This window comes from Emticicia fontis (assembly GCF_054779675.1).
This window is the reverse complement of record NZ_BAAGXU010000026.1, coordinates 1-57,671: the sequence shown is the minus strand read 5'-3', so window position 1 is coordinate 57,671 and position 57,671 is coordinate 1. Positions and strand designations below refer to the sequence as shown.

Genomic DNA, 57,671 nt, shown 5'->3' with positions numbered 1-57,671 from the left:
GCTTGCCCTTCGATAAACCGTACTCCTTCTAATTGGGTATCGGCCACATATTTTCTTAACTTTTCACCTTCTGCCCCATCACCTAAAATAATTAATCCCCAATCTTTAGCTTCTAACTTTGAAAAGGCAATCAATAAATTGTTTACATTTTTAATAGCCATTAATCTACCTGTGTAGATAAAATTATAAGGTCTTAAATTGTATTTCTGCTTTTCAGCTTTCCGGTTTAGCAAAGCTTCGTTATGAATCAATTCAACTCTCTGATTATCTACTGCATTATTTTCCAGTAAAATCTGCTCAGGTTTGGCGCCAAATTTAAGCATATATTCTGCAGCTTTTGATCCATAACAGAAGAATCCTTGTGCTCTATTGACTACAAATTTTTTAATGGCTTCTTTCCACCACAGATTAGGTTTATCATCTTCAGTAGAATCAACTGAAATAATTACTTTAATACCATTTAATCGGCAGTAAAAAATTACAGAATTCATGGCCGCTTCATAATATCCAGAGACATTCACTACATCAGGTTTGAATTTACGCACCCAATACAACATTTTCTTCGCTCTTGTCGTATTAGGAATATTCTCATAGTAATCATCAACCAAAACCTGATAATTGTATTGATGGATACTTCTATCGACAGGTCCTAGATTGGCTCGGGTTATTTCGTTTAAAGAAGTTTGAAGAACTAATAATTCATCTTTAGTATTTGTGTTGACTATTTTCTGAAGTTCGGAGTAAATTTTGCCTTTGTAATGAGACCAAAGGTATTGATGAATGATAAGTATCCGCATTCGCTACCGTTTTTTTCTTTTAATAACAATGGTCCAAAATTACAAAATTTTCCTCCTTAAAATAGAAAATTAATCGATATTAAATGACATTTAGGTATAGGTAAAGTATATTTGTAAAAAAAAATAAGATGATAATCTACATAGACTTATTAATCAATAAATTATTAAAATATCGGCAAAGTCTAGGGTTAAGCTTTTTCTTCTTTGGCGCCCCTATCATTTATTTCCTGAGAGATGGTCTAAAATTGGCGCCTAATAGCACTGCCTTTACTGCTGCATTGACTTTTGGCAGTATATTATTGGCTTTCCCTTTTACTATAAAAAAACTGTATCAAACAAATACCTTAGGTTATTTACTTTGTCTGGCCTATTCTGCAATTGCAATATTTTATCTAGCCGCCTATGCACCTAATAGGGGTTGGTTTACCAATACAACTGTTGAAGCAGTGTATCAGGCCTTGATATTATTGTCGATGTTCATCTTTGCAGGAACCTCTATTAACTCTCTGAAAGATACTTTTCTCTTGTTTTCGCTGGTAATATGTGTCATCGGAGGGTTAAGTCTTTTATATTATGTATTCCGGAACCCATTATATGTAGTTGGTATGCGAGCTTCTATCAGTTTTAGTGGAGACGATGAGGTATCTTCTATGGGAAACCCACATATCTATGCTAAAAGTGCCTATTGTGGCCTGGTTGCCGGAATTCTTTTGCTACGAAGTGAGAAGCGCATGCTTTGGCGTTTGGGATATATCGGTAGCATTGTGGTCCTATTATTAGTGCTCGCACTTTGCCAGGCGATGGCTATTATTCTTGTAACGGGTATATTTTTCTTTTTTTATTATATCACGAACATTAATGCTCATAATATTTATAAAGTTTTGAAGTGGACCTTTGGATGGCAAGGGCTTTTATTATTCTTCATAGCTTGTGGTGGTGTTTATTATCTTTGGGAACATACGCGATTTGATGAGTATTTCATTAATGTTTCTAATATTATTACTGAGAGGATTGAGCGGATTTTAACTTCTTTAACCGACACTAAGACGGCTACCACTGTAAAATTAGCAGGTGACGATTCTGCCTCCACCCGGGTAACAAATATCACTAATTTATTTAAAAGCATTGATGAAAGATTAGAAGATGGTGATTGGCTGACCGTAATTTTTGGCAATGGCTATCACCATAAATATCTCGATTCGCCACTTTTTCAAACCCTTAATGATTTGGGTATAATGGGCTTCTTTGTCTTTACTACGCTTCATATTATATTATTGATTTGGGTATTTAAAGAGATATTTAATCCATCTACCGATTTTACCCTTTTTACAGCCTATGTATTTCTGGCGACTGTTATTCAGAATTTTACGATGGGAATGCCTTATGATTATCAGCGTTGGACAGCCATCATTTTTGTGGCCCGATTTGCCCTGAATTATAAACCTGTGAAAATCATAAAAGCAAAAGTAACTGAATCTACGTTGGCTACTTAAATTATAAAGTACAACTTGCGTTTCTACCCTAAATCACCTATGAAGTATCTTAATGTAGTATTCTTAATCGTGCTATTTTCATGTAATAAGGAGGTTGATTCTTATCAATTTTCTGAGAATATTACTATTTATCAATCTGAACCAAGGGAGAAAACTGTCAATAATACCTCTACTAATACGCTACCAGCTGAGATGGTTTATGTGCCAGGGGGATTTACGCAAATTGGTGCAGAAGATGGAGTGGAGTGGGAAAAGCCTATGTTCTGGGCACAGGTAAAACCTTTCCTGATGGATGCCCATGAAGTAACTGTTGGAGATTTCAGAAAGTTTGTCTTAGCTACTAATTATAAAACTGAAGCAGAAAAATTTGGGGATGGTGGGATTCTGAATGAAGAAACCAAACAATGGGTATTGGAAAAAGGGGCAAGTTGGGAATATCCTTATGGGAAAAAAGCGGATAAAGCCCCCGATAATTTCCCAGTCACTCAGGTATCCTGGAATGATGCCAAAGCCTATTCTCAATGGGCTGGTAAAAGACTCCCTTATGAAATAGAATGGGAACACGCAGCCAGAAATGGTATTAACTCTAAATTGCAATACCCTTTTGGCAATGAGTTGGTAGCTGGCGGTAAGTATCTGGCGAATACCTGGAATGGTACTTTCCCAAATTTTGATAAAACCCTTGATGGCTTCCATTTTGCTGCTCCGGTTGGTTCATTCAACAAATCTCCTTTAGGAATTTACGATATGAGTGGCAATGTATGGGAATGGTGTGAGGACTGGCGAACTGACTACGCCGATTTACTTAAGGGCGTTAAGAGAGAATCAAACGAGAAGAAAGAAAAAGTACAACGTGGTGGCTCGTTTTTGTGTGAGCCTTCGTGGTGCCATGGATACAGGGTTTCTGGCAGGTCTTTTACTACGCCTGAGACAAGTTTGATGCATGTAGGTTTTCGTTGTGTAAAAGACATTCAATAAAAAATTAGCCCCCACCAGTGGCAGAGGCTAATCTGAGCTATTGAGTGAATCTATACTATTTACAAACGCTTAATTTTCAGTACTACTCCTACTTTCACAATATTGCTGGACAAACCATTCAGTTTCCATAAGTCGTCCACTGTAACATTGTAGTTTACTGAAATTCTGAACAAGGTCTCATCTTTCTTTACCGTATGATACAGAAAATTTACTTGTTGTTCTGTGGTTTTTTCTTTTAAGGTATTAGTGCTTTGAGGCTTAACCGAAGGTGTGACATTACTCTCTGGTTCGTTCTTAGTTTGAACGGGAGAGATAACAGTACTTTTTTCAACAGTTTTCGGCAAATTTAAGTTCATTGTTTGTTCTTTCCTAATTTCTTGCGATAAAGGTGAAGAATTTAATTCCTTTTCTTTAGCCGATATAATATCCTCGTTCTCGCTTTTCTTTAAACTAATAACTTCATTTACTTTTACATTCCCTTTGTCAACCAATACAACGGTATCAATTTTCATTGGTTCTTTATTGAGTGCCTCTTCATTAAACTCCGAATTACTTTGATCCCTGACAATTGCGTCTATAGCTTCAAGTTCATCTGGCATATTAATGTATTCAACCGGTTTGTTTTTAGGTCGGGTTGTCTGCAACCAGATTATCCTCCCTCTTTGTAAACGCTGAACAGTCTCAAATCTGTTATATTTTAACAAGTTAACGAGCTTAACTCCATAAGTCTGAGAAATGCTCCATAAAGTTTCTCCTTCTCTTACCACATGAAATGGAACACTTGCTTTGTTACTCTTATCTTCCAGATAATAGACCTGCCCTATTTGCAGCAAGTCGTTTTCTTTAATATCATTATACTCAACAAATTTCTTTAGTGGAATATCAGCTTTATAAGCCAGATTGACTGCATTATCACACATTTCAGCCTGTATTCCAGCTAAGTTATTTATCTGATAGAAAATTCCGCCCTTACCCTTACTTTTTGCATTGTCGTTTTCCTTTTTTAATAAGGGAAAACCTAAATCCTTTGTGGGCAATACTGATTTTTTTGATAATTCAGTCAACACTCTTATTTCACTGAACCGGTTAATTGGTATTACTACCAAAACCTGACAATCCGTATCCGGCACATTCTTGGCTAAAAGCCACGAATTATATTCATTCAATACAGTCAGGTCAACTTTCAATTCGGCTGAAATCCTGTTCAGGCTCTTTCCCTTACTATACGGGTATTCATATACGATTTTGGGTACTTGAGGCTTGAAAGCCGGGAACTCCTGCTCAATCACTAACTTATAGGCCAGAAATTGTAACAAAGCCATATAAGCCGGACTGTCTAAGGCTATGTATTCATTTTCGTTACTCGAACTATTTGCCCACTTACGATTAACCTCTAATTGGTTAATAATTTTCTTGTGCGCAATTAATGAATACAGGGTTGCACCCCAGTTATTATATAATACATTATTTCTTCTTAAACACAGTGCTGCACCACGGGTAGCTAAAATCAAATGCTTTCGTTCATCAACCTGTGTGTTAATCAGCAAATCAACCTCTTCAGCTTTTTGTCGATCTAAGCACCAGTAAACACCTGAATCAGGAATACCATTTTTTTCAATAGACGACTGATATTTGTCGTAATTGACAAGAAATTTAAAGTCGTCAGGGACTCCCTGCTCTCTAAGAATTGGCTCAACAATGGGAAAGAACAAAGACGCTTTTTCTAATTTATTTAAAAGCACCTGCCGATTAGATTGAATGTCTTTCATTTCATTCAGCACGAGATACTTCGTAACATCGTTTAGCTGAAAGGTAACATTCGCAAATTTAACCTCGTTTGGAACTACTGGGTTGTATATGAAAATATCTGATGCAAATGAATTATTGTTCAGCCAACAACCCAGTAGTAAATTCAAGTAAACAATATTTCTAAAAGCACGTAAGTCCATTTTTAGATTAACTGTTACTGTAAATGGGAGACACAGATGTATCTCCCATACAGTTGATAACTTTACGTTGGGTTTGAGTTTGAACTTGCGTTCTCGCCATGGCCTACCATTGTGTGCGGTTTAACCATTTTTTAATTTAATTAGGAAAGCTTATTTTGTAATTCTGATGCTAAAGTAAAAGACGCATTTTATATTTCCAAATGTAAACGCTATTTTTTTTTATAATTTCTATTAAAATTATTTTTTCAAAAAATAGTGAAAATTTCAAACAAAAATATAACCTATTGACTATCAATAGGTTACTTTAAAACAGATTATTTTCTCCACTTTTTATATTGGTTAATCAAACCATTAGTAGAAGTATCGTGAGAATTAATTATAGTATCATCCTGTAGTTCAGGGTAAATTTTATTAGCTAATTGTTTACCAAGTTCAACACCCCATTGATCAAAGCTGAAAATATTCCAGATAATACCTTGTACAAATATTTTATGCTCATAAGCGGCTATCAGGCTTCCCAATGACTTAGGGGTAATTTTCTTAACTAATATTGAATTAGTAGGTCTGTTTCCCTGAAAAACCTTGTAAGGTGCAATTTTATCAATTTCTTCCTGCGATTTTCCAGCTAATTCTTTTATCACTTCTTCTGAAGTTTTACCATTCATCAAGGCCTCAGTTTGAGCAAAAAAGTTCGACAATAACATTTTGTGATGATCTCCTAGTGGATTATGAGAAATAGCTGGAGCAATGAAATCTGCAGGAATTAGTTTTGTGCCCTGGTGTATTAACTGATAAAAAGCGTGCTGACCATTAGTACCCGGCTCTCCCCAGATAATCGGGCCAGTCTGATAATTAACCTGATCACCTTTTCTATCTACATATTTACCGTTCGACTCCATATCCCCTTGTTGGAAGTAAGCTGCAAAACGGTGCATATATTGATCATAAGGAAGAATGGCGTGAGATTCAGCTCCGTAAAAATTATTATACCATACACCCAAGAGGGCTAAAATAACAGGAATATTTTTTTCAAATGGAGTAGTTCTGAAATGGTTATCCATTTCGTGAGCACCACTTAGTAAAGCTTCAAAATTTTCGAAACCAATATAACAAGCAATTGACAAACCAATAGCCGACCAAAGAGAGTATCTCCCTCCTACCCAATCCCAGAATCCAAACATATTGGCAGGGTCGATTCCAAATTTCTCTACTTCTTTCTGATTGGTTGAAATGGCTACGAAATGTTTCTTCACAAATTCGGAATCAACTGCTGTTTTCAAAAACCAATCACGAGCAGAATGGGCATTTGCCATAGTCTCTTGTGTAGTAAAGGTTTTTGAAGCAATCATGAACAGAGTTGTTTCAGGAGAAACTTTTTTCAAGGTTTCAGCAATGTGCGTTCCGTCAACATTTGATACAAAATGCACTTTCAGCTTCTTTGCATAAGGTTTCAACGCCTCAGTAGCCATTACAGGGCCTAAATCAGAACCACCGATACCAATGTTAACAATATCAGTGATAGTTTTATTAGTATAGCCTTTCCATGAACCAGAATTAACTTTTTCTGAAAAGTCTTTCATTTTCGCCAATACCTCATTTACTTCCGGCATTACATCATTGCCATCTACTAAAATCGGGTTATTGCTTCTGTTTCGAAGTGCTACGTGTAAAACAGCACGGTTTTCAGTCTGGTTAATTTTTGCACCTGTATACATCTGCTCAATAGCCTCAGAAAGATTACATTCTTGTGCCAGTTCAATCAGATAAGATATGGTACGGCCATTAATATTGTTTTTTGAATAATCAACTAAGATGTCGTTGAATTTCAGAGAGTATTTCTTGAAGCGGTTTTTGTCTTCTGCAAAAAGGTCTTTTAATTGCTTTTTGCTTATGGTTTTATAATGACTTTTGAGTTTTTTAAATGCCGGAGTTTGGGTAAAATCTATAGTAGGTAGCATAATTTATATACCTCCATCCCCTCTGGAGGCCTTGATTTGATTAGTATAAATTTCCTTCTAGGGGTTAGGAATCAGTCTTATTTAACACAAATATCGTCTAAATGACTTTTAGATGCTACAAAAACATTAAAATCTACATCACCACTGATGCCGTCGAGGCGGCCATTGGTGCTGTGTTGCCATAACATCAGTCTCGAACTTTCAAATCCTTCTAGTTTTCTACTGTCGTAATCCGATATCCAGAGTGGATAATCATCAAAGTTCCCTTTAATGTATTGACGATAAATATGTTTGTTAGTATATATAATAGGGTCTACACCATAATGGCTTTTTAAATGTTCTATAAATGTAGTTACATTGGCTACCAGTTTCTGTCTTACTTTTTTATTTAATCCTTGTACTTCAAAATCAACTACTGGAACAAAATCTCCTCCATCGAGTGAAACAGTATTGATAAAATTATTTGCCTGTAAGATTGGGTCAGCCCATGGAACATAAAAATGATAAGCACCTCTTATTAAACCTACTTTCTTGGCTTCTTTCCAGTTATTCTGAAAATCCTGGTCTTTTAAATCAGTTCCTTCAGTTGCTTTGATGAAGCAAAAGGTTACGCCCACGTTATCATTACTATTTTTTACTTTATGCCAGTCAATCTTTTTGTTGTGGTGAGATACATCAATGCCATGAATCGTGTAGCGCAGAGGTACTTTAATACCAAAGCTATCTACATACGTCCATTTCTGACCATCACTTACATAAACAGGGTACAGAATGATAAGCGAGATTACAACAAAAGCATAAAGGGTCTTTAAATTGAATATTCGCTTTACCAATGGTTTTGGCTGATCGGTCGTCTTACGTGTCAGGTTCTTTTTCTTTCTTTTCATTGACGCAATAGCGAAATCTTATCGATTATTCTAATGCTAATCTCATCGCAAATATTGTGCAAAAATAATCAAAAAATAAAAACCGGAAGTTTTTGCTCCCGGTTTTCTCAGAAAAATATACGATTAGCCAAATTATTTATTTGGTTGTGGTGTATATCTCAAATAAGGTTTTACCACATTTACGCCTTTCGGGAATTTATTGATAGCATCTTCTGTCGAAACTGCAGGTACTACAATGGTATCATCGCCATCTTTCCAGTCAGCAGGAGTAGCTACCTGATAGTTGGCTGTTAATTGTAAAGAATCAATTACACGTAGAATCTCCTGGAAGTTACGACCTGTGGATGCAGGGTATGTCAACGTCAATTTGATTTTCTTATCAGGCCCGATAATGAACACCGAACGAACTGTTGCTTTTTCAGAAGCATTTGGATGAATCATATCATATAAATTAGCCACGTTACGATCGCCGTCAGCAATAATCGGGAAGTTTACTTCTACCCCATTTACTTCTTCAATATCCGGAACCCACTTATTGTGCGAATCTATATCATCTACAGAAACAGCGATTACTTTTACGCCTCTTTTTTCGAAATCACCTTTCAAAAGTGCTGTTTTCCCTAATTCTGTTGTACATACAGGAGTAAAATCTGCTGGGTGCGAAAATAACAATCCCCATGAATTTCCGAGCCATTCATGAAAATGTATAGTACCCTGTGTGGTTTCTGCTGTAAAGTCAGGTGCAATATCTCCTAATCTAAGTGACATAAGCTTTATGATTTTAAAGATGAATAATGTTTAATAGCATTAATAATCTACTGATTTAGTAGATAATGTTTCTATACTTGATTTAGTTCCAAAGGTAGAGAAAAAAGTCTATCCTTATTTCTCTTTAGAATCATAAATTAACCAACAAAAAAGAGACCCCAAATGAAGTCTCCGTTAATACGTTTAAAGAGTCAATTATTGAAGCTGAGCCAAGGGAATTTTATCCTTATAATTCCAGAATGCTGAAACATTTACGATTTTCCATTGCCCGTTTACTTTTTCCATCAGGCGTACTTCTTTGCTTTGCAGGAAGTACTTTTGGTTGCGGTCACTATTATACTGGTCCCAGGTAAGGTGTGCGGCATTGTTTCCATAGAATTTATAACGGATATTCTCACGTTTTACTATGGGATGGCTATTGCCTGCTTCTTCTTTTTCATTGGGATTTTCTTTAATAAACTTGCCCAGATTCTTATTGATGCTTTCCCAGCCTACGCTGGCATCAAAAGTTCCATCGGCATTACTCCAGGCCTGATATGCGTAATCAGAGTGAGCAAATTGGTTTTGCCAACAATTATAATCTCTCTTGAAAAAACAATCAGTTTCGGATTGAATCACAGCCATGATATCTTTTTTCTCTTTTTCGAGGTCATGAAAACCCGTAGTAGAAGAATTGGCTGTCTGGCAGGCATAAGCAATGGCTGAAATCAGCACGAGCGATAACAATTTCGTTTTCATTGTTAGAAAAATTTTAAGAGTCTAAAAAATTTTGTCTGCGAAAACTTTGCTTTTATCTATCACCACTTAATTATATGATTAAATGTAAAAAACATATATGACAATTCCAAGTTTTATTTGATTTATTTCAACAACAAAAAAGAAAAGGATTGATGATCTCAATCCTCTCTAAAACTCGTCATAAAGAATTAACAACCTAATTATCTAACTACTACAATCTTCTTTTCTAATACTCCTTCCTGCAAATACACTCTGATAAAATAAGTACCACTAGGAATTAATCTAGGCAGATAAAAACTTTGAGTAAGTGTACTAATATCAGTCTCCTCCGTTAATACTCTCCCCATAGAATCAATCATTTCAAATCGCCAGCTATGGCTTATCTCTCCGTTTATTTTTATTGTAATGCCAGAATCTGCTGGATTAGGAGCAATACTTATCGAAATTCTATCATCTGCCTTTAGCTCAAGTCCGGTTATAGATGTTCCACCACCCGGATCAACAACGATATTCTTTTTTCCAACTATTTTATCTGATAATTCATTCAGATAACATTCCAGATTAGTATATCCCTCAATACCTGTAAATTTCTTTGATAATTGCGTACCATTGTGGTCTTGTACAGTTGGATTTAAACCATTGGCTGTTTCCCACTCATTAGGCATCCCATCGTTATCACTGTCTGTTGGTGCACTTTGGGAAATATCAGTCTGGAAAGCATCATTATAATAATCTGTTCCATTAATTGGATTGGTATCAATGATATTGGTCTTCAATGGATTCATCAAGCGCCTATCCATAGGATCTCTAGGAAATGCGCCTACGTTTTCAAGAGCATAGGTAATTAATTGAGAAGATGAGGTATAACCGATAGTCGGGAAATTATGCCGTGAACTTAAACGAGTGGCCACCCCTAAATCAGTATTTGGTGAATTTGTATTAAAATCATTACAGCAGTAGAATAACTGATAATCAGCCAAGGTTGGGTAATGATTCATTGAATTACCATTAGCGAAAAGACGATTATTGGCATTACCTAATAAATCTGCTGAAGCAAGTGGTCCGGTATAACTATTTCTAGCCACTGTTCTATTATTCACATAATTGAGATTCAAATGAAAATCCCGGCAACCATCACCTCCAGCAGTACATGGATTATACCAGGTTTGTATCTGTTGATCCCAGAAAAGATTATCGGATACCTCAAAATTCAAGGTTCGGTTATGGCAATAGGGTGATTCACAGGAAAATTCGGGCATTCTCCCTCCTATCCTGTTCCACACGTTATGATGTATACTGATATTATCTTGCTCATGCCCGGCTTCACTATAATTCAAGAGCATTCCACCCAAAGTAAAATGCTCACCTAAAGTTTCAGCTAATTGACAATTCTGTATTGTAATATTATGTGAGTTAGAAATCTGAACGGATTCATCAACTGCATTGGCGAGCGAACAATGATCTACGATGACATTTGAGGCGCCATCCAGACGTAGAGCGTCATCTAATACATACCCTTGATTTGGTAGATTTGTACCCAATTTAGGTCTTGATCGCAGATGCCTGATAATGACATTTTTAGAATTAGTATTAGTCTCATAAATTTCATCCAGAACAATGCCTCTTACAATCACACCGCTTGGTGAAGTCTGCCCTGCAATATATACGTCTCCCTGAAAAACTTCTGCCGCACAGGGTATCACTCCACTCACTTTAAATAGAATATACTTTTTGCCAACCACCTGCAAAGCTGCTGCTAATGAGCCAGCACCGCTACAATTGAGATTAGTTACATAAATAACTTGCCCACCTCTACCGCCTGTTGTTAATGCCCCAAAGCCTTCCGCTCCTGGAAAAGCTGGGATTGTTTGCGCAAAGAGATTAAAGTGGCTTATAGTAGAAAGCAGTATTAAAATAACCAAGGAATTTTTCATGGCAATAAAGTCTTCATTTAGCGTACAAAGTTCCTTTGAAATCCCTTATAGATCAGGGAAAATCGCGCCAATGATTAGTAAAAAAACGACTACTGGAAAAAGATATGCAATTTTTAATTCGCAGAAAAACGACTTTGCCTATCTTTGAATTATGTTCTTAAAAAATTAGACATTTCAAATAGCTTCTCTACAATTATGAAATGGCAATTACTTTATTTGGTAACTCTTTTATCGCTGGGGTTCTCTTTGGAATCTCAAGCGCAAAATAATAATTGGACAATAAAGGGTAGAGTTTTAGAAGCAAATAAAGCCCCGCTTGAGTTTGTGAATGTATACGTCAATAATACTTCGATTGGTACTGCTTCAAAAGCCGATGGCAGTTTTACTTTGACAGTTCCCAAGAGCATTCAGAAAATAGAGTTAGTGGTTTCATTTATTGGATATAATACTCTGAAAAAAGTATTAAGTCCTAATGAAATGAATAAATCGATTGTGTTTCTGATGGAAACCTCCAATATGCTGAAAGAAATAAAAATTACGGCAAGGAGAGATAAGGATTGGAAAAAGAAGTGGCGAATATTTAAAGATGGAGTATTGGGTGATTCTCAGTTTACCTCCGATTGTGAAATACTTAACCCTGAATCTATCAGATTAACCTATGATAAGGATAAAAATGTAGTGGCAACTGCGAATGAACCCATTTTTATTCAGAATACCGGATTAGGTTATAAAATTATGTTTCAGATGGAAAGTTTCATTTCAAACGGAAAGCTGACTTTTTATGCTGGAGATAAGTTTTTTGAAAACCTGAAACCAAAAGATGAAAAGCAGGAGAACCGCTGGAAGAGATTAAGAAAGCGAGCGTATCATGATTCGTTCAGAAATTTTCTGGTGGCACTTTCTCAAAATAAATTAGAAGAGAATGGATTTGCAATATTTAAAGAAGCCAAGGTTCTTGAATATTATTTAGGGCGGACAAGTGTCAGTAAAGAATTAAGGGATAGTTCGTTTTTTAAATGCACACCGTCATCAATCTGCTCTTATGATAGTCTAACCAAACGATATACACTTCATTCTGATAAGCCTTTAATGGTTTTTCTTACCAAACACTTTAACCAGGTACCGATCTATGCGGATTATCCTTATAAATTTTCACAGATTATTTTAACAAACGGTTCAACTGAGTTTACTAGTAACGGTTGGGTAACAATACCTGGGGGAATGATTTTGAGAGACTACTGGGGTACGGAAGGGTTTTCGAGCCTGTTACCTGATGATTATCAGGACGATATTCTATATGATGAAAACACTTCTCCAGAGGTATTGGCAAATTTATATAGTGAGAACGAACGAAAATTCTGGTTTATAAATGGCAAAGTATCAGATAATAATGGACTTCCGGTAGAATCAGCTGATGTGTTTATTAATCATACTGAAAATGGGGTAAAAACTAATAGTGATGGTAAATTTACGATTAAAGTACCAGCCCCTTTACAAGAATTAGAATTATTGGCTTATCATCCAAAATATTATCTGGCAAAGGAGACTGTCAGAGCTAAAGAAAACTCTGGAATATTTGAAGTTAATCTAAAGCCAGATAATTTTTCGACCAGCAATGCAAAAGACAAGGAGTTTCAGAAAGAATGGAAAGTATTTGAGAAAACCCTACTAGGTGGGCCTAATGACTTAATGGGCAAGACCCAATTTCCTGATGAATGTGAAATTACCAATCCCGAAGTGGTTAGTTTTGATTACGATGAAAATAAGAAACTGGTGGCTAAAGCAGAAAGACCTATTTTTATTAAAAATAATGCTTTAGGTTATAAAATAACTTATCAACTCACCCATTTTGAGCATTATAACAAAGAAAGCAAGATTAAGGGCGACCAGTTTTTCGAAAAACTAAATCCCATAGACGAGAAGCAGGATTTGCGTTGGAAAAAGACTCAGTTTAAGCTTTATCAGGAAAGTTTAAAGTATTTTCTGATATCTTTAAGTCAGAACAAATTAGAAGAAAATGGGTTCGCTGTATTCAAAATGCGCAAAATACGAGACATTTATGATATGAATGTAACAGTAAAGTCTGAACTAGCTGATAGTTCTTTAGTGGCCTGCAAAGCAAATGAGTTGTGTAAATTCGATACTGAAACGAATCGGTTTTATTTACAGTCAGAATACCCGCTCCTAGTATTTCTTACCAAACGAACTGAAGCCGTTCGACTTACTTTCAAAGATTATCCCTATAAACGCTCTCAGATTGTATTGCCAAATTTTTATTTAGAGTTTGCAGCAGATGGAACAGTTACGAATTATCAGAACGCTGAGATGAGAGACTTCTGGGGCACAGAAGGTGTTTCAGTGAGCTTACCAAATGATTTTAAGCTTGAAACTGAAAATATAGATAGAGTCAGTTTTGAAACGCTCGAAGTAATGACGCCCAAAACTTTGAATATGGATAGCACAAATAGATTTATTAGCAATGGCATTCAATTTAATCGCACCGCTATTGAAGCACCAACAGAAAAAGTTTCCGGATACATTGCTAATGATTTTAATGTAAAAATCAATCCGGGAGATGTGAGCCTTACGATATTTGATTTATTGAGAAGGATTCCGGGCTTAGTCGTAAAAGCTGATTTTATTGGTTTTCGTAGTTCAATGAGTTTCCAGGGTGGAATTCAACCCGCTGCACTTTCTCTAAATGGTAATTTTACTGATAACCCAGAAATAATACTTAATCTTTTAAATAATTTAAATGTAAGAGATATTGAAAGCCTGGGGGCTATAAAATATGGCAACGGAGCTATCTATGGTGCAAGAGGCGGCAATGGCGTGATTGTGATTACAACCAGAAGGTAAAATTAAAAATACCTTAACAAGTGGTTTTGCAAAGGCTCATCATTTTTGTTTTTACGTATTTTTATTCTTCTTTGCTATAAATCCTATTTATTAGTATCGAATGGAGAATTATAGTATTTTACTGATTATTCTGGGTCTGATGATTGTTTTATCGGCTGTTGCTACCAGAATAAAAATCCCTTATCCTATTTTATTAGTGAGTGCTGGTATTGGTATTGGCTTTATACCGGGTGTTCCCACTATTATCCTGAATCCTGAAATTGTATTTCTGATTTTTCTCCCACCTTTGCTATTTGATGCCGCGTTTAATATTTCGTATAAAGATTTGAAAAATAATCTGGCCACTATCGGCACACTGGCTATACCCTTGGTATTTTTAACAACTACTGCCATTGCTGTAGCAGCGCATTACCTGATACCGGGAATGTCTTGGTCTATTTCATTTGCCTTAGGTGCTATCCTCTCTCCGCCCGATGCTGTGGCGGCTACCAATGTAACCAAAGGCTTAGGCTTATCCCATCGAACGCTCACCATTCTGGAAGGAGAAAGCCTGGTCAATGATGCCTCAGGTTTAATTGCTTTTCGCTTTGCAGTGGCAGCCATTGCAGGTACAAATTTCGTTATCTGGAAAGCTGGCTTGCAATTTTTAATAGTAGCTGTTGGCGGATTCTTTGTCGGGATTGTGATTGGCAGAATTTTAGCTTTTTTCTTGCTTCGGGTTTACAATAATAATTTGATTGCCATCAGTGCAATAGCATTAGCTCCGTTTATTAGTTATCTGATTGCGGAAGAGTTTCATGTTTCAGGCGTAATTGCCGTGGTAGTTTTAGGAGTTACGTTAGCCTATTATTCAGGAAAATTAATTTCTGCTGAGACCAGAAAACAAAACAAATCTTTTTGGGAAGTGATCATATTTCTGATGAATGGGGTAGTATTTATTCTCATTGGTTTGCAATATCCATTAGTTATTAAAAATATTAATCATGAGGATATCCTGCCATTTATTGGTTATGCTTTTCTGATAAGTTTTATCATGCTTGTTTTAAGGATTTTCTGGGTATTCGGACATAGCAAGAATCTAAAAAAAGCCATTGATAAACGTACGCAAAATATCATGGGCTTCAGAACCAGACTATATGCTGATGAAAAAATCGACTGGAAAAACTCCATGATAATTGGTTGGGCGGGTATGAGAGGTATTGTCTCATTGGCCTCTGCCCTATCATTACCATTTGTATTGAGTGATGGTACTCCATTCGTACAGCGGGATGCTGTTATCTTTATATCAGTGGTAGTCGTATTAATTACGCTAATTATTCAGGGACTTACTTTACCTTTAATAGTAAGAGCTTTGGATAGAACAGAAAAACAAAAAACGCCTTCAACCTTATGAAAAAACTTTTATTAGCCTTTGCCATTTTTATTGGCCTTTATTCTTGCAAATCGGGTAAATCAGGTGCTGATAATTATACCAAGAAAACCTGGATTTTTCTGATGGCAGGGCAATCGAATATGGCTGGTCGGGGAATTATAGAGGCTCAGGATACAATAAACAATAAAAGGATTCTGACAATTAACAAGGATTTCCAGATTATCAAAGCCAAAGAACCCATACATTTTTATGAACCAAATTTAAAAGGATTGGATTGTGGCCTTTCATTCGCAAAAACCTTGTTAAAAGATATTGATAAATCTATTACAATTTTGATAATTCCAACAGCCGTTGGTGGAAGTTCAAGCCGACAATGGTTAGGAGATTCTGTGCATAGAAATGTGCAGTTGCTGACTAATTTCCGGCAGAAAGTGGAATTTGCCAAGACGCAGGGCACTATCAAAGGAATCCTATGGCATCAGGGAGAAAGCGATGCCAATGTAAAAGCAATTCCTTTGTATAAAGATAATCTAAGAAAATTATTCAGTATTTTTAGAAAAGAGACTGAAAACGACAAATTACCAATTCTGGTAGGTGAGTTAGGGTCTTATTCTAATTCACCTACCGAATGGAATGCGATTAATGAGATTATCAAACAATATGTTGCCTCTGACCCAAATGCCTATTTAATCAGCACGAATGACTTGAAACATAAGGGTGATTTTATCCATTTTGATTCAGAAGGTCAACGTCTGATGGGTCAAAGATTTGCAGAAGCCTATCTCAAATTAATGAAGTAAGTTAAATACTTGCTTCATTAATTCTTTCTACAGGATTCATTACGTACGTCAGCACATCATCATTCTTCTTAAGCTCCACAATTCTGAATCCTCTATAAGGTGTCCCCCAGCTACCACCGATATGCGAATCAAATAAATAAGGAACTCCATCTTTCATTTTTACACCCTCCTGGTTGTGGTCGTGCCCATTAAATACGCCCCTTACATTTTTATACTTCTTTAGTAGGTCCTGAAACTCTACACAGTCTCTGCCATTATCTGTCCATTTTACAGGTGTAATATGAACAATAATAAAGATGTTTTTCTTGTCTTTATGTTCTTCCAATTTATTTTTAAACCAGCTTACATTCGGGCAAAGGTATTCTCCTTTGATATTAGAAGTAGTTCCAAACAAAAAAGCACTGTCTTTCATTACTACATCATAATCCATTGGCATTTTCCAGGTTTGCTCCCATATTTCAGGAGATACCCTGTCGTGATTGCCTTGAGTGACATAATAAGGCATTTCTAATCCGTCTAAAGCTTTTTTTGCAGCAGGTAGGAAATCAGGATTATCATGAATCACATCGCCATTGAAAATACATAAGTCAAGTTTTGCCTGTTTATTCTGCAAATTAATTTGCTTCACTGCAGTATCAAAATAACTGGCAAATTCAGTTTTTGCTTCTCCATAATGACCATCAGAGGCAACGGCAAATCTTAATTTATTTTTTTTGGCAAATGATTCAGAACCCAAAGCTGGAATAATACTTCCATCGGCCAATAAGATGGTAGCTAAAGAAATGTTTTTTAGAAACTCACTGCGTTTCATAGGTGGAGGATATTAAGTTTTTCAATTTTCAAAACTACGTAATTTATTATTGTTAATTTGGCAGTGAGATATTAAGATTCAATAAAAATTTGAAGGTTATCTTCTGATAGACCAATGACTGAGCTGGAAAAATATATTAATTCTTATTTTGGTGTTGAGCAAGAAGACTTATTACAGATAAGTACAATGTTTAAACCACAGGCTTTACATAAAGGAGATTTCTATTTAAAAACCGGAAGATATTGTGAGAAACTAAGTTTTATCAAATCCGGTTTGCTTCGGATATACGTAAGTACAGAAGACAAAGAAGTAACGCAATGGATTTCAACCAAAGGTTATTTTATCACCGATCTTTCCAGTCTGGTCTTTGATACACCGGCCCGATGGACAATACAGGCCCTGACCGATGTTGAATTATATACGATTAAAAAAGACGATTATAATCAGTTAGGTAATAAAATCGCGAAATGGCATTTGCTTGAAAAACTTTTCATTGCCAAATGTTTCACCACTTTGGAAGAGCGAATTTTCAGCCATTTATCCATGACGGCCGAAGAACGGTATCATTTCTTTTTTCAGCAAAACCGAGAATTATTTAATCAGGTACCTCTTCAGTATATCGCCTCTATGCTGGGCATGACACCAGAAACTTTTAGCAGAATCAGAAGAAAGGCGATTTCTTGATTTTTGTCAAGAGCATGAATCTGTTTATTGCTGACCTTTGTCCTATCAAAATAAACAATAAACAAATATGCAAACGATATTAGGAGCCAACGGAGCCATAGGTACAGAGCTAGCCAAAGCCTTGAAAAATTATACGAAAGACATTCGTCTGGTAAGTCGTAATCCGAAAAAAGTAAATGATACTGATAGTCTTTTCTCTGCCGATTTAACTAATCGGGAAGCGGTTTTTAAAGCTATTAAGGGGTCTGAAATTGTCTACCTGACCATAGGATTTGAATATAAATTAAGCGTTTGGCAAAAGCAATGGCCTTCATTAATGCAAAATGTAATTGATGCCTGCATTGAAAATAATAGCAAACTGGTTTTCTTTGATAATGTATATATGATTGGTGGCGATAATGTAAAACATATCACTGAAGAATCACCATTTAGCCCGACAAGTAAAAAAGGAGAAATCAGGATGGCGCTAGATCAGATGATTCTGGATGCGATCAAAGAAGGAAGGCTTCAGGCTATTATCGCTCGTGCAGCTGATTTCTATGGGGCAATAAAAGATGTCAGTGTTTTGATGGAATTAGTCTATAAAAATCTGGTGGCCGATAAAAAAGCACAATGGTTTTTCAATGCGAAAGTAAAACACTCCTTTACCTACACGTCTGATGCCGGAAAAGCCACAGCGATGCTGGGAAATACACCGGAAGCCTATAATCAAATCTGGAATCTGCCGACCGACCGAAATTCTTTAACAGGCGAAGAATGGATACAACTATTTGCTAAAGAGATGGGCAAAACTGCTAAATATCAGTTGTTCCCGACTTTTCTAGTAAGATTGGCAGGGGTTTTCGTTCCATTCCTGAAAGAAATTTATGAAATGCGATACCAGTATGATAGAGAATACTTTTTTGATAGTAGAAAATTTGAAAAGTATTTCAACTTTAAGCCCACTAGCTATCAACAGGGAGTAAAAGAGATATTAAAACATTATTCAATCAGTAAAGCTTAGTCTAAATTTTTCTGTTCTGTGCTATTAAGCCTCTGAAAAAGATTACAGCGCCAAACAAAATAACCCCATACAGGATGACAACGATTTCTTCTGTTACAATATAAGAAATCGCAGCTATTAATATTCCTCCAAACATCATGATTGCCCCTGCAATTAAACCTAAAGGGGCATCTTTTTTCTCTTTCCTGAGTGTTTCAGCATAATAAAATTCAAAGTCATCTTTAAATTTTTCAGCCAGTTTTTCCGTTTCTTCAAGGTTTCCTCCAGCCTCAACAATCATATTTTTTACTTCCTTCTGCCCTCCTCCATTGACGTAGATTTGAAAAGCTCTTTGTTGCAGAAAACGAATATCTCTCTCAGGAATCATAGTCTTGTTTAATAGTGGTTAAAAGAAAAAATCACAGCCTTACACGACTACACAATTTTAATGCTTTTTAATTCAAATCACAAAATTTACATAAAAACTCAGGATAGAAATATTATGAGAAATCATTAAAAATCCTGTACGGTATCGGACAAGACAACTGTACGATTTCGGACACCTGAAAAGCAAAAAATGATTGAAAAAGCCTGGTTTATTTCTGTTTTTCAGCTTGGCATGTCATTTGTGCCAATTACATTGACGTGAATCATGTTTAAATTTTGTTTCTTTCCTCCCACATAGCTTATTTTCGTCAATTAATTTTATTTAAACCTGATTCATAATTAAAGTATTATGCGAAGAACCTATTTAGGGGAGTTTGAAGAAATTGTTCTATTGACAGTTGCCATTTTAGGTGATGGTGCTTATGGAGTGACAATAACAGAAGAGATTGAACAACAAACAGGGCGTTCAGTAAGTATCAGTGCAGTTCATGCCGCTTTGCACCGTTTGGAAGAAAAAAGTATGCTAAGCTCTTATATGGGAGACGCAACATCAGAACGTGGAGGGCGTCGAAAACGTCTGTTTTCAGTAACAGCAGCAGGTAACCGTACATTGGACGAAATTCGTTTATTGCGTAACCGGATGTGGGATTCAATTCCCCCACAAAGTTTGATTACGATTAGCATTTAACACCAATAATTTGCCTTCTGCATCTTATTCATTAAATATTACCATTTAACCATAACTAAGTCCTTTTCCCTCTCAAAATTATGATAAGCAATTACTTGACTCTTGCCTTTCGAAACCTGTTCAAAAACCGGGTTTCATCTATTATTAATATTGGTGGTCTTGCCGTAGGCATGGCTGTAGCTGTTTTGATGCTCATCTGGGTTCAGAATGAATTGAGTTTTGATACCTACCATCAGAAATCAGATAGAATCAAACAAATAATTTCACACAATAAGGTAAACAAAGAAGAAACCTGGCATTGGTCTACGACTCCGATGCTGCTAGCGGAGCAGTTGAAACAATTGCCGGAAGTAGAAGCGGTTACCCGAACAACCAGCCCGTTTTGGAATGGTGCATCTATGAAAGTCGGAGAAAATTTGTCTATCGAAAAAAGGATAGCATGTGTAGATAATAACTGGTTTGATGTATTTGATTATCCATTAGTTGATGGTAACATCGGTGAGTTTACCAAAAACCCGAGAAGCATTGCATTGACCGAGTCAAAGGCCATACAATTATTTGGTAATGCCAAAGCTAATGGTAAAATCATAAGAATTGACACATTAGATTATATGGTAAGGGCCGTTTATAAAGATAATCCTACCAACTCAAGCTTCCAGTTTGATTTCTTGTTACCTATGGCTGTTCATCTTTCAAACCCAAAAACTTTTGAAAACGACAGTAACTGGGGCAATTTTAATTATGAAACTTTTATTTTGGTAAAGCCAAACGCTAATGTTTCAAAATTAGACCAAAAAATCTCAAGAGTTCTTCAAGTTGCACGAAAAGATGAAAAGACGGGCAAACTGGATGATAGTGTTACATTAGAGGCAGAACCGATTGCCGCTATTCATACAGATGGTATAGAGCGTTTTCGTGATACCACAAAAGGTGATGCTAAAACTACTTATATTTTCCTTGCGCTAGCATTTATTATTCTTATTACCGCTTGTATCAACTATGTAAATCTGGCTACGGCAAAGGCCAGTTTAAGAGCCAAAGAAGTAAGTGTAAAAAAAATTATCGGGGCAGAATATTCGCAACTATTTACCCAGTTTATGGTAGAATCCGTTTTAATGTGTATATTGGCTTTGGGTGTCGCTTTATGTCTGGCTTATAGTTTATTACCTGTCTTTAACGAATTGGCAGATAAACAATTTACATTGAACCTGTCTAATCCTACGATTTGGTATGTACTTTTAGGCACTACGTTTTTATCTATCCTGTTAACAGGAATTTATCCTGCAATCCTGCTTTCCTCATTCCAGCCAATCCGGGCATTAAGAGGTTTGAATATTCTTAAATCAAATAACAGTTCTTTCCGTAAAACACTGGTAATAGTCCAGTTTGTGGTTTCTTCTGTTTTTCTGATTGCTACGTTGGTTGTGTTTCAACAGATAAAATTTGTCAGAAACATGAATTTAGGCTATGAAAAAGCTAATATGTTTGAATTCATGATTCCCTGGAATATGACTTCTAAGATTGATATAAATACGGCAAAAGCACGCCTTTTAGCTGAATCGAGCATTGAAGCTATTACTACTGCAAGCGGAAATATTATAGATATTAAAAGTTCACATAGTGGAAGTTTAGATTGGGATGGGCGCCCTGAAGACTTTCAGCCAACGGTTGCTCAAATGGCAGTAGAACACAATTACCAGAAAGTTTTTGATCTAAAAATGGCTAGTGGGCGCTGGTTCGAAGAAAATATCGGAACTGACAAGGAAAATGTAGTGCTGAACGAAACGGCGGTAAAAAAATTCAAGATAAAAAATCCTGTTGGCAAGCGCTTTCATTTTCATGGCAATAAGGGCATAATTGTAGGTGTTGTAAGAGATTTTCATTTCAAAAGTGTACATGAACAGATTGGCCCACTCGTATTGTTCAATTCTTCGAACTGGCGCGGCAATGTATTTGTGAAACCTGTAAAAGGCAAAGAGCAGGAGGCAATCAGAGCATCTGAAAAATTATGGTCAGAATTTATTCCTACAAGACCTCTGGAATATCATTTTTTAAATGAAACTTTCGAAAGACTTTATAGTAACGAACAACGCATTGCTACCTTATTTAATGCATTTGCAATAGTAGCCGTCTTCGTTTCATGTTTAGGTTTATTTGGTCTGGCAGCATTTGCGGCAGAGCAACGTACTAAAGAAATTGGCATACGCAAAGTTCTAGGTGCCTCGGTAAGCAGTATTACCGTTCTTCTATCAAGTGACTTCTTAAAACTGGTTGGTATTGCTTTCATTCTGGCTTGTCCGCTGTCTTACTATTTTATGAACAAATGGTTGGAGGATTTTGCCTATCGTATCAATATAGAATGGTGGTTCTATGCCATTATCGGGTTTTTAATCATTGGTGTTGCAGTGGCAACGGTTGGTTATCAATCAATAAAAGCGGCTCTAACTAATCCTGTAAAATCTTTAAAAGCGGAATAACTGGAAAAAGGAATATGGAAAAAGGAGAATGGAAATCTATCTTTTTCATTACGAATAAACTTCATATTCCTTTCTGCATTTTCCTTTCTCCTCAAAATTATGATACTTAACTATTTCAAAATCGCATTCAGAAACCTTTTAAAACATAAAGGGTATTCTCTTATTAACATCGTGGGTTTAGCTACTGGAATGGCTGTTGCCATGCTGATTGGTTTATGGGTTTATGATGAGGTATCTTACGACAAATACCATCAGAACTATAACCGTATTGCTCAGGTAATGCAAAATCTGACGAATAACGGTGAAACCACTACGCAGGTATATGTTCCCTACCCATTAGCTACTGAAATCCGTAAGAATTATGGTAGTGATTTTAAACAAGTAGTTTTAGCTACTGGAACAGGCTCGCATACACTAAGTGTGGGAGAAACCAAAATCAACCAGAGAGGTACTTTTTTTGAACCAGAGATTACCGAGTTATTAAGTCTGAAAATGCTGAAAGGCACGAGAGAGGGTTTGAAAGACCAAAATTCAATTTTACTATCTGAAACACTATCAAAAGCACTTTTTGGAGATTCAGAACCTATTAATCAATTGGTTAAAATTGGTAATGACTGGAATGTAAAGGTGACCGGGGTTTATGAAGATTTGCCTAAAAACACAACTTTCCACGAAGTGGCTTTCATGGCTCCGTGGGATTTATATTTTAACAATACCGAATGGGTCAGAACGGCACAAGACCCGTGGAGACCAAATGCGTTCCAAATTTATGCGCAATTGAACGAAAACGCAGATTTAGATAAAGTTTCTTTGAAAATAAAAGATGCTAAACTCAATAAAGTAAACAAAGATTTAGCTAAGAAAAAACCTGAGCTATTTTTATCTCCTATGAGCCGCTGGCATTTGTATTCTGAATATAAAAATGGTATAAATACAGGCGGACGTATTCAATATGTTTGGTTATTTGGCATTATAAGTATTTTTGTATTGCTTTTGGCCTGTATCAATTTTATGAATTTGAGCACAGCCAGAAGCGAAAAACGCGCAAAAGAAGTAGGTATCAGAAAAGCCATTGGTTCAATAAGATTTCAGTTGATTGCTCAATTCTTTAGCGAATCTTTATTGGTAGTCAGTATTGCGTTTGTGCTTGCCTTATTATTCGTTCAATTAAGCCTTCATGCTTTCAATCAAATTGCAGATAAGGAAATGAGTATTCTCTGGACAAGCCTACCTTTCTGGATTTCGAGTGCTGTTTTCTGTTTGCTTACAGGATTTATTGCTGGTAGTTACCCTGCTTTTTACTTATCATCCTTTCAACCTATTAAGGTATTAAAAGGTACTTTTAATGTAGGCCGTTTTGCAGCTATTCCACGCAAAGTGTTAGTGGTAGTTCAGTTCACTGTTTCGGTTACTCTGGTTATAGGTACCATTATTATATTTAAACAAATTCAGTTTGCCAAAGATCGCCCTATTGGTTATGATACTAATGGCTTAGTGTCTGTCAGCATTGCTACCAACGAAATACACAAACATTTTGATGCAGTTAAAAGCGAACTAATAGATTCAGGTGTTATTTCAGAAATGGCAGAAACCAGTAACCCAACAACCGAAATATGGGGTACCAGTAGCGGGTTTGAATGGAGAGGTAAAGACCCTAATCTGCCAGTTGATATAGCCATGACAGGTATTTCTTTTGATTATGCCAAAACGATAGATTTAAAATTTAAAGAAGGCCGTAGTTTCTCCCGTGATTTTGCTTCTGATTCATCAGGATTGATTATCAATGAAGCTGCTGCTAAATTCATGGGATTGCAAAACCCTATTGGCGAGACCATTAAATGGTTTGGTACATCTCTAAAAGTAGTGGGAGTCGCAAAAAACATGGTCATGCAATCACCGTTTGAGCCAGTGAAACCTGTCATTTTTTATCCATTAAATGTCAATGAAGCAGGTTCTATTATTCTGGTTAAAATAAACCCTAAGTCGAGTGCCAAAGAAGCTATTGAGAAATTGGGAACTACTTTTAAGAAATATAACCCTACGCAACCATTCCAATATCAATTTGTTGATGATGATTATAGTAAGAAATTCGATAATGAAGAGCGTATCGGGAAACTCGCTACTTTCTTTGCGATATTGGCAATTTTCATTAGTTGCTTAGGTTTATTTGGCTTAGCCTCATTTGTGGCCGAACAACGTACAAAAGAAATTGGCGTTAGAAAAGTTTTAGGGGCATCAGTCTTTAATTTATGGCAATTATTATCAAAAGATTTTATTATACTAGTTCTGATTTCTCTTTTCATAGCAGCACCGATTGCATATTATTTCATGAATGGGTGGATTCAGAAATATGCTTATCGTACGGATATATCCTGGTGGATTTTTGTAGCAGCTAGCGTCGGAGCGATTGTGGTCACACTGCTTACAGTAAGTTTTCAGGCAATTAAAGCTGCCTTAATGAATCCTGTGAAGTCTTTAAAAACGGAATAATTGAAGAAAGGAAAAAGGAAAAAGCATAATAAAAAATCTCATTTGAGTTAAAAACATTCTTGTTCCTTTAACCTTTTTCCATTAACCCCTAACATTTATGATTCGAAACTATTTAAAAATCGCATTCAGAAGTTTATTAAAAAATAGACTATACAGTGTACTTAATATATTAGGATTAAGCGTGGGTTTTGCCGCCACATTGACTATTGCTTTCTGGATAGAGAACCAATTAGGGTTCGATACCTATAACCGGAATTATGAAAAAGTAGGTATGCTCCAGAAGAATCTGCTTTACAATGGCAGTATTAATACAACAGAATCGAATCCGATTCCCTTGGCAGCGGCACTTCGTAATGAGTATGGTCAGTATTTCGATGAGGTGGTAGTATCTTCCTTTGGAGGAGAACAAGCATTGAAATATAAAGAAGCTTCTGTTGTGAAAAGAGGTTACTTTATGGAAAAAGGTGGTGATAAAATCATTGATTTACAAGTTGTTAAAGGATCCCCTACTTTTCCTCTTGATCCTACTTCAATTCTTATCAGTCAGCGAACAGCTTCGGCTTTGTTTGGGACTGAAAATCCTATCAATAAAACCATTAATTTCAATAATAAAGGTAATTTAAAAGTAGCAGGGGTTTACAAAGAATTTCCTTTAAATTCTACATTCAGGAATGTAGATTTCTATGCAGATTTTGAAGCATATGCCAATATGGAAGATTGGGTTGAGAATTCGAAATCCTTGTGGGAAGAAAGTTCATTTCCGATCTATATAAAATTAGCACAGAATACCGACTTTGAGATAGTTTCAAAAGCCATTGCAAAAACGCTACAACCACATACAAAAGATAAATCTCAACCAGAGCTCTTTATTCACCCTATGTCAAATTGGCGTTTGTATCCGGCATTTGAAAATGGTAAACCAGTAGGCTTAGGGCTCAATAGTTTAATTATTTATGCCACTATTGGCATCTTTATTCTGCTCTTGGCCATTATCAATTTTGTTAATCTGGTCACGGCTCGTGCCAGTTTGAAAGCCAAAGAAATTGGTGTTAGAAAAGCCATTGGTTCAAGCCGTAAAGGTATTCTTCAAATGGTATATGCCGAGGTTGCCTTATTAGTGATTATTGCAGGATTTTTAGGTTTAATTTTAACTCATTTTTTTGTGGTATGGTTTAATACACTTACCACCATAAAAATCGAAATCAATTTAACTGATCCTCTTTTCGCGCTCAAATTCTTTTCGGCGATTATCCTAATTATTCTATTAGCAGGAATCTACCCTGCTCTCTATTTATCTTCTTTTAGTCCGATAAAAATATTGAAAGGTTTGAAAATTGGTTCTGGCAAAGAAGTTTTATTGAGAAAATCGCTTGTTGTATTTCAATTTACTATTTCGGTAATGATGCTCGTGGCAATGATTGTCATCCGTCAACAGCTAGAATATGGGATGAACCGACCGATGGGTTATGATAAAAACCGTTTGATACAGATTCAGAAGAACACCCCTGGCTTAAGAGGACATTTCTGGGCTATGCGTGAACAATTGTTAGCCTCGGGAGCAGTTGAAGAAATGGCCGAGATGAATACGCCATTAGCAGAAAACTGGCATAATCAATCAGGCATTAATTGGAGAGGGAAACCACAAAATAGTTCAGAGAGTTTCGGTGAAGTAATTGTTACCCCTGAATTTGGTAAAACCGTCAACTGGAAAATTGTTGAAGGACGAGATTTCAGCCGTAAATTCCAGACGGATACTGGTACAGTCATTCTGAATAAATCGGCTGCTAAACTTATTGGATTCAAGAAGCCTCTGTTAGAAACCATTGAATATAGCGGCAATAAATACAATATTATCGGTATTGCCGAGGATATTATTTTTGATTCACCTTATGATAACGCCAAACCAACCGTATTCTTTATGCGCTTGGCCAACGCTCCATTTATTACTTTGAAACTATCTCAGAATTTATCAGCCAATGAAGCGGTTAGCAGAATCGAAAAAGTAGTAAAAAGTTTCGATAGAGAAGCCACTCTTAATATCAAATTTGCAGACGCTGAACTGGAATCAAAATTCTGGCGTGAAAAACGCGCCTTAGAAATGATTAGTGTTTTTACCTTCGTTGCCATATTCATTTGCTGCTTAGGTTTATTTGGTTTAGCAACTTTTACCGCCGAACGCCGAACCAAAGAGATTGGCATCAGAAAAGTATTGGGTGCTTCCGTTTTCGGTATTACAGGTCTATTATCTAAAGATTTCTTACAACTAGTTTTTGTTTCGATTATTATGGCTAGTCCAATTGCTTATTATTTTATGAATAAATGGCTGTTGGGTTTTGTCTATCGGATAAGCATTGAGTGGTGGGTATTTGTGGCAGCCGGTGGTGCCGCAGTCTTAATTGCCTTTTTAACTGTGGGTTATCAAGCTATTAAAGCCGCCTTGATGAATCCGGTAAAATCGTTAAAAACAGAATAACTGAAGAAAGGAAAATGGAAAAAGGAGAATGGTTGGCATATCATTTATCACTCAAAAATCCTTGTTCCTTTAACCTTTTTCCATTAACCAACATACGTTATGATAAGCAATTACTTCAAAATCGCATTTCGAAACCTTTTGAAATACAAAGGATATTCGTTCATTAACATTTTTGGATTAGCTACCGGCATGGCTGTAGCAATGCTCATTGGTCTCTGGATTTATGATGAATTGTCTTACGACAAATATCATGAAAATTATGACCGCATTGCACAAGTGATGCAAAACCAGCATTATAATGGGCAAAGTGCTACGCATACTTCAATGCCCTATTTAATGGCTGAAGAAATCCGTAATAATTATGGCAGTGATTTCAAATATGTTCTGCAATCGTCCTGGACATCTGGGCATATATTAACTTATGGAGAAAAGAAATTTTCTAAAAGCGGGAATTTCTTTGAGCCACAAGTAACTGATATGCTTTCGTTGAATATGTTAAAAGGCACAAGAGCTGCCCTGAAAGAACCTAATTCTATTATCCTATCAGAATCTTATGCAAAAGCTTTTTTTGGTGCTACTGACCCTATGGATAAGGTGATGAAACTGGATAATAAAACTAATGTCAGAGTGACAGGAGTGTACGAGGATTTGCCGTATAATTCAAGTTTCAGAGATATGAACTATGTAATGCCCTGGGAATTATATCTGATTACGAATGACTGGATCAAAAAAATGGAAGATCCTTGGGGAAGCAATTTTACACAAGCTTTTGCTCAAATAGCCGATAAGGCTGATATGGAAGTGGTTTCAAAGAAGATAATAAAAGCTAAGTATAATAGAGTTGGCAAAGATGACCAGAAATATAATCCTGAACTTTTTTTACATCCTTTAAGCAAGTGGCATTTATATCCTGAGTTTAAAGATGGTAAAAATACTGGCGGCAGAATTGAATTTGTCTGGCTTTTCGGTATCATTGGTATCTTTGTATTACTTTTGGCCTGTATCAACTTCATGAATCTGAGCACTGCGCGTAGCGAGAAAAGAGCAAAGGAAGTTGGAATCCGAAAAGCAATTGGTTCGGTTCGTAGCCAGTTGATTATTCAGTTTTTTAGTGAATCAATATTGGTAGTGGCTTTGGCATTCATATTGTCATTTGTGCTTGTTCATTTTGCACTACCGTTCTTCAATGAATTAGCGGATAAGAAAATATCTATTCTCTGGACAAATCCAGTATTCTGGCTAGCTGGTATTACTTTCACCGTATTTACAGGTCTGATTGCAGGAAGCTATCCTGCACTTTATTTATCTTCATTCCAGCCCGTTAAAGTATTAAAAGGCACTTTTCGTGTAGGAAGATTTGCTGCCATTCCTCGCAAAGTATTAGTAGTACTTCAATTTACTGTTTCAGTTACGCTGATTATTGGAACTATCATTGTTTTCCGCCAGATTCAACATGCTAAAGACCGACCAATTGGTTATAATCGTGATGGATTGATTAATATCTATATGATGACTTCCGACATTCATAATCATTTTGAAGCTGTAAGAAATGAATTAATCAGTTCGGGTGCTATTATGGAAATGACGGAATCAGGCAGTCCAACCACGGAGGTATGGAATACAAACGGTGGATTTGAATGGGAAGGTAAAGACCCGAGTCTGGCAGTTGATTTTCCGAACAATGGTGTAACGCATGGTTATGGAAAAACAGTGGGTTGGCAGTTTAAACTCGGCAGAGATTTTTCTAGAGAATTTGCCACAGATTCAACTGCCTTTGTGATTAATGAAGCTGCTGTTAAGTTTCTTGGCTTCAAAAATCCAATTGGCAAGATTATTAAATGGAATGGTACACCTTATACGGTTATTGGGGTTGTGAAAGATATGATTGTACAATCGCCTTATGCGCCTACAAGAGGTTCTTTGTTTCATATTTCAAAGGATTCTGAAAATGTGATGATTCTCAAATTGAACCCTAATAAAAGTTCAAGAGAGGCATTGGCAAAAATTGAGACCATTTTCAAAAAATATAACCCGTCCGCACCGTTCGAATATAAATTTGTCGATGAAGAATATGCAAGAAAATTCGGTGATGAAGAACAAGTTGGTAAACTGGCAACGTTCTTTGCGATTCTTGCCATTTTTATTTCTTGCCTTGGATTATTTGGTTTAGCTTCTTTTGTGGCCGAACAACGAACTAAAGAAATTGGGGTAAGAAAGGTTTTAGGCGCTTCGGTAATGAATCTCTGGCAATTGCTTTCTAAAGATTTTGTGATTCTTGTGCTTATTTCATGTCTTATTTCTATACCAATTGCCTATTTTTATCTGAATGGCTGGCTGAAACGTTATGAATATCGCACCGATATTTCATGGTGGGTTTTTGTGGTATCAATTGCAGGCGCATTACTCATCACGCTACTTACCGTTAGTTTTCAGGCCATTAAAGCTGCAACGACCAATCCAGTCAAATCTTTGAAGACTGAATAGTTTGGCATGGGGCAAGGTGCATAGGGTTGACAACTCTGATTAAAGTATTAGATTTTATGGAATAGTGTTACATAAAGACAGATCAAGGGCAGATAAAATTATCTGCCTTTTTTTTGTAACATTCTGTAATCTCAATCGTCTGTGCAGTAGGAGATTATAGCGCTATTTTCTATTCAATAAAAACTAAAATTATGATTGGTAATTACTTTAAAATCGCATTCCGTAACCTTCAAAAAAACAAAGGTTATTCATTCATTAACATTATGGGTCTTGCTATGGGCATGGCTGTCGCTATGCTTATCGGCTTTTGGGTTTATGATGAACTTAGTTATGATAAAGCATTCGACAACTATGAAACACTAGGTCGGGCCGGTATTTACCAAACGTTTAATGGACAGCGTAACCCTCAGACTTCCATATCGTTACCATTAAAAAAGGAGTTGCAAAAATTCTCTGATTTCAAAGATATCAGCCTTACTTCCTGGAACTTTGAGCACATTTTAGCTAATGGTGAAGACAAATTCATCAAAAATGGTATGTATGTAGAGCCTGAATTTACCAGAATGTTATCACTAAAAATGGTGAGTGGCATTCAGAATGGTTTAACTGATGTAAATGTCATCATGTTATCAGAATCGACGGCGAAATCACTTTTTGGAGATATAGATCCGGTTGGAAAAAGCATTAAACTGGACAATAGAGCCAATCTGAATATCACAGGTGTTTTTAAAGATTTTCAACAGAACTCTGAATTCGGCGATGTTAATTACCTTATCTCCTGGAATTATTATATAAGCGAACAATCATGGGTTAAAAATGCATTGGATCAATGGGGGAACAACTCATGGCAATGTTTCGTGCAGTTTAATTCAAATGCTAATAGTGAAAGCGTTTATCCTAAAATTAAAGATATTGTCTTTAAAAATTCTAATAGAGAAGGTAAAATCGCAAAACCGGAATTATTTATTTACCCTATGTCTAAATGGCATTTGTATAGTGGCGTTGAAAACGGAAAGTTGACAGGCGGAAGAATTAAATATGTCTGGCTTTTTGGCATTATCGGGGCATTTGTTTTGCTTCTGGCTTGTATTAATTTTATGAACCTGAGCACAGCCCGAAGTGAAAAACGTGCCAAAGAAGTAGGAATTCGCAAAGCAGTAGGCTCAGTTCGTAGCCAGTTGATTAATCAGTTCCTGAGCGAATCGATATTGACTGCCTGTTTTGCGTTTATTATATCGATTATTTTGGTTTTACTTTCATTGTCTTGGTTTAGCGATGTAGCCGGCAAGAAAATCTCGATGCCTTGGTCGAATCTCTATTTATGGACAGGCAGCCTTGCCTTTGTATTGCTAACAGGCTTATTAGCAGGAAGTTACCCGGCAATTTATCTTTCTTCTTTCAAACCCATTAGCGTTCTAAAAGGTACTTTTAGAGTTGGTCGTTTTGCTTCAATTCCCCGAAAAGTGCTGGTAATTGTTCAGTTTAGTGTTTCTGTTACCTTGGTAATCGGCACTATGATTGTTTATCGTCAGATTCAATTTGCTAAAAACAGACCCATTGGTTATGATCGGAATAATTTGATTTATATTCCAATCAAAACACCTGAATTGGCCAAAGCGTATTATGAAACGCTACGAAATGAGTTAATCAATACTGGTGTTGTTGAAAATATGAGTAAATCAAATAGCCCTGTTTCACAAATCTGGTCAAATTCGAACGGATTTGACTGGGAAGGCAAAGACCCTGATGAACAACCTTCTTTTAGTCTGGTGGCTGTTACCCCTGATTTCGGCAAAACTGTTGGTATGGAAATTGTTCAGGGACGCGATTTCTCAAGAAATTTCAAGACCGATAGTGTCGCAATAGTCATCAATGAATCAGCAGTAAAAGTTCTGGGCTTTAATGATCCGATTGGCAAATATGTCAGATGGACTGATGGAAATCATACGATGGTGCAGATAATAGGAGTAGCAAAAGATATGATCACCCAATCGCCTTATTCTCCAACCCGCCCGGCCTTTTATTTTATGATTAATGCCTGGTATAATGTTTACTCTGTAAAACTTAACCCTACTATCAATGCCTCTGTTGCTCTGGAAAAAGTAGGTAGCGTATTCAGAAAAATAAACCCGGCGAGTCCTTTTGAATATCATTTCGTGGATGAAGATTACGGTAAAAAATTCGCGGCTGAAGAACGTATAGGTACGCTGGCTACATTCTTTGCAATACTTGCTATATTTATTTCTTGTTTAGGTTTATTTGGTCTGGCAAGCTTTGTTGCAGAGCAACGTACCAAAGAAATTGGTGTGCGCAAGGTATTAGGCGCTTCCATTATCAATCTTTGGCAATTATTATCAAAAGATTTTGTCACACTCGTATTTATTTCGTGTCTTATAGCTATTCCAATCTCTTATTTCTATCTGAACGACTGGCTGAGCAAATATGAATACCATACAGAAATCTCTTGGTGGATATTTGTAGTGGCTATTTTCGGGGCATTAGCTATTACGCTATTAACAGTCAGCTATCAGGCTATTAAGGCTGCGATGGTAAATCCGGTTAGGTCGTTGAAGACAGAATAAGAGGCCCCTACCCCTAAAGGGGAGTTTGGGAAGCAGGAATTTTTAATTATTTCACTAACTAAAATCCCCCTTTAGGGGCTAGGGGTTTGTTTGTTTTTTCATAAATTCTTTCGGGCTTTTTCCGAAATATTTCTTAAAGACTTTGGTAAAATAAGCAGGGTCAGAAAACCCTACGGCATATGCTATTTCTGAAATATTTTTATTCTCTGTTTTTAGCATAGTGGCGGCCTCTTCCAGTTTAAATGTTGTTATAAAGGTATTAGGTGTAATATTTAATTCTTCTTTAAAAATTCTTTGTAACTGACGAAGACTGACCCCTAATTCAGTTGCCAGATTGGCTGGTGTAATATCGTTACTTAATTGATTAATGACAAAAGCTCTTGCGTGTTTAACAATTGCTTTTTCAGCCTTTAAATCAATCGCCTTTAGGTTATTTTCTTCGGTTAGAATTGAAGCAATTTTTCTATCTACTTCAATTGATTTAGGCTGTATTTTTCGAAGTTTGTTATTTGATACCCATAGGTAGATTATTATTGGAGCAAAAAATAGAATAATACTTAGAGAAAGTACCCACCAATAATGTCCATAGCTTTCATTTAGTTTTTTCCACCTGGATGCACGACCAACCAATTTTGCCTTAGTCCATTTGTCTGGGTAACCGAAATCAGTATTACCGGTAATACTTTCATAACTATAATGTGGTATTGGATTGGTTTCAGGCAAAGGTTTAATATTGAGAAATTCGTCAGCATCATTAAAACAAATATCCATTTTAAAGAACTCTCCCTCAGTGGGTACAATTCCTATTGAAGCCCAGGGAATTCGAAATTCGATTGTGTAATTTTTATCCTGATCTTTACCGTTATTCAAACTCCCCTCTTTTATCGTTTTTGCTTCTATTACAAAATTAGTGGTAATGGTATCTTTAGGCACTAAGGCTTCATCTACTTGTATTAAAAATCTATCCCCTCCCCTGAAAACCGTTACATTCCCATTCAAATCAATAATAATCTGATAGTCAGAAGCATCCATTTTATACTTGCTATTGTTCCTGGCATCTATATATAATTCAATAGCATCATTAAAAGTCAGTCGTGGGCTACCACTTTTATCCAAAGCTAAATCTGTCAGATGTTTGTCCGTAACCTGAAACATGCCATATAAATTGTGCTCATCATAACCTAAAGCATACTTTACCTGATTCAGAGAGAGTACATTTTTAGCCTTTGATTTGAAATTATTGGCTTCAGATAGACTCCAATCCTTAGCAAACCCATCAATTATTGGTGCATTGTTTAAATAAGGAATAGAAATCTGTGCTTGAAGCCGGGAAACAAGCAGGAGTAAAAAGAAAGAAAAAAGCAGTTGTAATTTCAAGTGTCAAATAGAATTCAGGCTAAAGAAAAGACGTGGCAAGTAAATTAATTTTTCAGAAAATCCTTTATTTTTTTTCTGAAAACATTCTCACTTTGTAGTTTTGGATAAATTTATATAAACTTAATCAAAGTATAGATATGCAATATAGTTGCAAATATGTATATTTGAATAAAAATATCCTAAATGCTTAACGTTTCCAATCTCACATTTGCTTATAGTGCCCAAAAGAAATTCAATTTTCCATCTTTTTCCTGTGCTGAGCGTGATGCTGTACTAATATTAGGCAATTCAGGTACGGGAAAAACCACATTCCTGCATCTGCTGGCATTGTTACTTCAACCTCAAAGTGGCTCTATTCAAATCAATAATCAGGAATTTGCGCAGTTAAATCCAAAAGAAGCCGCTAAAATGCGAGCAACTCATTTGGGAATTATTTATCAGAAATCTCATTTTGTAAGTTCTTTGAGTGTATTAGATAATCTCCTGTTAGCCAATTATCTGGCAGATAAAGAATTATCAAAAGAGCAGGCAACTAAATTAGCAAAAAGTTTAGGTTTTTATGAGTTATTAGACAAAAAGACTAATCTTCTGAGTGGTGGCGAACAACAACGTGTAAGCATTGCCCGTGCATTGATGAATAATCCGGAAGTAATATTGGCTGATGAACCCACTTCTAACCTTGATGATGAAAATTGCGATAAAGTAATTAGTTTATTGGAAAATCAGTCGAAGAATATTGGAGCATCTTTAGTAATTGTTACGCATGACCAACGCTTGAAATCAAAATTCAGCAACAAAATTATTCTGAGCTAAATTATAAGTTCCTTAAACTGCCTTTATAAAACCCTATACTAATTATCGAAACTAAATAACCAATGCTTCTAAAAATCAGTTGGAAAAATATACTGGACAAAAAACTGAATAGTTTCTTATGCGTCCTGCTCATGACATTAGGTATTGCCATTATTTCCTTATTATTATTATTGGGCAAGCAACTGCAAGATAAATTCGCCAAAAATATCAGTGGCATTGATATGGTGGTGGGTGCAAAAGGGAGTCCCTTGCAATTAATTCTATCTAGTGTTTATCAAATTGACAATCCGACAGGAAATGTCTATCTGAGTGATGTGCAGGAAATTGCGCAGAATCCTTTGGTAAAGGAAATGATTCCACTTTCTATGGGTGATAATTACCTGAGCTACCGTATTGTTGGAACTAATAAAAAGTATTTTGAGCATTTCAAGGCAAAATTGGCCACTGGCGCCATGTTCAAAAAAGATTTAGATGTTGTACTCGGTGCACAGGTAGCTTTAAATACGGGTATGAAAGTAGGCGATACTTTTTCAAGCTCTCATGGGTTAGATGCCGAGGGTGAGGTACATGGTGACACTAAATACAAAGTTTCAGGCATTTTAGAATTTAACAATTCTGTTGTTGATAATCTTGTTCTGACGAGTCTTAATAGTGTCTGGAATATCCATGAACATAAAGAAGCCCATGCAGAGGAAGACAGCACTACGCACGAAGAACATGAAGCTGAAGAAGCGGATATGTCTAAACGGGAAATTACAAGTGCCCTGATAAAATTCCGCTCACCGATGGGCTTGATGAGCATGCCTCGAAATATCAATCAAAATTCGAAATTACAGGCAGCGCTGCCCTCAATTGAAGTGAATCGTTTATTTGAATTATTGGGTATTGGCATTGACGGGCTTCAAATACTTGCGGCTGTTATCATGTTGATTTCTGGAATCAGTGTTTTTGTTTCGTTGTATAATTCATTGAAAGAACGGAAATATGAAATGGCATTAATGCTCTCTATGGGTGCCAGCCGAACTCGTTTGTTCTTAATGCTGTTGTTAGAGGGAGTATTATTGGCATTATTCGGTTTTGTTGCCGGAGTGATTTTAAGTAGAGTGGGCATCATTCTTATTTCGAATCAGCTAAGCAAAAAGTTTCATTTTGATGTGAATCAGATCAGTTTACAAACGGGTGAAATATACCTTTTCATAGGCGCTCTAGCTATTGGAATTTTAGCAGCAGCCTTGCCATCAATTAATATTTACAGGCTGAATATTTCAAGAACGCTTGCTGAAGAATAATTTATCTTGTATTTTTAGACAATAATTTCATCATTCTCTGGTTTAAACGAGGGAAATATCTATAAACTAAACTTTCCTTTTCTCAGAAAAGGGTATAGAAAATATGAAAAATCTATCAAAATACTTCATCATCAATCTGGCTTTTTTAGGCGCTATTTCATTCGGTTTTGTAGAAGAACCAACTAAAATTTCATGGGAAACATTGAGAGATGTTACATTTAAAAAGAAATGGAGTGCGGAAGAATCCATGTTTATTCTTTATCCTACTTTTGGTTCTAAAGTCGCCGGATTACAAGGCAAAGATGTGGTTCTTACTGGCTATATGATTCCGGTTGATGTAGATGCTAATATGTATGTACTTTCGGCGAATCCTTATAGTTCTTGTTTTTTCTGCGGACAAGCGGGGCCTGAATCTGTCGTACAGGTAAAATTCAAAAAAACAACCAAGAGATTTAATACTGACGATAGAATAACAGTAAAAGGCACATTGAAGCTGAATGCTGATGATATTAATGAACTGAACTATATTTTATCAAATGCAGATTTAGTTCAATAGTTTTTTTGTTACAAAAATCTTTTTTTTGCGTCTGAAATAAAATTCAGGCGCTTTTTTATTGAATAAATAGGGAGTTTTATTCGTTAGAATGTCGTTATATTTGTTTCTGTATCCTTTCCCAATCACATAAAATTTAAAAGATGAAAAAATTACTGTTTTTGGTTATTCCTGTGCTTATTTTCTCTTCAATTACTACTGCACAAGCACAATATGACTATAATTGGGCCGTGGGTTTTCGTGTTGGCGAACCCCTAGGATTCAATCTAAGAAAGTACTTTCAGAATGGTGACAGAGCTTTCGATATCAATGTCGGTACTTACGGGTTAATATATGGTAATGATCGGAGGTATAACAATGGTGAATATAAAACAGCAGGATTGATGATTCAGGGAATCTACCTGTATCATACTGCACTTTTCGGCAAAGAATGGGGGCATGCCTATTATGGCTTTGGTGGACAAATCAATTCGAGAAAGCATTTTCCTGATGCCTGGCGCAATGAAAGTATTAAATCGGTAAGTAAAATCTCCTTAGGACCAACCGGAACGGCAGGTCTCGAATTCAGGTTGCCAAATAATCTGGCTTTCTTTATTGATGGTGGTGTTTATCTGGAAGCTCTCCCCTCTCCTTTCTTCTTAAACGGACAGGTAAGTGGTGGAATAAGGGTCAATCTTGTAAAATAATATAGCCAAAACGCTATTAATTGATAAAAAGTCGTATATTTTTCATTTCTTTACGTTATCAAACGTTTCACTAATCATTAAAACTAATTACAGATACACAAAATCTGTAAATGCCTATGATTGCTTATCTTGACGGTAAACTGGCCTACAAAGACCCAACCTATGTAATTATTGATGTTTCAGGAGTAGGTTATCAGGTAAAAATTTCTCTACAGACTTATGCCGCTCTTCATAATACAGGTGAGAAGTGCAAATTACATACATTGTTGATAGTGCGGGAAGATTCTCACACTCTTTTTGGCTTTTCTGATGGTGCAGAGAAAGAACTCTTTGAAGATTTAATCAGTGTTTCTGGCATTGGTCCCAGCACGGCTATTGTTATGCTTTCTTCTTTATCATCGGGTGAAATCAAACACGCCATTATTTCGGAAGATGTTCGCACGATTCAAAGTATCAAAGGCATTGGGCTTAAAACTGCTCAAAGAGCCATTATAGAGTTAAAAGATAAACTAAAAAAGGACTCTTTATTGGGTGGCGTTACGCCAAATATTTTTGCACCAGCCAATTCTGCTTTACGCAACGAAGCACTTACAGCGTTGGTTACATTGGGTATTGCGAGAGCAGCGGCTGAGAAGAGTATAGATGCGATACTGAAACGTGAAGGCAACGAAATTACTCTCGAACAACTGATTAAACTGGCTCTTAGATAAATTGTAATTAATAAAGATGCAGGCGCAAATTGCCTTAATTTAATTGCAAAAAATAAAGATTTGCTTTGATTGAAAAATAAACACCTTCAATCTTTTATAGATATCAAACCATTAAATAAAAAGCGTACAATTTTTCGTATTTCTCACAGACTATTGGCAAGATTTTAGTCGTTTAGTGTTAAAGTACCTATTGATACTCCCTAAAATTTTATGTTCGGACAGCTATTTGTAAAAAATTATACATTATTTTTTATTGTAATTTTCAGCTTTGGATTGATAAGTGAGAACGCGGACGCTCAATTATTAGGCAGAAAAGGGGCTAAAGGGACCAAGGATCCAAAGGCAATCAAGGCTGATACTACCCGAATTGACTCTTTAGCAGTTCCGGAAAAAGATACTATTATCACCCGTACAGGTAGAGAACCTTCGTATCGTTGGCAGGACCGTTATCTTAACCGTTATGCCAATGCCGTTCCTCAATCACCATTTTATTTAAAAGACCCCAATAATATTACCACAGACTTTAGTGTCTCTCCTACCTCAAATGATATATCAATCACAGAAAAAGCAGGTAAAGGTATTGATTATAAATTGCCACAAGCCTTAACCTTTAATGAATATTCAAGTATTCAGAATGCTTATGTAAGGAAAAATATTCTCCGTGAATATGAAGAGCTGGCAGATGGGAAAAGTGCGACAACTGAGAAGGGCTTAAGACCACTTTTACAGAAAAACCCGATTGTTGACCGGATTTTTGGTGGAAATATGATTGACAAACTCAAGCCAAACGGGTTTGTTACACTTGATTTCAAACTGATTCATCAATTCATAGATAATCCACTCCTACCCATTATTCAGCGTCGTCAGACACTCTTCAACTTCGACGAACAAATCAATATCAACTTCAACGGACAGATCGGTGAGAAGTTAGGGATGTTGACAAATCTGGATACCAAAGCGGCTTTTAACTTTGAAAACCAGCTAAAACTCAACTTTAAAAACCAACCGGAAGACATCCTTCAAAAAGTAGAGGCTGGTAATATCAGTATGCCTGTAAAAAGCCAGTTGATTCCGGGTGTGCAAAATTTATTCGGGATAAAAGCCGGACTCAGATTAGGTAAATTAGATATTACACAAGTAGTTGCCCAACAACGCTCTAAAACAGAATCAATTGTATTGAACGGAGGAACCCAAAGCCGTACTTTTGAAATAAGAGCCGATAATTATGAAGAAAACCGACATTTCTTTCTCGCTCAATTCTTTAGAAGTAACTATGAACGAGCACTTAGAAATCTTCCTTTAGTATTATCAGGAGTAAAAATTACACGTTTAGAGGTATATGTAACCAACCGTACCAATACCGTTGAATCTATGAGGAATCTCATCGCTTTTTCTAATTTAGGTGATTTGAAAAGTGGAACAGGCTACGCTCCGGTAAGAAACGAAGCAACAACCCTTTATAGCAACCTTAGTAATAATCCTGGTTTCAGACGTATTGACTCTACCACCTCATCAGCAGCTTTATCATCATTGAATTTAAAGAAGGGGATTGACTATGAAATACTTAGAGGGGCAAAACGTTTGACCGAACGTGAATTTAAATTCAACGCCGAATTAGGTTATATTTCTTTAGTTACGCCTTTGCGTAATGATGAAATTCTTGCGGTTGCTTATGAGTATACCTACAATGGACAGAACTATAAAGTCGGGGAATTAACAGAAGACTATTCAATTCGCCCTGAGAATGAGGCAATTATGTTGAAGCTCCTTAAGTCTTCTACTATTCGTAACCGTACTACCGACCCTATGTGGGATCTGATGATGAAAAACATCTATTCATTGGGTGTGCCGGGTGTAGGTAAACAAGGTTTCCAACTTAGAATTATTTATAAAGACGACCGCACGGGTATTGATAACCCTAACTTACAAGAAGGAAAGACATTGAAAGACGTTCCTTTGGTAAGAGTAATGAATCTGGATAATCTGAACCCTAATAATGACCCTCAACCTGGTGGTGATGGGAATTTTGACTTTATTGAAGATATAACGATTGATTCAAAAATGGGAAAAATGATTTTCCCGGTACTTGAGCCATTCGGCTCTCACCTATCCTCAAAATTCGCCTTAGACGAACAGATTCTGAAAGATAAATATGTTTTTAATGAATTGTATCGCACTACCTTGGCTGATGCCCAGCAGGTAACTACAAAAAATAAGTTCTTTATCAGAGGTAGTTTACAGGCAAGTAATTCTTCAGAAATTATGCTGCCATTAGGCGCATCAGGTCAATCTGTAAGGATTTTCGCAGGTGGTGTACAATTACAGGAAGGTGCTGATTATACCATTGAACCACAATTGGGTAGAATTAAAATTCTTAATCAAAGTGTGCTTAATTCTGCGCGCCAGATTAGAATTGAATGGGAACGTCCTGACTTGTTTAATACCCAGATCAGAATGATGCTTGGTACAAGATTAGACTATAATCTTAGCAAGGATATTCATATCGGAGCCACGGCCATGACCCTACGCGAAAGCACTCCTGCTTTTATGACACGTATTGCCATTGGTCAGGAACCTGTTAATAATAGTATTGTCGGGTTGGATATTAATTACCGTAAAGATGCCCGATTCCTGACAAGATGGTTAGATGCGCTGCCATTGATTCAAACCAAAGAGATGTCGTCTATTCAATTTACAGCAGAATACGCTAAGCTATTCCCTGCCGTGAATAATAAGCGTATTAATGGCAATGCGATGATTGATGATTTTGAGGCCACACGTAATATCAATGACCTTACACGCCAGCCAACCAGATGGCGTCCAGGAACTGCTCCTGAATCTTATAGAGGTAGTGATACAGGATACGATTATAATTATAAAAGAGGTAAAATTTCTGTTTATACCATTGACCAGACTACGTATCTGGAAGGAGGCTTTGGCGGAGCCGGGAATGTTTTACCTCCTGAGGTACAAGAGGCAGCTAATGGCAATTTATATGAAAGAGCCTTCAGTCCACAACAGATTTTCCCAGGTCGTTCTATTCCAACTTTCAGCCAGGGAGTACCAGTCAATGTGCTGGATGTGTCTTATTTCCCTGCAGAGAGAGGAATGTACAATTATAATTCTACGCTGACTCCTGATGGTTATTTGCCAAATCCCAGACAAAGCTTTGGCTCTATTATGAGAGGGATTACAGCAGATAATGACTTTGATAATGCAAATACAGAATACATTACTTTCTGGATGCTTGACCCTTTTAAAGATGTGGTGAGAGATGGTAATCCTAATGGAAACAGAACCAACACTACCGGAGGTAAACTTAAATTCCATTTGGGTGATATTTCAGAAGACTTTATCCCAGATGGAAGAAATAGCTTTGAAAATGGTTTCCCGGCCAATGAGGCTGTTTCAGATATGTCAAAACCTGACCAGACTGCCTGGGGTTTTGTACCAAAAGTGCAGTTTATGACTGATGCTTTTGACAACCAGCCAGGTGCAAGAGCAAAACAAGATGTGGGTTTAGATGGATTGAATAATGAACAGGAAAGAAATTTCCCTCATATTAAGACATTCCTTGACAGGATTAGCTCTACTGCAAGAGCAAAAGCAGAACAAGATCCATCGGCTGATGATTTTAAATTCTTTACAGACCCTACGTTTACACCGCAACAATCATTACTTGAGCGCTATAAAAACTATCTGGGAGTTGAAAACAACTCTCCTCAAAGTAATCAGACTTCAGATACAAGTCCGACACTAGCCAACTCGGTAACACCTGATAAAGAGGATATTAATGCGGATAATACGATTAATGATGTTGAGAATTTCTATGAGTATGAAATAGACTTATCACCAAGCCGGATGAGTGTTGGTTCTGGTTTTATTGTCGACCAAGTGACTGTACCTAATACACAAGCAACCTGGTATCTTTTCCGTGTTCCGGTGAAACAATTTACCCGTAAATTCGGTGATATTAACGGTTTCAAGTCTATTCGCTTTATGCGAATGTTGCTAACTGACTTTCAACAACCAGTGGTTTTACGTTTTGCTTCACTTCAATTAGAATCTAATCAATATCGTATCTATGATAAAAGCCTGACTCAAACAGGCTTAACAGAAGTACCTGAGCCATATGATGCGAAATTTAAAATGGGGGTTGTGAGTATTGAAGAAAATGGTTGTGGAGACGATGGACAAACCTGTAATATTAAAGAGGGTAAGACCCCATATAAAGTACCTCCGGGATTCATCAGAGATCAGGATATTACACAGCAACAGTTCAATGTAAGATTTAACGAGCAGTCAATGTCTTTGGCGGTTACAAACTTACGTGACGGTGATTCAAGAGGGGTATTCCGTAATACTCGGGTAGATATGCTTAATTATAAAAGAGTAAGACTATTTATCCATGCTGAAAACGAAGCCGGCGATGAAAAAACAGTAGGTGGTGCTTTTATCAGAATTGGTACTGACTTATCTCAGCACTATTATGAAATTGAAATACCTCAGTTAAAAATTACACCTAATGGCTCGATTGATGAAAATGTAATCTGGCCTAAAGAAAACTTTATTGATGTTTCGTTGCAAGACTTAGTAGCCCTAAAAGGGGAAAGAAACCGGATGGGTAAGACCATAACAGTGCCTTATTCAGGAACCGCAGTCGGAACGATTGATGATGGGACTGATGGTAATACTTATAAAATAACCGTAGTCGGTAATCCGGATTTAAGTGCTGTCATGACCATGATGATAGGCTTAAGAAATCCGAAATCGGCAGACGAGCAGCCAAATACTTATACTGTATGGGTCGATGAACTGCGTGCTTATGGATTTGACCAAACATCTGGTGATGCTGGATTATTAGCAGCTAATATTAAATTAGCAGACTTAGCTACTGTGGCTATCAATGCTAATTTGAAGACCTTTGGTTTTGGTGGTGTTCAGGATAAAATTTCTGAAAGAGCGCGTGAAACGGGTAAAGGTATTGGAATTGCTTCGAATATTGAGGTTGATAAGCTTTTCCCTGAAAACTGGGGTTTAAAAATTCCGTTCTTCGTTAATTTTGATAAACAAACGGTTACACCTCATTTCAATCCTCTTGATCCTGATATGCCGCTTGAAAATGCGTTGGCAAATATTGATGACCCAATCAAACGCGAAGCATATCGACGGATGGTAGTTGATAATAGTACCAGAAAAGGGTTCAACTTCTCAAATGTGCGTAAAATAAAAACTAAAGAAGGAGCGCTGCCACATTTCTATGATGTTGAAAACTTCTCGTTCACCTATGCACAGAATAATGTAAATCGCAGCAATATATTGATAGATAATTATTCACTGAATCAGTATAAAGGTGGATTTACCTATCAATATCAACCTAAGCAAATCAACTGGGAGCCTTTTAAAAATAACAAAAGCCTTGAACGACCATTCCTCTATTGGTTGAAAGACTTTAACCTGTCTCCTTTGCCAACAGTAATGGCCTTCAGAACAGATTTTGATAAGAGTTTTGCCCGAACATTACTAAGAAACGCAGATTTAACAACTGATGGCGTTCAACCTTATTTTGAGAAGTATTTCCTGATGAATCGTTTCTACGATTTGCAGTGGAACCTTACCAAGAGCATTCTCTTCAATTATACAGCTACTATGAATGCAGTAGTTGATGAGCCTTATGGAGATATTAATACAGAAGACAAAGCAAAGCAATTACGCCAGAGTATTTTTAGTTTAGGTAGAGCTAAGAATTATTATCAGGAAATGCGATTTACCTATCGCCTACCCTTAGACAAGTTCTTCTTACTTGACTGGATAACAGCAGATGCCAAATACAATAATAATTTTGGTTATCAGGCGATAGCCCTCAATATTATGGATGAAGATTCGATTCCGTTTGGTAATACGATCCGCAATGGTAGAGACAGAGGTATCAGAGGAAAAATTGACTTCATTAAGCTTTATAACAAAGTCAAGTATCTGAAATTTGCTAATAGCCCGAATCCTGAAAGAAAGCGATTTACTCGTAACCCAGGAGATGATGAGAATATTGAGCTACCACCAAGTAATGTAGCAAAAGCATTTACGAGATTATTAATGGCCGTAAGAGGAATTGACTACGATTATTCGATTGTAGAAACCACGATTCTACCGGGCTTTATGCCAACGCCTAAATTGTTTGGATTAAGTTCTGATGGCGCTCCCGGCTTGGGTTTTGTACTGGGTAATCAATATACGACTGAAGGTGATTTCAGGCGTACTAATGGTAATTTTCAGGAATATGCGGCTTCGCAAGGTTGGTTGTCTAAAACCAAAACGCAAACCCAACCATTTGTTCAGACCAAACAAAAGAAATTCTCTTACCGAACTACAATCGAACCGTTCAAGGATTTCAGAATGCAGATTAGTGGTAATTTTAGTCGCGGTGATAATTATCAGGAATATTATTTAGTGGATTCAACTGGAAACTACAGTAGTATGAGTCCTGTAAGAAACGGTAATTTCAGTACTTCGTTCTGGTCTTTTAATACTTTCTTTGCCCGTATGACAAAAGAAGACGTTAAGAACAATTATCATTATGATGTTTTTGAAAATATGCGTGCGTATCGTGAGTTCTTTGCGGATAAACTTGCTGCCTTGAATCCGAATAAAGAGGGAGTATATGATAAGAATTCTCAGGATGTTCTGGTACCAGCCTTTATTGCTGCCTATAGTGGCAAAGGAAAGACATTGGATTTGAAAAAATTCCCTTTCTCTAAAGGTTTCAGATTCCCGATGCCTAACTGGAGGATTGATTATAGCGGCTTAGCTAATCTGGCACCATTTAACAAAATGTTTAGTTCAATCACTATTAGCCATAGTTATACTTCAACTTATAGTGTAGGTAATTTTACCTCTTCGCTTGATTATGGAGCCGCAATGGTTAATTTCATGATAATGGATTATCCTTATCAGAATGCTTCAAAAACGACAACTGTTGACGTACTTCTAAATGATCAATACGTCAAACAAAAGCAATTTGTTCCGGTATTTGTGATGAGTACGGTCTCATTGGAAGAGAAATTTATGCCTTTTATTGGAGTGCAGTTTACTACCAAGAGTAAGATTTCAGGTAGATTTGACTGGAATAGAGAACGTAGAGCAGCTTTAAACCTTTCTAACTCACAGGTAGCTGAATATAGTAGTTCTGATTTTGTATTCAACTTTGGTTTCAAGAAAAATGGAGTGAAGTTACCATTAAGAGGTAGAAACGGAAAAGTAATTACTTTGAAAAACGACCTGAATCTGCAATTTGCTTTCACTATTCGTGATGTAAAAGCCATTCAAAGACGTTTAGATGGTGATCCGCAACCTACACAAGGGAACTATAATCTTCAATGGGGACCAAGAATCACCTACCAGGTAAACAAGAGAGTAATGCTGAACTTCTATGTTGACCATGTAAACAACAGACCTTTCGTTACTAACTTCTCTTATCCTAGAGTCACAACTACAGGAGGTATTAATGTAAGATTCAGTTTATCTGATCAATAAGATTCAAATTATACGTATATTAGAGGGTTATTGTTTCAAAGCAATAACCCTCTATTTTTTTTCAACCACTCTATGAAAATCATTATTATTGGTGCCACTACCGGCATAGGCAAAGCCTTAGCTGAATTATATATTAAACAAGGGCATGAAGTAACAATTACAGGCAGAAGAATTGCTTTATTGGAAGAAATACAAAATGCTTATCCCAATCAGCAAGTACACATTGGCCTAATGGATGTTGCTGAAATAGACAATGCCCGATTAACAATGGAGCATTTGGCCGATAAACATGGAGGGTTTGATAAAGTAGTAATTAATGCAGGTGTAGGTTTTGGGAAAGCGAGTTTCGATGAAGAAATAAAAACCATTGATATTAATGTGCGAGGCTTTACAGCTATTGCTCAATGGTCTTATAATTATTTTAAGAGCAAAGGGAATGGACATATTATTGGTGTTTCCTCGTTGGCTTCTCAATATGGTAGCCCTTACGCTCCTGAATATCATGCTTCAAAAGCGTTTATGTCTAATTATATGCAAGGTTTACGATTGCGGTCATCTAAATATAAGCATCATATTAGTATAACTGATATTCGTCCCGGATTTGTGGATACACCTATGACGAAGCAAAACAAAGGTATGTTTTGGGTAGCTACTCCTGAGAAAGCCGCCAAACAAATTGCAGAAGCTATTGAATCGAAAAAAAATGTAGCCTATATTACCAAAAGGTATTTTTTATTAGCAATTTTGATAAAACTTGTTCCTGAATGGCTATTTGCCAAAATCTTCTGATATGAAAAGCATTGCTTTACTGTTTGTAATTTTAATCGCACTTATCTCATGCAAAAAAAATGAGGCTTTAGATACATGCCAGTTAGAAAAGTTTGCTCAGGAGTTGCCACTTAGTGAAGCGTTTCACTATGATAACATTACTTTAAAAGATGGGCGGATAGAAAAGTTTCTTAGTTATGATATAAATGCCAGTAAAGATACCTTAAATAAGGCGATTGTATTTTTTGAGTATAATTCCAAAGGTCAGGTAAAAGCTGTCAGAGATGAAGCAAATCCAAAAAGAATCAGAAGATACGATGCCAGTTTTGATAGCAAAGGCAATGCAACCAAGGTTATTCAAACAACGAATGGTAATATTGAGGATGAAATTGTGATAGAATATGATTCACAAAACCGACCTATAGAGATTGCAAGCAAATATTTATTAGGCATTAACAGAAGCATTGAATATGATAACAATGGGAATCCTTTTCGTATTTTCAGATTAGATTTAGGGACTACACCTAATATAACAGAGCATACCTTCGACGATAAACGAAATTTCTTTTCGGGTATTCCTGAGATAAAATTTTACTGGATTGTTCGCCCTCTTAGTAATTTCATCCCGTTTGGCGATAATAATATAGCATCATCTAAGGTCTATCTATTTGAACAAAACGACTTTAAAGAATCTGTAAGTCAGCGAACCAAGCGAGAATTGGTCTATAATGAAAAGGGGTTTCCTGAGACAATAAAAATCATTCGGGAAGATTTATCAAGTACAGTCTCAAACATTTCTAACTTCTCGTATAATTGTCAATAGATTGCCGGCTCCTTAATAAAGCTTCTGCCACAATTAAATCTTCGGGTGTGGTTATCTTAATGTTTTCGTAAGAGCCCTCTGTCAGATTTATCGGAAAACCTGCAAATTCCAAGACACTTGCACAATCGGTAAAGAAATTCTGCTCATCTACTTCAAAAGCTTTTTTTATCAATTCCGACTGAAATGTCTGGGGTGTTTGCATCAATCGGAACTTGGTTCTTTCTACGGCTTTATTCTGCTGGTTCTCCCCTACTTCACGGATAGAATCTTTTAATTGAACACTTGTCACAGCACTGCCCAATTCATCGGCAGTCTTAAATGATTTTTCAATGATTTCTGCATCGATTAAAGGTCTAACTCCATCATGCACAGCCACCAGACTATTATTTTCGACATGCACAAGCCCATTTTTAACCGATTGAAACCGACTTTTCCCTCCTATTACAATCTTAATTGATTGATAAGATTCTACTTCCAAAGATTGTTGTTTTGTAATACTATGCCAGTATTCAATATCTTTTTCAGGCAATACCAATATAATCTTTATCCTATTAACTCTCATGAATTGGTCAATTGTATGCAGTAAGATAGGTTTTCCAGCCAAGGGCAGAAATTGTTTTGGTACTTCGCTGCCCATACGGGTTCCACTACCCCCTGCGACCAAGACTGCATATTTTTGTTTTTCCATGAGATTTATATGAAGATTGGAGTATAAACAAAACCGAGAAATGAAAACTAAGTTCATTTCCCGGTTCTGAATAAGCTTATATTGACTATTAAAGAATCAACATTACATCGCCATAAGTAAAGAATTTATATTTCTCTTTAATGGCTTCGTTGTAGGCATTCATAATTAACTCATATCCACCAAAAGCACAAGCCATCATAATCAGGATTGACTCCGGTAAATGGAAGTTTGTTAATAAGGCATTCGTAATTTTGAAATCGTATGGAGGGAAGATAAATTTATCTGTCCAGCCATTATCGATTGGTTTCAAATGGTTGCTTGCTGATACTGAAGACTCCAGGGCTTTCAGAACTGTTGTTCCGATAGCACATATTTTTCCTTCCTTATCGATTGAACCATTTACAATATCACAGGTTTTATCAGGAATAAAGAAGTTCTCAGAATCAGTTTTATGCTTTGTTAAATCTTCTACATCAACCTGACGGAATGTTCCGATACCAATGTGTAAAGTAACTGGGCAGAAATTAACGCCATTAATTTCCATACGGCGTTGTACATTTCTTGTAAAGTGCATACCTGCCGTTGGTGCAGCTACCGCTCCTTCTTTATCAGCGAAGATCGTCTGGTATCTTTCACGATCCTGATCAGTTACTTTTCTTTTAATTACGTCGATCGGCAGTGGAGTTTCTCCCAATTCGTGAATCGCTTTCATCATTTCTTCGTGTGATCCGTCAAACAAGAAACGAATGGTACGCCCACGAGAAGTCGTATTGTCAATAACCTCTGCTACTAAATCACTCTCTCCAAAATATAATTTATTACCTACTCTGATTTTTCTTGCCGGATCAACCAATACATCCCAAAGGCGCATTTCACGGTTAAGCTCGCGCAACAAGAATACCTCTATTTTGGCACCTGTTTTTTCTTTTGAACCATATAAACGCGCAGGAAAAACCTTTGTATCGTTCACTACTAAAGTATCGTTTTCTCCAAAGTAGTCAACGATGTCTTTAAACATTTTGTGTTCAATTTTTTTGGTTTTTCTGTTAACTACCATCATACGCGCGCCGTCACGTTGGTCAGGCGGGTACATGGCCACAAGGCTATGCGGTAAATCAAATTTAAATTCTGAAAGTTTCATTTTATAGACTCCCCAATTCCACTCAAAGCGGAAAATTTTTGTTGATTTGCTCCATGTTTGGGGATATTGTTTTCCGGCATGAAGAAATATAGGTATGAAAAAAACTTCTTACCTTAGTTTTTTTAGGTCGCAAAGGTACTAAATCGGTATAGGGGGTGTCAAGTGTTTTAGGAGAAATGTTTAAAAATGGCCTTAAACTGTAATTTTACCTTTGAGATAAAGTTTTCCTTGCCCTGCAATTAAAACCCTGTCTCCTGCCAGTTTACAATGTACACTACCTTTCCTCGCTGAAATCTGTTCCGCTTCAAATTCAGTTTTGCCAAGTTTATCAGCCCAGAAAGGTATTAACTTAGTAAATGCCGAACCGGTAACAGGATCTTCGTCAATTCCTGCGGCTGGTGCAAAAAAACGGCAGACAAAATCCAGTTTTTTAGAGTCAGCCTTTGAAGTTACAATTATCCCACGTGTTCTTACATTTTTTAAAACACCAAAATCGGGAAAGATGTTTTCAATATCACTCTGAGAATTATAAACTAATAAATAATCTTCACCTGCTTGATAAATTTCTTCAGGTTTCTTACCAATTCCTTCAATCAATCCTTCTGGCGATTCAATTGGAAAAACATTTTGCACAGGGAAATCCAGCTCTAATAATCTGCCATACTTTTTCACTTTTAAAATACCACTTTGCGAATCAAAAATAATTGTATCAGCAGTATATTTCATGGTATCAAAAATGACATAGGCAGTAGCTAGCGTAGCATGACCACAAAGTGCTACTTCAATAGTTGGAGTAAACCAACGAATATGGAAACCATTATCGGTTGGAACAAAGAAAGCCGTTTCTGACAGATTGTTTTCTAAAGCAATTTGTTGCATCAAAGAATCTGGTAACCAATCTTTTAATGGAACAATTGCGGCAGGATTGCCACCAAAAAGCTTGTTTGTAAAGGCATCAACCTGATAAATGGATAATTGCATAAAGCGTGGTTTTATCTGAATTTAACTTTTCTTATTTGAAACCTGAATTTTGGTTAGATATAACATTAAAGCTATCACACTAAGAAAATATACTAATGTTCGGGAGTCAATCAGACCTCTTCCGATTGATTCATAATGATAACTAAGACCTACATAATCAATCAGGTATTGGGTTGTACCATTAAACAATTGGGCAAGTTGATGTAGTCCATCGTATAAAAGGAAACAAGCCAGAGCTCCTATAATAAACGCTACTACCTGATTATCTGTAAGTGAAGACGCCCACAAACCAATGGCTGCAAAGACACCACCTAAAAAGAAAAGACCTATATAAGAGCCAATAATAGCCGAGGTATCTACATTTCCTTTAGGATTACCCAATTCATAAACTGAATAATAATATAATAGTGTAGGTAAAAGTGCAACAACAATGAGAATGAATGCCGCTAAAAATTTACCTAATATAATCTGCCAATCAGTAAGTGGTTTTGTAAAAAGCAGTTCAATAGTCCCGGTTTTAAATTCTTCCGAAAATAAACGCATAGTAATGGCTGGTATCAGAAAAATGAAAATATAAGGCGCCAGTTGAAAAAAGCTGTTTAAATCGGCATAGCCATAGTCTAATACATTTCCTTCAAAAACCCATGTAAATAAGCCTGCTAATACCAAAAAAACACCAATCACGATATAAGCGACAAGTGAATTGAGAAAACTATTGAGTTCTTTTCTAAAAATTGTAAGCATTTATTAATATTTAAATACTGGTTGATCTTTCTTAAAAATAGCTGATATTATTAACGACCAAACAAAGCCAAAAAATATATAAAGCAATACTCCAAAGATAAAAAGCATTCCAGGGCTCATAAATTTGCCCATCATCTCCATTGTCTGATCAATTTGCTCCTGAGTCAATCCTCTTGATTCCATCTGTTCGCGCTGCAAATCTGACATTTGTTGGGGAATGGTTGTATCTATAAACATAATATATACAAACGAGAAAATAGAGGCAATCAGACCTGTTACTGCACTCATCAATGTACCTACTCCCAAGCCTTCACCAAAACTCATAAAACCACTATTTAAAGATTTATATTCCTTTACACCGAATATAATTCCTCCCAAAAGAAATAGAAAAGACACATATGTAAGCGCATTATTTTTGAAGAGGGCAGTCATATATAAAACCACACTGTAAATAATAACTATTATAGCGGTGATGATTCCCCATTTAAGTGCAATGCGGGCTGTTGACGGTTTTTCCATATTGTTGATAAGGTTAAGGTGATAAAAAGAGAAACAATTTATCAAAAATCTATGAAACTGTATACGTATGTCTTCTGAAAATCAATGAAATAATTGAGACGGCTATAATACAAATCTGTTTCTTGCCGAGCTCATCTAAAAATACATAACCTGCTGAGGGAATTTGTTGCGCCTGTTTTAGCAAGGATGAAAACTCTTCAAGACCAAAGTTTTTAATATGACTATCCTTTATTTTCATAATCGCATCTACATTTTCTTTTACCCATAGCAAAATTGCTTCATCCCCTGCCAGTTTTATAAAAATATAAAAAAATGTTGCGGTGATAAAAGCGGCGAAAAGATTGGTAAGGAAACCAACCGAAAATCCTTCGGTAAAGGTTATTATGCCCATATTGGTTGCCCGATATGTCCAGATCGCAATCAGAATAAATAAAATATTGATACCAAATGCAGGTAATTTATAGCGCCCGAAAGGACTTTTATGAATGCCATAAAACTGAATCATGGCTACTACAATGCAAATAGCAGCAGCAATGCTTCCGTAATAAAGTGCGTGCTTAACAATTCTACTTTTTAACATACCAATCTTCAATTAGAGATACTCTTCTATCAAGCGATTTGATTTTTATTAATTACGCCAATTACTTTACCCTTAAATGTTTGGTCAACAAAAGGCGTATTTTTAGATTTCGAACGAATATCTTTTTCAGTAAAAGTCCATTCTAAATCAGGATTAAAGATAGTCAGATTAGCTAAACTTCCTTCCTGAATGGTTTCTTCCGCTAGGCGTAATAATTTAGCTGGATTATTTGTCAATTTCTCAATCAATGTCTCAATTGACAAATTGCTATAGGTATTCGCAACAGCAAAAGCCGTCTCTAATCCAATAATCCCAAAATCCGCCATATCAAACTCCAGATTCTTTGATTCTTCGTCCTGTGGATTATGGTCAGATACAATCGAATCAATTGTTCCATCAGCTAATCCTGCTTGCAAAGCTTCAATATCTGCTTTCGTTCTGAAAGGTGGATTCACTTTCAGGTTTGTATCAAATTCTTTCAGATCTGCATCTGTAAAAGCTAATTGATGCGCCGCTATATCACAACTTACGGGTAATCCTTTTGCTTTGGCTTCTCTGATTAATTCTACGGCTTTTTTAGTAGAAATAGTCGAAAAATGTAAGGCAGAATCTGCTTTTTTCTCTGTAATCTGACTAAATGCATATTCAAGCAATTTCAAATCTCTCATTACTATTATTTCTTCGGCAGTAGAAGGAATCCCTTTCATACCCAATAAAGTACTTTCAATGCCTTCGTGCATCTGCCCGAACAAGGTCAATGTTGTTTCCTCCGGGTGATTCATTAAGAAGCCATTAATCGGATAGAGATACTGTAAAGTTTTCAATAAAATATCAGCATTCCATAAAGGATGCTCTCCATCGGTAAAAGCCACGGCTCCGGCATTATTCAGATCAAGCATTTCAGTGAAATCTTTGCCTTCGCAATTTTTGGTTACTGCCGCTGCCGGAAGAATATCAACTAGCTGGGTTTTAGAAAACCCTTTGTAATAAGCAATTGATTCTTTGGTTTGTACAGTTGGCTTTGTATTAGGCAGCGTTACAATTTTAGTAAATCCACCTGCTGCCGCTGCTTTGCACAAAGAACTTAAATCTTCTTTAGACTCATAACCCGGGTCTTTTGGTGATACTCTCATATCAATCCAGCCGATTGATACGTGTAGGTTCTCTCCCTCGATTATTTTATCTGCTTTTTCTTCAATTATATCAGCAATTCTGCTGATTTTCCCTTCTTCAATAAATATATCTTTTATCTGACCATTGAGGTCAGATTTATTGTCAATTATCTTTACAGATTTAAGCAAAGTTTTCATTTTCCTATAAAAATTCAAAAAAAATGCCCTTAGCAGGGCATCTCTATTTAAAATATCTTCGATTCGATTATCATAGCCTTATTTCTCAGATAATATTTTGATATGCTTCTGAATCTAATAAGGCATCAATATCAGCTGGATTCGATACTTCCAGTTTTATCAACCAACCTTCACCATATGGATCTGAGTTTAGCAATTCAGGATTATTACTTAAGGCAGCGTTCACTTCTAAAACTTTTCCGGCAACAGGTAAGAATAAATCTGATACTGTTTTGACCGCTTCTACTGTTCCGAAAATATCGTTTGCTCCAAGTTCTTGTCCTGCTGTTTCTATCTCAACAAAAACAATATCACCCAACTCGCCTTGTGCAAAATCAGTAATACCTACCAAAGCGATATTACCACTTTCTATTTTGATCCACTCATGTTCGTTGGTGTAGCGTAAATCTGAAGGAAAATTCATTTGTTTGTGAAGGGGTTTATTATTTCGACCGCAAGTTAGTAGATTTGTTGGAAACATGAAAAAATCCTAATGAAAAAATAAAATCTGAGTCTAAAGCGATAAATGTAGTAGGACCAGGTTTACTTATCTGAGCAAACGCCCTTATATTTAGGCACAAATAAACGAATATGCAAAAAAGGCTTTCATTACAGGAATACATAGACGGAATATTATCTGGCAACCGGATTATTCTTAGCCGTGCTATTACTTTGATTGAAAGCCAATTAGCACAGGATAAAACCTTAGCCCAAAATCTGCTGGAGCAACTTTTACCTCACTCTGGCCATTCGATCCGAATTGGTATTACCGGAGTCCCGGGAGTTGGTAAAAGTACTTTTATTGAGACATTTGGTAAAAATGTTACTGCACAAAACAAAAAAATTGCTGTTTTGGCCATTGACCCGACCAGCCAGATAACTAAAGGTAGCATTATGGGTGATAAAACCCGCATGGAGGAGTTAGCTCATGACGCTTTGGCATATATACGCCCCTCACCTGCTGGTGCTACCTTAGGTGGTGTAGCCAACAAAACCCGAGAAACCATCTTATTGTGTGAAGCTGCGGGCTATGAAATCATTATTGTTGAAACGGTCGGTGTTGGTCAATCGGAAACGGTCGTAAAAGGCATGGTTGATTTCTTTTTATTATTGATGCTGGCAGGGGCTGGGGATGAACTACAAGGAATTAAACGAGGTATTATAGAAATGGCTGATGCCATAGCCATTACCAAGGCGGATGGAGATAATTTACAGGCATCAAAAAATGCCCGATTAGAATATTTACATGCGCTTCACCTCTACCCAGCTGCCAACAATAACTGGCAGACGCCCGTATTAACTTGCTCAGCACTTAATAATTCGGGTATTAATGAAATATGGGATACTATACAGTCTTACGTTCAAAAAATGCAAACAATTGGTTTTTGGGAGCAGAATCGGCAGAGACAAAATGTGGAATGGTTGCATACATATATTCGTCAGTCGCTGGAAGATGAGTTTTACAATAACCCAACGATAAAAGACAAATTCTCAAGTATTAAAGAAAATATACTTTCAGGTAAAATGCTACCCATTCAAGGAGCGAAGGAGCTTTTAGATAGTGCGAAGAGCGCTAATTAGTCGACAAATTCGGTACAACTATACATTTCTTCACCGCTTTTCATTAAAAAAAGCTAATTTTGATGCTTCATTCCTACTAACGGCTAAACCCAAAATATGTTCTGGTATACTATTTCGAAAATTATTTTAAAGAATCGTCGAAGCTGGCTTTTGTTTTTAACGCTTATAAGTGCCTTGATGGCTTATGAGGCATCTCAAATCCAGATGTCTTATGAATTGGCAAGAATTCTTCCTCAAACAGATGATAATTATAAATTATACGAAGATTTCAAAAAGCGATTTGGTGAAGACGGCAATGTAATGGTAATTGCCATAGAGTCAGATAAAATCTATCAACTGCAAGTTTTTAATCAATGGTATGATTTAACTAAATCTGTTAAAAGCATTGAAGGAATCAAAAATGTAGTATCTAATGCTAATCTTTTTGAGATAGTACGCAACGATAGCTTAATGCAATTTGACTTTAAGCCAATTGTGGCTCAAAGACCTACAAGCCAGGCCGAAGTAGATTCTATCAGAAAAAAAATTGAGACTTTCCCGTTTTACAGAGGTTTTGTGTATAGTAAAGAGGGCCATGCGCATTTAATGGCTATTACATTTGATCAGGCCAAACTAAATAGTAAAGGCAGAATAACGATAACCCGTGAAATTGAAGCAGAAGCAAGAGCATTCGGGCAAAAAAATGGAATAGAAATGCATTTCTCAGGAATGCCGTTCATCCGAACCAATTTTATTTCTAAGGTGACAGCCGAAATGGTTAAGTTTATGTTTCTCGCCTTTCTGGTTACCATTGGCATTCTATTCCTTTTCTTCCGTTCTATTAGAACAGCTCTTTTCACAGCACTATTAGTAATGATTTCGGTAGTCTGGTCTGTCGGAATCATCGTTTTATTAGGCTATAAAATTACTATTTTATTAGGGCTGATTCCGCCATTGATTATTGTCATTGGCATTCCTAATACCATATTCTTAGTCAATAAGTATCAGGAAGAATTTCAGAAACATGGCGATAAGATGCGAGCACTTTCAGTTGCTGTAGAAAAAATAGCCAAAACCACCTTTCTGGCTAATGTGACTACCTCAATCGGTTTCTTTGTTTTCTATTTTACCGGTAGCCCTTTATTATTAGAGTTTGGTTTGGTTGCGGCCATTTGTATCATGACTACATGGGCTGTGTCCTTAATATTGATTTCGATTTTGTTGAGTTATAGTGCGCCACCAAGTGCAAAAAATGTACGTCATCTTGAAAACAAATACATTAGCTCTTTTCTGAAATTTGTAAATACACTTGTACATACTCGCCGGACACCCTTATATCTATTCATTGCTATATTAGTGATAGTTTCAGCCTTCGGGATGTCTAAATTACGGGCTGTCGGCTATATAGTGGACGACTTGCCTCAAAACGACCCAATCTATGCCGATTTGAAATTTATTGAAAAGCATTTTCATGGTGTAGTGCCTTTTGAGGTTGAGATTAATACTAAAAGAGAAAATGGAGTATTGAATCCTCAGGTATTGAATAAAATCAAAGTGATGCAAAGGGAGTTTGCCAAGTATAAAGAATTTACGAATCCAATCTCAGTAGTCGAAGCGATTAAATTTGTTTATCAGGGATATAGAGGTGGAGATGAAAAATATTATCAACTACCGGGTGCTTTAGAGTTACAAAAATTAGCTGGATATGCCGAAAGTGTAAAAGGTAAACAAAACCTGTTTGCGTCCTTTATTGATAGTACCAAGCAATATACCCGTATCAGTTTTCAATGCGCCGATGCCGGAACCGTCAGAATTAAGGAATTGGTAGATGCGCTGCAACCAAAAATTGATACCATTTTCAATTATGATAAAGAAGCTAAAAAATGGCTTCCTGAGGAGCAACAAATAGAGGCGAAAGTTACCGGAAATGGTGTGGTCTTTATGAAAGGGAATAACTATCTCTTGAAAAATCTGGTTGAGAGTACGGCTTTAGCAATCCTGCTTGTGTGCGTAGTAATGGCTACCCAGTTTTTTGATGTTCGGATGATTTTAATTTCAACCTTACCAAGTATCATCCCATTGATTATAACTGCAGGAGTAATGGGTTATCTGGGTATTCCATTGAAACCTACTACTACACTGGTATTTAGTATTGCTTTTGGAATTTCCTCAGACGGGACAATTTATTTCCTTACCAAATATAAAGATGAAATTGTGAATAGAGGTTTGACGGTTTCACAGGCCATTACTGAAACGATTATGTATACTGGTATCAGTATGTTTTATACAGGTATTATTCTGTTCTTTGGTTTTGGAATCTTTGTAGCATCCAATTTTAAAGGTACTGTATTTTTAGGCACATTGGTTTCGATTACCTTGTTAATGGGAATGATTTCAAATCTGGTCTTATTACCAGCCTTTTTGATGACTTTGGATAAACGAAAACCATTGATAAAGAGTTAATAACCTGAGAGCTAAACTGAAAATAAATGATAAATTTCCATATAGAAGAGATTGAGATTAGGATTCAGCAAAAATTAAAACTGAAAAACTGGCTGAAAAACGTAATCGAAAGCGAAGGTTTTAGTCTGGGAGATGTTAATTATGTCTTTTGTTCAGATGATTACTTACTGAAAATTAATGTAGAATACCTCGATCACGATTATCTGACTGATATTATTACGTTCGATAACTCGGAAGAAGAAAAACTCATTGAGGGAGATATTTTTATTAGTGTTGATCGGGTAAAAGATAATGCAAGGACTTTTGAAGTAAGTTTTGAATATGAGTTGAAACGTGTATTGGTTCACGGTATCCTGCATCTTTGTGGTTATCTTGATAAAACTGACGAAGAGGAAAAATTAATGAGATCTAAAGAAAATCATTATCTGCAATTATTTCAATAAGTCTTTTGGTTGTAGATTCAAATGTATGATGAGTTGAATAAATAAAACAAGGGAGCGAACTTT

42 protein-coding genes (1 of these 42 running past the window's edge) are annotated in these 57,671 nt (G+C 36.4%); 24 read left to right on the top strand and 18 right to left on the bottom strand.

Annotation, left to right across the window (positions count from 1 at the left end; all coding sequences use genetic code 11):
- On the bottom strand, positions 1-797 hold the 5' portion of the coding sequence (locus tag ACYVFA_RS14070) for a glycosyltransferase family protein (RefSeq protein WP_460472471.1). 352 nt of this gene lie to the left of the window's left edge; 797 of the gene's 1,149 nt are visible here — the first part of the coding sequence; the start codon lies at positions 795-797; its stop codon lies off the left edge, out of view.
- Between the two features lie 128 nt (positions 798-925).
- On the opposite strand from ACYVFA_RS14070, the gene ACYVFA_RS14065 reads away from it, so the two are divergent.
- Entirely contained in the window at positions 926-2,290 is a 1,365-nt protein-coding gene (locus tag ACYVFA_RS14065; protein ID WP_460472470.1) for a hypothetical protein, read from the top strand.
- Positions 2,291-2,329: 39 nt separating this feature from the next.
- Positions 2,330-3,268, top strand: coding sequence for a formylglycine-generating enzyme family protein (locus ACYVFA_RS14060; protein WP_460472469.1), 939 nt, complete (start codon positions 2,330-2,332; stop codon positions 3,266-3,268).
- A 59-nt stretch (positions 3,269-3,327) separates the two neighbouring features.
- Here ACYVFA_RS14060 and ACYVFA_RS14055 read toward each other — a convergent pair whose 3' ends face one another.
- The 6 genes from ACYVFA_RS14055 to ACYVFA_RS14030 all read right to left on the bottom strand — a co-directional run bounded on the left by ACYVFA_RS14055 (position 3,328) and on the right by ACYVFA_RS14030 (position 11,502).
- Complete coding sequence (locus ACYVFA_RS14055) at positions 3,328-5,184, bottom strand: LysM peptidoglycan-binding domain-containing protein (protein ID WP_460472468.1); 1,857 nt, start codon at positions 5,182-5,184, stop codon at positions 3,328-3,330.
- A gap of 347 nt (positions 5,185-5,531) precedes the next feature.
- The gene (gene pgi / locus ACYVFA_RS14050; RefSeq protein ID WP_460472467.1) at positions 5,532-7,175 is read right to left on the bottom strand and encodes a glucose-6-phosphate isomerase; all 1,644 of its coding nucleotides are present in this window, start codon (positions 7,173-7,175) and stop codon (positions 5,532-5,534) included.
- A 77-nt stretch (positions 7,176-7,252) separates the two neighbouring features.
- Positions 7,253-8,062 carry a glycoside hydrolase family 25 protein gene (locus tag ACYVFA_RS14045; RefSeq protein ID WP_460472466.1) on the bottom strand — a complete coding sequence of 270 codons (810 nt, stop codon included), beginning with the start codon at positions 8,060-8,062 and terminating at the stop codon, positions 7,253-7,255.
- 132 nt (positions 8,063-8,194) lie between these two features.
- Entirely contained in the window at positions 8,195-8,830 is a 636-nt protein-coding gene (locus tag ACYVFA_RS14040) for a peroxiredoxin (RefSeq protein ID WP_460472465.1), read from the bottom strand.
- A gap of 195 nt (positions 8,831-9,025) precedes the next feature.
- The gene (locus tag ACYVFA_RS14035) at positions 9,026-9,568 is read right to left on the bottom strand and encodes a hypothetical protein (RefSeq protein ID WP_460472464.1); all 543 of its coding nucleotides are present in this window, start codon (positions 9,566-9,568) and stop codon (positions 9,026-9,028) included.
- Between the two features lie 200 nt (positions 9,569-9,768).
- Complete coding sequence (locus tag ACYVFA_RS14030; protein ID WP_460472463.1) at positions 9,769-11,502, bottom strand: T9SS type A sorting domain-containing protein; 1,734 nt, start codon at positions 11,500-11,502, stop codon at positions 9,769-9,771.
- A gap of 195 nt (positions 11,503-11,697) precedes the next feature.
- Here ACYVFA_RS14030 and ACYVFA_RS14025 point away from each other — a divergent pair, with 195 nt between their 5' ends.
- The 3 genes from ACYVFA_RS14025 to ACYVFA_RS14015 all read left to right on the top strand — a co-directional run bounded on the left by ACYVFA_RS14025 (position 11,698) and on the right by ACYVFA_RS14015 (position 16,533).
- Positions 11,698-14,361 (top strand): carboxypeptidase-like regulatory domain-containing protein, encoded by a 2,664-nt coding sequence (locus ACYVFA_RS14025; RefSeq protein ID WP_460472462.1) that lies wholly within the window; start codon positions 11,698-11,700, stop codon positions 14,359-14,361.
- Positions 14,362-14,461: 100 nt separating this feature from the next.
- Positions 14,462-15,754 carry a cation:proton antiporter gene (locus ACYVFA_RS14020; RefSeq protein WP_460472461.1) on the top strand — a complete coding sequence of 431 codons (1,293 nt, stop codon included), beginning with the start codon at positions 14,462-14,464 and terminating at the stop codon, positions 15,752-15,754.
- On the top strand, positions 15,751-16,533 hold the full coding sequence (locus ACYVFA_RS14015; RefSeq protein WP_460472460.1) for a sialate O-acetylesterase family protein: 783 nt from the start codon (positions 15,751-15,753) through the stop codon (positions 16,531-16,533). Before ACYVFA_RS14020 ends, ACYVFA_RS14015 begins: the two co-directional genes overlap by 4 nt.
- A 1-nt stretch (position 16,534) precedes the next feature.
- Here ACYVFA_RS14015 and ACYVFA_RS14010 read toward each other — a convergent pair whose 3' ends face one another.
- A complete protein-coding gene (locus ACYVFA_RS14010) occupies positions 16,535-17,344 on the bottom strand; it encodes a metallophosphoesterase family protein (RefSeq protein WP_460472459.1) in 810 nt (269 codons plus the stop codon).
- A gap of 114 nt (positions 17,345-17,458) precedes the next feature.
- On the opposite strand from ACYVFA_RS14010, the gene ACYVFA_RS14005 reads away from it, so the two are divergent.
- Positions 17,459-18,028: a Crp/Fnr family transcriptional regulator gene (locus ACYVFA_RS14005; RefSeq protein WP_460472458.1), complete on the top strand. Its 570-nt coding sequence runs from the start codon at positions 17,459-17,461 to the stop codon at positions 18,026-18,028.
- A gap of 67 nt (positions 18,029-18,095) precedes the next feature.
- Complete coding sequence (locus tag ACYVFA_RS14000; protein ID WP_460472457.1) at positions 18,096-19,031, top strand: Rossmann-fold NAD(P)-binding domain-containing protein; 936 nt, start codon at positions 18,096-18,098, stop codon at positions 19,029-19,031.
- A 1-nt stretch (position 19,032) separates the two neighbouring features.
- On the opposite strand, the gene ACYVFA_RS13995 is transcribed toward ACYVFA_RS14000, so the two are convergent.
- On the bottom strand, positions 19,033-19,398 hold the full coding sequence (locus ACYVFA_RS13995; RefSeq protein ID WP_460472456.1) for a hypothetical protein: 366 nt from the start codon (positions 19,396-19,398) through the stop codon (positions 19,033-19,035).
- Between the two features lie 348 nt (positions 19,399-19,746).
- On the opposite strand from ACYVFA_RS13995, the gene ACYVFA_RS13990 reads away from it, so the two are divergent.
- The 6 genes from ACYVFA_RS13990 (at position 19,747) to ACYVFA_RS13965 (ending at position 32,591) form a co-directional block, all read left to right on the top strand.
- Positions 19,747-20,085, top strand: coding sequence for a PadR family transcriptional regulator (locus ACYVFA_RS13990; protein ID WP_460472455.1), 339 nt, complete (start codon positions 19,747-19,749; stop codon positions 20,083-20,085).
- A gap of 80 nt (positions 20,086-20,165) precedes the next feature.
- The gene (locus tag ACYVFA_RS13985; protein WP_460472454.1) at positions 20,166-22,562 is read left to right on the top strand and encodes an ABC transporter permease; all 2,397 of its coding nucleotides are present in this window, start codon (positions 20,166-20,168) and stop codon (positions 22,560-22,562) included.
- A 99-nt stretch (positions 22,563-22,661) separates the two neighbouring features.
- Entirely contained in the window at positions 22,662-25,052 is a 2,391-nt protein-coding gene (locus ACYVFA_RS13980; RefSeq protein WP_460472453.1) for an ADOP family protein, read from the top strand.
- A 97-nt stretch (positions 25,053-25,149) separates the two neighbouring features.
- Positions 25,150-27,525: an ABC transporter permease gene (locus tag ACYVFA_RS13975; RefSeq protein WP_460472452.1), complete on the top strand. Its 2,376-nt coding sequence runs from the start codon at positions 25,150-25,152 to the stop codon at positions 27,523-27,525.
- A gap of 99 nt (positions 27,526-27,624) precedes the next feature.
- Entirely contained in the window at positions 27,625-30,009 is a 2,385-nt protein-coding gene (locus ACYVFA_RS13970) for an ABC transporter permease (protein ID WP_460472451.1), read from the top strand.
- Positions 30,010-30,200: 191 nt separating this feature from the next.
- Entirely contained in the window at positions 30,201-32,591 is a 2,391-nt protein-coding gene (locus ACYVFA_RS13965) for an ADOP family protein (protein ID WP_460472450.1), read from the top strand.
- 78 nt (positions 32,592-32,669) lie between these two features.
- On the opposite strand, the gene ACYVFA_RS13960 is transcribed toward ACYVFA_RS13965, so the two are convergent.
- Complete coding sequence (locus tag ACYVFA_RS13960) at positions 32,670-33,968, bottom strand: helix-turn-helix domain-containing protein (protein ID WP_460472449.1); 1,299 nt, start codon at positions 33,966-33,968, stop codon at positions 32,670-32,672.
- A 183-nt stretch (positions 33,969-34,151) separates the two neighbouring features.
- On the opposite strand from ACYVFA_RS13960, the gene ACYVFA_RS13955 reads away from it, so the two are divergent.
- From ACYVFA_RS13955 to ACYVFA_RS13920, 8 genes are all read left to right on the top strand, one after another.
- A complete protein-coding gene (locus tag ACYVFA_RS13955) occupies positions 34,152-34,781 on the top strand; it encodes an ABC transporter ATP-binding protein (RefSeq protein WP_460472448.1) in 630 nt (209 codons plus the stop codon).
- Between the two features lie 62 nt (positions 34,782-34,843).
- On the top strand, positions 34,844-36,070 hold the full coding sequence (locus tag ACYVFA_RS13950) for an ABC transporter permease (RefSeq protein WP_460472447.1): 1,227 nt from the start codon (positions 34,844-34,846) through the stop codon (positions 36,068-36,070).
- Between the two features lie 103 nt (positions 36,071-36,173).
- The gene (locus ACYVFA_RS13945; RefSeq protein WP_460472446.1) at positions 36,174-36,626 is read left to right on the top strand and encodes a DUF3299 domain-containing protein; all 453 of its coding nucleotides are present in this window, start codon (positions 36,174-36,176) and stop codon (positions 36,624-36,626) included.
- 140 nt (positions 36,627-36,766) lie between these two features.
- Positions 36,767-37,309, top strand: a complete 543-nt coding sequence (locus ACYVFA_RS13940; RefSeq protein WP_460472445.1) for a hypothetical protein — start codon at positions 36,767-36,769, stop codon at positions 37,307-37,309.
- 116 nt (positions 37,310-37,425) lie between these two features.
- Complete coding sequence (ruvA, locus tag ACYVFA_RS13935; protein ID WP_460472444.1) at positions 37,426-38,019, top strand: Holliday junction branch migration protein RuvA; 594 nt, start codon at positions 37,426-37,428, stop codon at positions 38,017-38,019.
- 210 nt (positions 38,020-38,229) lie between these two features.
- A complete protein-coding gene (gene sov, locus ACYVFA_RS13930) occupies positions 38,230-45,549 on the top strand; it encodes a cell surface protein SprA (RefSeq protein ID WP_460472443.1) in 7,320 nt (2,439 codons plus the stop codon).
- 72 nt (positions 45,550-45,621) lie between these two features.
- Complete coding sequence (locus ACYVFA_RS13925) at positions 45,622-46,338, top strand: Rossmann-fold NAD(P)-binding domain-containing protein (protein WP_460472442.1); 717 nt, start codon at positions 45,622-45,624, stop codon at positions 46,336-46,338.
- A gap of 1 nt (position 46,339) precedes the next feature.
- The gene (locus ACYVFA_RS13920) at positions 46,340-47,140 is read left to right on the top strand and encodes a hypothetical protein (RefSeq protein ID WP_460472441.1); all 801 of its coding nucleotides are present in this window, start codon (positions 46,340-46,342) and stop codon (positions 47,138-47,140) included.
- Here ACYVFA_RS13920 and ACYVFA_RS13915 read toward each other — a convergent pair.
- From ACYVFA_RS13915 to gcvH, 8 genes are all read right to left on the bottom strand, one after another.
- Complete coding sequence (locus ACYVFA_RS13915) at positions 47,115-47,828, bottom strand: IspD/TarI family cytidylyltransferase (protein ID WP_460472440.1); 714 nt, start codon at positions 47,826-47,828, stop codon at positions 47,115-47,117. The genes ACYVFA_RS13920 and ACYVFA_RS13915 overlap by 26 nt on opposite strands.
- An 88-nt stretch (positions 47,829-47,916) precedes the next feature.
- Positions 47,917-48,969, bottom strand: coding sequence for an S-adenosylmethionine:tRNA ribosyltransferase-isomerase (gene queA / locus ACYVFA_RS13910; RefSeq protein WP_460472439.1), 1,053 nt, complete (start codon positions 48,967-48,969; stop codon positions 47,917-47,919).
- A 192-nt stretch (positions 48,970-49,161) separates the two neighbouring features.
- Positions 49,162-49,950, bottom strand: a complete 789-nt coding sequence (locus ACYVFA_RS13905) for a PhzF family phenazine biosynthesis protein (RefSeq protein ID WP_460472438.1) — start codon at positions 49,948-49,950, stop codon at positions 49,162-49,164.
- A gap of 21 nt (positions 49,951-49,971) precedes the next feature.
- On the bottom strand, positions 49,972-50,694 hold the full coding sequence (gene gldF / locus ACYVFA_RS13900) for a gliding motility-associated ABC transporter permease subunit GldF (RefSeq protein ID WP_460472437.1): 723 nt from the start codon (positions 50,692-50,694) through the stop codon (positions 49,972-49,974).
- A gap of 3 nt (positions 50,695-50,697) precedes the next feature.
- Entirely contained in the window at positions 50,698-51,213 is a 516-nt protein-coding gene (locus tag ACYVFA_RS13895; protein WP_460472436.1) for a DUF4199 domain-containing protein, read from the bottom strand.
- Positions 51,214-51,262: 49 nt separating this feature from the next.
- Entirely contained in the window at positions 51,263-51,793 is a 531-nt protein-coding gene (locus ACYVFA_RS13890; RefSeq protein ID WP_460472435.1) for a DUF4199 domain-containing protein, read from the bottom strand.
- 29 nt (positions 51,794-51,822) lie between these two features.
- Complete coding sequence (locus ACYVFA_RS13885) at positions 51,823-53,103, bottom strand: dihydroorotase (RefSeq protein ID WP_460472434.1); 1,281 nt, start codon at positions 53,101-53,103, stop codon at positions 51,823-51,825.
- Positions 53,104-53,188: 85 nt separating this feature from the next.
- Positions 53,189-53,566 (bottom strand): glycine cleavage system protein H, encoded by a 378-nt coding sequence (gene gcvH / locus ACYVFA_RS13880; RefSeq protein WP_460472433.1) that lies wholly within the window; start codon positions 53,564-53,566, stop codon positions 53,189-53,191.
- 167 nt (positions 53,567-53,733) lie between these two features.
- Between gcvH and meaB the strand changes: the two genes are divergently transcribed.
- The 3 genes from meaB to ybeY all read left to right on the top strand — a co-directional run bounded on the left by meaB (position 53,734) and on the right by ybeY (position 57,608).
- The gene (gene meaB, locus ACYVFA_RS13875) at positions 53,734-54,723 is read left to right on the top strand and encodes an ArgK/MeaB family GTPase (RefSeq protein WP_460472432.1); all 990 of its coding nucleotides are present in this window, start codon (positions 53,734-53,736) and stop codon (positions 54,721-54,723) included.
- Positions 54,724-54,819: 96 nt separating this feature from the next.
- Positions 54,820-57,165 (top strand): efflux RND transporter permease subunit, encoded by a 2,346-nt coding sequence (locus tag ACYVFA_RS13870; protein WP_460472431.1) that lies wholly within the window; start codon positions 54,820-54,822, stop codon positions 57,163-57,165.
- Positions 57,166-57,191: 26 nt separating this feature from the next.
- Complete coding sequence (ybeY, locus tag ACYVFA_RS13865; protein ID WP_460472430.1) at positions 57,192-57,608, top strand: rRNA maturation RNAse YbeY; 417 nt, start codon at positions 57,192-57,194, stop codon at positions 57,606-57,608.
- Positions 57,609-57,671: the final 63 nt, after the last annotated feature.

Excerpts from the sequence above, each read along its gene's own strand:
- ACYVFA_RS14010 (WP_460472459.1), bottom strand. The coding sequence starts at position 17,344 with ATGAAACGCAGTGAGTTTCTAAAAAACATTTCTTTAGCTACCATCTTA.
- ACYVFA_RS13915 (WP_460472440.1), bottom strand. The coding sequence starts at position 47,828 with ATGGAAAAACAAAAATATGCAGTCTTGGTCGCAGGGGGTAGTGGAACC.
- sov (WP_460472443.1), top strand. The coding sequence starts at position 38,230 with ATGTTCGGACAGCTATTTGTAAAAAATTATACATTATTTTTTATTGTA.
- ACYVFA_RS13980 (WP_460472453.1), top strand. The coding sequence starts at position 22,662 with ATGATACTTAACTATTTCAAAATCGCATTCAGAAACCTTTTAAAACAT.
- ACYVFA_RS13870 (WP_460472431.1), top strand. The coding sequence starts at position 54,820 with ATGTTCTGGTATACTATTTCGAAAATTATTTTAAAGAATCGTCGAAGC.
- ACYVFA_RS13965 (WP_460472450.1), top strand. The coding sequence starts at position 30,201 with ATGATTGGTAATTACTTTAAAATCGCATTCCGTAACCTTCAAAAAAAC.
- pgi (WP_460472467.1), bottom strand. The coding sequence starts at position 7,175 with ATGCTACCTACTATAGATTTTACCCAAACTCCGGCATTTAAAAAACTC.
- ACYVFA_RS13950 (WP_460472447.1), top strand. The coding sequence starts at position 34,844 with ATGCTTCTAAAAATCAGTTGGAAAAATATACTGGACAAAAAACTGAAT.
- ACYVFA_RS13905 (WP_460472438.1), bottom strand. The coding sequence starts at position 49,950 with ATGCAATTATCCATTTATCAGGTTGATGCCTTTACAAACAAGCTTTTT.
- ACYVFA_RS14005 (WP_460472458.1), top strand. The coding sequence starts at position 17,459 with ATGACTGAGCTGGAAAAATATATTAATTCTTATTTTGGTGTTGAGCAA.
- ACYVFA_RS14040 (WP_460472465.1), bottom strand. The coding sequence starts at position 8,830 with ATGTCACTTAGATTAGGAGATATTGCACCTGACTTTACAGCAGAAACC.
- ACYVFA_RS13995 (WP_460472456.1), bottom strand. The coding sequence starts at position 19,398 with ATGATTCCTGAGAGAGATATTCGTTTTCTGCAACAAAGAGCTTTTCAA.
- gcvH (WP_460472433.1), bottom strand. The coding sequence starts at position 53,566 with ATGAATTTTCCTTCAGATTTACGCTACACCAACGAACATGAGTGGATC.
- ACYVFA_RS13970 (WP_460472451.1), top strand. The coding sequence starts at position 27,625 with ATGATAAGCAATTACTTCAAAATCGCATTTCGAAACCTTTTGAAATAC.
- ACYVFA_RS14060 (WP_460472469.1), top strand. The coding sequence starts at position 2,330 with ATGAAGTATCTTAATGTAGTATTCTTAATCGTGCTATTTTCATGTAAT.
- queA (WP_460472439.1), bottom strand. The coding sequence starts at position 48,969 with ATGAAACTTTCAGAATTTAAATTTGATTTACCGCATAGCCTTGTGGCC.
- ACYVFA_RS14030 (WP_460472463.1), bottom strand. The coding sequence starts at position 11,502 with ATGAAAAATTCCTTGGTTATTTTAATACTGCTTTCTACTATAAGCCAC.
- ACYVFA_RS13920 (WP_460472441.1), top strand. The coding sequence starts at position 46,340 with ATGAAAAGCATTGCTTTACTGTTTGTAATTTTAATCGCACTTATCTCA.
- ACYVFA_RS13925 (WP_460472442.1), top strand. The coding sequence starts at position 45,622 with ATGAAAATCATTATTATTGGTGCCACTACCGGCATAGGCAAAGCCTTA.
- ACYVFA_RS14025 (WP_460472462.1), top strand. The coding sequence starts at position 11,698 with ATGAAATGGCAATTACTTTATTTGGTAACTCTTTTATCGCTGGGGTTC.
- ACYVFA_RS14035 (WP_460472464.1), bottom strand. The coding sequence starts at position 9,568 with ATGAAAACGAAATTGTTATCGCTCGTGCTGATTTCAGCCATTGCTTAT.
- ACYVFA_RS13975 (WP_460472452.1), top strand. The coding sequence starts at position 25,150 with ATGATTCGAAACTATTTAAAAATCGCATTCAGAAGTTTATTAAAAAAT.
- ACYVFA_RS13940 (WP_460472445.1), top strand. The coding sequence starts at position 36,767 with ATGAAAAAATTACTGTTTTTGGTTATTCCTGTGCTTATTTTCTCTTCA.
- ACYVFA_RS14000 (WP_460472457.1), top strand. The coding sequence starts at position 18,096 with ATGCAAACGATATTAGGAGCCAACGGAGCCATAGGTACAGAGCTAGCC.
- ACYVFA_RS14015 (WP_460472460.1), top strand. The coding sequence starts at position 15,751 with ATGAAAAAACTTTTATTAGCCTTTGCCATTTTTATTGGCCTTTATTCT.
- ybeY (WP_460472430.1), top strand. The coding sequence starts at position 57,192 with ATGATAAATTTCCATATAGAAGAGATTGAGATTAGGATTCAGCAAAAA.
- ACYVFA_RS13955 (WP_460472448.1), top strand. The coding sequence starts at position 34,152 with ATGCTTAACGTTTCCAATCTCACATTTGCTTATAGTGCCCAAAAGAAA.
- ruvA (WP_460472444.1), top strand. The coding sequence starts at position 37,426 with ATGATTGCTTATCTTGACGGTAAACTGGCCTACAAAGACCCAACCTAT.
- ACYVFA_RS14045 (WP_460472466.1), bottom strand. The coding sequence starts at position 8,062 with ATGAAAAGAAAGAAAAAGAACCTGACACGTAAGACGACCGATCAGCCA.
- ACYVFA_RS13985 (WP_460472454.1), top strand. The coding sequence starts at position 20,166 with ATGATAAGCAATTACTTGACTCTTGCCTTTCGAAACCTGTTCAAAAAC.
- meaB (WP_460472432.1), top strand. The coding sequence starts at position 53,734 with ATGCAAAAAAGGCTTTCATTACAGGAATACATAGACGGAATATTATCT.
- ACYVFA_RS14020 (WP_460472461.1), top strand. The coding sequence starts at position 14,462 with ATGGAGAATTATAGTATTTTACTGATTATTCTGGGTCTGATGATTGTT.
- ACYVFA_RS14065 (WP_460472470.1), top strand. The coding sequence starts at position 926 with ATGATAATCTACATAGACTTATTAATCAATAAATTATTAAAATATCGG.
- ACYVFA_RS13895 (WP_460472436.1), bottom strand. The coding sequence starts at position 51,213 with ATGGAAAAACCGTCAACAGCCCGCATTGCACTTAAATGGGGAATCATC.
- ACYVFA_RS13885 (WP_460472434.1), bottom strand. The coding sequence starts at position 53,103 with ATGAAAACTTTGCTTAAATCTGTAAAGATAATTGACAATAAATCTGAC.
- gldF (WP_460472437.1), bottom strand. The coding sequence starts at position 50,694 with ATGCTTACAATTTTTAGAAAAGAACTCAATAGTTTTCTCAATTCACTT.
- ACYVFA_RS13890 (WP_460472435.1), bottom strand. The coding sequence starts at position 51,793 with ATGTTAAAAAGTAGAATTGTTAAGCACGCACTTTATTACGGAAGCATT.
- ACYVFA_RS13990 (WP_460472455.1), top strand. The coding sequence starts at position 19,747 with ATGCGAAGAACCTATTTAGGGGAGTTTGAAGAAATTGTTCTATTGACA.
- ACYVFA_RS13945 (WP_460472446.1), top strand. The coding sequence starts at position 36,174 with ATGAAAAATCTATCAAAATACTTCATCATCAATCTGGCTTTTTTAGGC.